This window comes from Citrobacter sp. Cpo126 (assembly GCF_030332445.1).
GTDB classification, from domain to species: Bacteria; Pseudomonadota; Gammaproteobacteria; order Enterobacterales; family Enterobacteriaceae; genus Citrobacter; species Citrobacter portucalensis.
Genome location: NZ_JAOWHT010000029.1, coordinates 1 through 57671, shown reverse-complemented (window position 1 = coordinate 57671; position 57671 = coordinate 1). Strand labels below are relative to the sequence as shown.

The 57671-nt window shown below is 52.6% G+C and carries 49 protein-coding genes (1 of these 49 running past the window's edge); 36 read left to right on the top strand and 13 right to left on the bottom strand.

Annotated elements, in window-relative coordinates; all coding sequences use genetic code 11:
• Together ppnN and queF are read right to left on the bottom strand one after the other, a co-directional pair.
• Window positions 1–400, bottom strand: partial view of a nucleotide 5'-monophosphate nucleosidase PpnN gene (gene ppnN, locus OGY17_RS07040; protein ID WP_003034076.1) — the 5' end (the start) only. 965 nt of this gene lie to the left of the window's left edge; only the first 400 of its 1365 coding nucleotides appear in the window; it begins with the start codon at window positions 398–400; the stop codon falls past the left edge of the window.
• 113 nt (window positions 401–513) lie between these two features.
• Window positions 514–1362: an NADPH-dependent 7-cyano-7-deazaguanine reductase QueF gene (gene queF / locus OGY17_RS07035; RefSeq protein ID WP_149607747.1), complete on the bottom strand. Its 849-nt coding sequence runs from the start codon at window positions 1360–1362 to the stop codon at window positions 514–516.
• 68 nt (window positions 1363–1430) lie between these two features.
• Here queF and syd point away from each other — a divergent pair, with 68 nt between their 5' ends.
• The 8 genes from syd to OGY17_RS06995 all read left to right on the top strand — a co-directional run bounded on the left by syd (window position 1431) and on the right by OGY17_RS06995 (window position 9813).
• Window positions 1431–1976: a SecY-interacting protein gene (gene syd / locus OGY17_RS07030; protein ID WP_048225351.1), complete on the top strand. Its 546-nt coding sequence runs from the start codon at window positions 1431–1433 to the stop codon at window positions 1974–1976.
• A 632-nt stretch (window positions 1977–2608) separates the two neighbouring features.
• Window positions 2609–2938 carry a YqcC family protein gene (locus OGY17_RS07025; protein WP_003825670.1) on the top strand — a complete coding sequence of 110 codons (330 nt, stop codon included), beginning with the start codon at window positions 2609–2611 and terminating at the stop codon, window positions 2936–2938.
• Window positions 2938–3720, top strand: coding sequence for a tRNA pseudouridine(65) synthase TruC (gene truC, locus OGY17_RS07020; RefSeq protein WP_286606744.1), 783 nt, complete (start codon window positions 2938–2940; stop codon window positions 3718–3720). The genes OGY17_RS07025 and truC overlap by 1 nt, the downstream gene beginning before the upstream one ends.
• A 19-nt stretch (window positions 3721–3739) precedes the next feature.
• Entirely contained in the window at window positions 3740–4189 is a 450-nt protein-coding gene (locus tag OGY17_RS07015; RefSeq protein ID WP_008785690.1) for a flavodoxin, read from the top strand.
• 342 nt (window positions 4190–4531) lie between these two features.
• Window positions 4532–5884, top strand: a complete 1353-nt coding sequence (gene gudP, locus OGY17_RS07010) for a galactarate/glucarate/glycerate transporter GudP (RefSeq protein ID WP_008785689.1) — start codon at window positions 4532–4534, stop codon at window positions 5882–5884.
• A 2-nt stretch (window positions 5885–5886) separates the two neighbouring features.
• On the top strand, window positions 5887–7227 hold the full coding sequence (locus OGY17_RS07005; RefSeq protein ID WP_008785688.1) for an enolase C-terminal domain-like protein: 1341 nt from the start codon (window positions 5887–5889) through the stop codon (window positions 7225–7227).
• 20 nt (window positions 7228–7247) lie between these two features.
• On the top strand, window positions 7248–8588 hold the full coding sequence (gene gudD, locus OGY17_RS07000) for a glucarate dehydratase (protein ID WP_008785687.1): 1341 nt from the start codon (window positions 7248–7250) through the stop codon (window positions 8586–8588).
• An 82-nt stretch (window positions 8589–8670) separates the two neighbouring features.
• The gene (locus tag OGY17_RS06995) at window positions 8671–9813 is read left to right on the top strand and encodes a glycerate kinase (RefSeq protein WP_008785686.1); all 1143 of its coding nucleotides are present in this window, start codon (window positions 8671–8673) and stop codon (window positions 9811–9813) included.
• Window positions 9814–9940: 127 nt separating this feature from the next.
• Here OGY17_RS06995 and barA read toward each other — a convergent pair whose 3' ends face one another.
• Entirely contained in the window at window positions 9941–12697 is a 2757-nt protein-coding gene (gene barA / locus OGY17_RS06990) for a two-component sensor histidine kinase BarA (protein ID WP_008785685.1), read from the bottom strand.
• 57 nt (window positions 12698–12754) lie between these two features.
• On the opposite strand from barA, the gene rlmD reads away from it, so the two are divergent.
• The 5 genes from rlmD (at window position 12755) to eno (ending at window position 20684) form a co-directional block, all read left to right on the top strand.
• Window positions 12755–14053 (top strand): 23S rRNA (uracil(1939)-C(5))-methyltransferase RlmD, encoded by a 1299-nt coding sequence (gene rlmD / locus OGY17_RS06985; protein ID WP_008785684.1) that lies wholly within the window; start codon window positions 12755–12757, stop codon window positions 14051–14053.
• Between the two features lie 100 nt (window positions 14054–14153).
• Window positions 14154–16388 (top strand): GTP diphosphokinase, encoded by a 2235-nt coding sequence (gene relA, locus OGY17_RS06980; RefSeq protein ID WP_003825690.1) that lies wholly within the window; start codon window positions 14154–14156, stop codon window positions 16386–16388.
• A 130-nt stretch (window positions 16389–16518) separates the two neighbouring features.
• The gene (gene mazG / locus OGY17_RS06975) at window positions 16519–17310 is read left to right on the top strand and encodes a nucleoside triphosphate pyrophosphohydrolase (RefSeq protein WP_003825693.1); all 792 of its coding nucleotides are present in this window, start codon (window positions 16519–16521) and stop codon (window positions 17308–17310) included.
• A 350-nt stretch (window positions 17311–17660) separates the two neighbouring features.
• A complete protein-coding gene (gene pyrG / locus OGY17_RS06970) occupies window positions 17661–19298 on the top strand; it encodes a glutamine hydrolyzing CTP synthase (RefSeq protein WP_008785683.1) in 1638 nt (545 codons plus the stop codon).
• An 87-nt stretch (window positions 19299–19385) separates the two neighbouring features.
• Window positions 19386–20684: a phosphopyruvate hydratase gene (eno, locus tag OGY17_RS06965; protein WP_003034129.1), complete on the top strand. Its 1299-nt coding sequence runs from the start codon at window positions 19386–19388 to the stop codon at window positions 20682–20684.
• Window positions 20685–20739: 55 nt separating this feature from the next.
• On the opposite strand, the gene OGY17_RS06960 is transcribed toward eno, so the two are convergent.
• Window positions 20740–21564 carry a MurR/RpiR family transcriptional regulator gene (locus tag OGY17_RS06960; RefSeq protein ID WP_008785682.1) on the bottom strand — a complete coding sequence of 275 codons (825 nt, stop codon included), beginning with the start codon at window positions 21562–21564 and terminating at the stop codon, window positions 20740–20742.
• 165 nt (window positions 21565–21729) lie between these two features.
• On the opposite strand from OGY17_RS06960, the gene OGY17_RS06955 reads away from it, so the two are divergent.
• The 3 genes from OGY17_RS06955 (at window position 21730) to queE (ending at window position 24718) form a co-directional block, all read left to right on the top strand.
• On the top strand, window positions 21730–23286 hold the full coding sequence (locus OGY17_RS06955) for a maltose/glucose-specific PTS transporter subunit IIC (protein ID WP_286606738.1): 1557 nt from the start codon (window positions 21730–21732) through the stop codon (window positions 23284–23286).
• The gene (locus OGY17_RS06950; RefSeq protein WP_008785681.1) at window positions 23286–23975 is read left to right on the top strand and encodes an N-acetylmannosamine-6-phosphate 2-epimerase; all 690 of its coding nucleotides are present in this window, start codon (window positions 23286–23288) and stop codon (window positions 23973–23975) included. The genes OGY17_RS06955 and OGY17_RS06950 overlap by 1 nt, the downstream gene beginning before the upstream one ends.
• A 71-nt stretch (window positions 23976–24046) precedes the next feature.
• Window positions 24047–24718 (top strand): 7-carboxy-7-deazaguanine synthase QueE, encoded by a 672-nt coding sequence (gene queE, locus OGY17_RS06945; RefSeq protein ID WP_003034139.1) that lies wholly within the window; start codon window positions 24047–24049, stop codon window positions 24716–24718.
• Between the two features lie 91 nt (window positions 24719–24809).
• On the opposite strand, the gene queD is transcribed toward queE, so the two are convergent.
• Entirely contained in the window at window positions 24810–25172 is a 363-nt protein-coding gene (gene queD, locus OGY17_RS06940) for a 6-carboxytetrahydropterin synthase QueD (RefSeq protein WP_003825707.1), read from the bottom strand.
• A 430-nt stretch (window positions 25173–25602) separates the two neighbouring features.
• On the opposite strand from queD, the gene cysJ reads away from it, so the two are divergent.
• The 3 genes from cysJ to cysH all read left to right on the top strand — a co-directional run bounded on the left by cysJ (window position 25603) and on the right by cysH (window position 29932).
• Entirely contained in the window at window positions 25603–27402 is a 1800-nt protein-coding gene (cysJ, locus tag OGY17_RS06935) for an NADPH-dependent assimilatory sulfite reductase flavoprotein subunit (protein WP_286606736.1), read from the top strand.
• Window positions 27402–29114 carry an assimilatory sulfite reductase (NADPH) hemoprotein subunit gene (gene cysI, locus OGY17_RS06930; RefSeq protein WP_286606734.1) on the top strand — a complete coding sequence of 571 codons (1713 nt, stop codon included), beginning with the start codon at window positions 27402–27404 and terminating at the stop codon, window positions 29112–29114. Before cysJ ends, cysI begins: the two co-directional genes overlap by 1 nt.
• Window positions 29115–29197: 83 nt before the next feature.
• Entirely contained in the window at window positions 29198–29932 is a 735-nt protein-coding gene (gene cysH, locus OGY17_RS06925) for a phosphoadenosine phosphosulfate reductase (RefSeq protein WP_044713393.1), read from the top strand.
• A gap of 45 nt (window positions 29933–29977) precedes the next feature.
• Here cysH and OGY17_RS06920 read toward each other — a convergent pair whose 3' ends face one another.
• Complete coding sequence (locus OGY17_RS06920) at window positions 29978–31021, bottom strand: aminopeptidase (protein ID WP_186413039.1); 1044 nt, start codon at window positions 31019–31021, stop codon at window positions 29978–29980.
• A 254-nt stretch (window positions 31022–31275) separates the two neighbouring features.
• Between OGY17_RS06920 and cysD the strand changes: the two genes are divergently transcribed.
• The 12 genes from cysD to rpoS all read left to right on the top strand — a co-directional run bounded on the left by cysD (window position 31276) and on the right by rpoS (window position 41102).
• On the top strand, window positions 31276–32184 hold the full coding sequence (gene cysD, locus OGY17_RS06915; protein ID WP_003034152.1) for a sulfate adenylyltransferase subunit CysD: 909 nt from the start codon (window positions 31276–31278) through the stop codon (window positions 32182–32184).
• Window positions 32185–32193: 9 nt separating this feature from the next.
• On the top strand, window positions 32194–33621 hold the full coding sequence (cysN, locus tag OGY17_RS06910; protein WP_008785677.1) for a sulfate adenylyltransferase subunit CysN: 1428 nt from the start codon (window positions 32194–32196) through the stop codon (window positions 33619–33621).
• Entirely contained in the window at window positions 33621–34226 is a 606-nt protein-coding gene (gene cysC, locus OGY17_RS06905) for an adenylyl-sulfate kinase (protein WP_003034157.1), read from the top strand. Before cysN ends, cysC begins: the two co-directional genes overlap by 1 nt.
• A 47-nt stretch (window positions 34227–34273) precedes the next feature.
• Window positions 34274–34597: a DUF3561 family protein gene (locus OGY17_RS06900; protein ID WP_020996298.1), complete on the top strand. Its 324-nt coding sequence runs from the start codon at window positions 34274–34276 to the stop codon at window positions 34595–34597.
• A 214-nt stretch (window positions 34598–34811) separates the two neighbouring features.
• On the top strand, window positions 34812–35123 hold the full coding sequence (gene ftsB / locus OGY17_RS06895; protein WP_003034163.1) for a cell division protein FtsB: 312 nt from the start codon (window positions 34812–34814) through the stop codon (window positions 35121–35123).
• 18 nt (window positions 35124–35141) lie between these two features.
• A complete protein-coding gene (gene ispD / locus OGY17_RS06890; protein ID WP_003825722.1) occupies window positions 35142–35837 on the top strand; it encodes a 2-C-methyl-D-erythritol 4-phosphate cytidylyltransferase in 696 nt (231 codons plus the stop codon).
• A 55-nt stretch (window positions 35838–35892) separates the two neighbouring features.
• Window positions 35893–36372 (top strand): 2-C-methyl-D-erythritol 2,4-cyclodiphosphate synthase, encoded by a 480-nt coding sequence (gene ispF / locus OGY17_RS06885; protein WP_003034167.1) that lies wholly within the window; start codon window positions 35893–35895, stop codon window positions 36370–36372.
• A complete protein-coding gene (gene truD / locus OGY17_RS06880; protein ID WP_267437815.1) occupies window positions 36369–37418 on the top strand; it encodes a tRNA pseudouridine(13) synthase TruD in 1050 nt (349 codons plus the stop codon). Before ispF ends, truD begins: the two co-directional genes overlap by 4 nt.
• Window positions 37399–38160, top strand: coding sequence for a 5'/3'-nucleotidase SurE (surE, locus tag OGY17_RS06875; protein ID WP_032944818.1), 762 nt, complete (start codon window positions 37399–37401; stop codon window positions 38158–38160). The genes truD and surE overlap by 20 nt, the downstream gene beginning before the upstream one ends.
• Window positions 38154–38780, top strand: coding sequence for a protein-L-isoaspartate(D-aspartate) O-methyltransferase (locus tag OGY17_RS06870; protein WP_003034172.1), 627 nt, complete (start codon window positions 38154–38156; stop codon window positions 38778–38780). The genes surE and OGY17_RS06870 overlap by 7 nt, the downstream gene beginning before the upstream one ends.
• A gap of 184 nt (window positions 38781–38964) precedes the next feature.
• Window positions 38965–40047 carry a murein hydrolase activator NlpD gene (gene nlpD, locus OGY17_RS06865; protein WP_223849051.1) on the top strand — a complete coding sequence of 361 codons (1083 nt, stop codon included), beginning with the start codon at window positions 38965–38967 and terminating at the stop codon, window positions 40045–40047.
• 62 nt (window positions 40048–40109) lie between these two features.
• Window positions 40110–41102: an RNA polymerase sigma factor RpoS gene (rpoS, locus tag OGY17_RS06860; RefSeq protein ID WP_000081498.1), complete on the top strand. Its 993-nt coding sequence runs from the start codon at window positions 40110–40112 to the stop codon at window positions 41100–41102.
• 142 nt (window positions 41103–41244) lie between these two features.
• Here the strand turns inward: rpoS and OGY17_RS06855 are convergent, their stop codons facing one another.
• Entirely contained in the window at window positions 41245–41649 is a 405-nt protein-coding gene (locus OGY17_RS06855) for a MarR family winged helix-turn-helix transcriptional regulator (RefSeq protein WP_125363204.1), read from the bottom strand.
• Between the two features lie 160 nt (window positions 41650–41809).
• Between OGY17_RS06855 and OGY17_RS06850 the strand changes: the two genes are divergently transcribed.
• The 3 genes from OGY17_RS06850 to OGY17_RS06840 are packed head-to-tail and all read left to right on the top strand — an operon-like array spanning window position 41810 to window position 44077.
• Complete coding sequence (locus OGY17_RS06850) at window positions 41810–42403, top strand: non-oxidative hydroxyarylic acid decarboxylases subunit B (protein WP_048215657.1); 594 nt, start codon at window positions 41810–41812, stop codon at window positions 42401–42403.
• Complete coding sequence (locus OGY17_RS06845; protein WP_003825816.1) at window positions 42403–43830, top strand: non-oxidative hydroxyarylic acid decarboxylases subunit C; 1428 nt, start codon at window positions 42403–42405, stop codon at window positions 43828–43830. The genes OGY17_RS06850 and OGY17_RS06845 overlap by 1 nt, the downstream gene beginning before the upstream one ends.
• A gap of 10 nt (window positions 43831–43840) precedes the next feature.
• On the top strand, window positions 43841–44077 hold the full coding sequence (locus OGY17_RS06840; protein WP_032944812.1) for a non-oxidative hydroxyarylic acid decarboxylases subunit D: 237 nt from the start codon (window positions 43841–43843) through the stop codon (window positions 44075–44077).
• Between the two features lie 92 nt (window positions 44078–44169).
• Here the strand turns inward: OGY17_RS06840 and mutS are convergent, their stop codons facing one another.
• The 3 genes from mutS to OGY17_RS06825 form a co-directional block, all read right to left on the bottom strand.
• Window positions 44170–46737 (bottom strand): DNA mismatch repair protein MutS, encoded by a 2568-nt coding sequence (mutS, locus tag OGY17_RS06835; RefSeq protein ID WP_103284789.1) that lies wholly within the window; start codon window positions 46735–46737, stop codon window positions 44170–44172.
• A 206-nt stretch (window positions 46738–46943) separates the two neighbouring features.
• Window positions 46944–47456, bottom strand: a complete 513-nt coding sequence (locus OGY17_RS06830; RefSeq protein ID WP_003825820.1) for a YqeJ family protein — start codon at window positions 47454–47456, stop codon at window positions 46944–46946.
• On the bottom strand, window positions 47456–48241 hold the full coding sequence (locus OGY17_RS06825) for a winged helix-turn-helix domain-containing protein (RefSeq protein WP_191215456.1): 786 nt from the start codon (window positions 48239–48241) through the stop codon (window positions 47456–47458). The genes OGY17_RS06830 and OGY17_RS06825 overlap by 1 nt, the downstream gene beginning before the upstream one ends.
• Before the next feature lie 455 nt (window positions 48242–48696).
• On the opposite strand from OGY17_RS06825, the gene OGY17_RS06820 reads away from it, so the two are divergent.
• Window positions 48697–49302, top strand: coding sequence for a helix-turn-helix domain-containing protein (locus OGY17_RS06820; protein ID WP_008785664.1), 606 nt, complete (start codon window positions 48697–48699; stop codon window positions 49300–49302).
• A 41-nt stretch (window positions 49303–49343) separates the two neighbouring features.
• On the opposite strand, the gene OGY17_RS06815 is transcribed toward OGY17_RS06820, so the two are convergent.
• The 3 genes from OGY17_RS06815 to OGY17_RS06805 all read right to left on the bottom strand — a co-directional run bounded on the left by OGY17_RS06815 (window position 49344) and on the right by OGY17_RS06805 (window position 54329).
• Window positions 49344–50717, bottom strand: coding sequence for an HlyD family type I secretion periplasmic adaptor subunit (locus tag OGY17_RS06815; RefSeq protein ID WP_286606728.1), 1374 nt, complete (start codon window positions 50715–50717; stop codon window positions 49344–49346).
• Window positions 50704–52896, bottom strand: coding sequence for a type I secretion system permease/ATPase (locus OGY17_RS06810; RefSeq protein WP_286606726.1), 2193 nt, complete (start codon window positions 52894–52896; stop codon window positions 50704–50706). The genes OGY17_RS06815 and OGY17_RS06810 overlap by 14 nt, the downstream gene beginning before the upstream one ends.
• A gap of 89 nt (window positions 52897–52985) precedes the next feature.
• Window positions 52986–54329 (bottom strand): TolC family outer membrane protein, encoded by a 1344-nt coding sequence (locus tag OGY17_RS06805; protein WP_057068072.1) that lies wholly within the window; start codon window positions 54327–54329, stop codon window positions 52986–52988.
• Between the two features lie 332 nt (window positions 54330–54661).
• Between OGY17_RS06805 and OGY17_RS06800 the strand changes: the two genes are divergently transcribed.
• Window positions 54662–57671 (top strand): retention module-containing protein (locus OGY17_RS06800; protein ID WP_286606724.1); only part of this gene is annotated, 3010 nt, incomplete at its 3' end.

Sequence of the window (57671 nt, the reverse complement as noted above, 5' to 3'; positions counted from 1 at the left end):
AGAATACGAGGTTGGTAATATGCACCGAGCTTTCGAGATCCAGATGCTGAAAACGACCGGCGTTATGGATCTGGCCATTGACGAACAGAATGTCGCGCAGTACGGCAAACAGGTTAGCCTGTAGCGCACGAATAATGCGTCCATCAACAAATGCATCTTCAGGTGGGTTGATCAGTTCCAGCTTCACGCCTCGTTCGCGGCGCAGTACGTTAATATCGAAACTTTCAAAGCGGGACAGCAGTTCTTTACTGTTGTCGGTCAAACTGCCGGAGTTCAGAACGGCAAGCGAACAGTTACGAAACAGTTGATACAGGTCGCTGCTGGCCGTGCGTTTAAGCATATCGACTTCCAGCTGCGACAACATGTCCATTGAGCCAAGCGGGCTAATATGTGTAATCAAGTAAACTCCTTATGGGACGCAACACGTCATTCCCTATTGATTACAATAGCCCTGGCTTATGACCTTTCACAACCTTGCGCGCGGAATCCGGCACGCAAAATTGAGAAAAAAGATTACTGACGTACCAGACGACCGGTTGCCGGAGTGAAATCGGTGTTGGTGCGCCATGGGTTAATGTCCAGGCCGCCACGTCGCGTGTAGCGTGCATAGACGCTCAGTTTCTCTGGCTGGCAGAAGCGCAGAATGTCATTGAAAATACGTTCCACGCACTGCTCATGAAATTCATTATGGTGGCGGAAGGAGACCAGATAACGCAGCAGCTTCTCTCTGTCGATTTTCCGTCCACGATACTGAATTTGTATGGAGCCCCAGTCGGGCTGGTGGGTGATCAGACAGTTGGATTTCAGCAGGTGGCTGACCAGCGTCTCTTCGACTGCCTTTTCACTGCTCACGGCATTTTCCAGATACGCAGTGCTGAACTGATAGTTGTCGATGACGATATCCTGATTGTCGATACAGGTCCCATTAAAGTGGGCTATCGGCTGCCCTTCCAGTTCGTCAAGGCGGTACAGCGCCACGCTGACATCGCCCTGAGCGCAGGCGCGCAGATCGTTTTCCAGCGTCTGGCGTACCGCGTCCCAGGAATCAAAACGCGTCTGGTTAAAACTGTTCAGGTAAAGCTTAAAGCTTTTCGACTCAATCAGATTTACGCTGGTGTAATCCAGTTCCACGTGACCGACCGCGACTTGCGGTAAGCCGTTGGCATTCAGCCACGACAGTTCATACAGCGTCCAGATATCCGCACCGTGAAAAGGCAAGTTATCGGCCTTTAAATCCAGCGGGTCGCGATTCAGGCTGCGCGGAACGCCCTGCAACAGACTTGCATCGTAATTGTCTCGGTAATCCGTTGATTTACCGAGTGTCAGGCCGTTAAGCGCCTGATGATTTTCATAAGAGGACATGTTTCACCGTCATAAACCAGATACACTATGCGACAAGTGTATCCTGGCTTTTGTGAAGAGAGAAATCAGTGGACGAATTGACAGCGCAGGCGTTGATAGCCTTTACGACGCGTTATTGCGACGCATGGCATGAAAAAAACAACAGTTGGCCGCTCAGCGAAGAGCTGTATGGCGTACCTTCTCCGTGCATCATTTCTTCCACAGATGATGCCGTATTTTGGCAGCCTCAACCTTGTGTCGGCGAAAATAACCTCAATGCGGTTGAACGGGCCTTTGATATTGTGGTACAACCTGCCGTTCACGCTTTTTACACCACCCAGTTTGCTGGTGATATGCACGCGCAGTTTGCGGATGAAAAGCTCACGCTGCTGCAAACCTGGAGTGAAGATGACTTCAGGCGCGTTCAGGAAAACCTGATTGGTCATCTGGTTACGCAAAAGCGCCTCAAGCTATCACCTACGCTTTTTATTGCCACACAAGATAATGAGCTTGACGTCATTTCGGTGTGCAATCTGTCCGGTGAAGTGTGCAAAGAAACGCTGGGAACCCGTAAACGAACGGTGCTGGCGGCCTCACTTGCGGAATTCCTCACTCAACTTAAGCCAGTTCTGTAATCCAGTTTGCCCTGAACCTTGTGAGAGATCTCTTACAAACCCTGTAGGACATTGCCAGGTGATAAGTAAAGACTTAATGAATTGATAAAATAATAATTTATTATTATTCAATTGGTTAGTGTTTTATTGTCAACTTTCATACGAAAATAATCGTAAGGGTAAGCCTGTAAGCATCTTGTAAGACAAAGCGAAACAGGCGATTCTATATCTGTCGACAAGGAGTCGCACAACGAAGAGAACATCAGGATGATGGCTCTTCGCCAGGACACACCAGGACGGTGTTGCAAGGACAGGCTTCAGGACGAAGCAAAGAGGAAGACGCTGGATGCGTTAAAGGACACCTCCAGGATGGAGAATGAGAGCCGGTCAGGATGTTCGGCGGGTCTGGATGGCCAGGATACTTCAGGATGAAGTTTTCACATCGGGGTGATGTGAGCAGGATGCAAAAGTTCAGGATGAACACGGTCGCAAGACCACAGGAAAAGTTGTCACGGATGAGCAGGGAGCACTAAAAGTAGCTGGAATGCTGCGAAACGAACCGGGAGCACTGTTTTTACAGTGCTCCCTTTTTTTATTTCCCTTCACTAGTGCTATTCTTCGCGCCAGATTTTTTCATCATTGAGGTTAATTTCATGACGACTCATGACCGTGTGCGCCAGCAGTTACACGCACTTGAAGCGCTACTGCGTGAACATCATCACTGGCGGATGGATGAGCCAGCAGAGCATCTGTTTACCAGTACGCAGCCTTTTTGTATGGATACCATGGAGCCGGTCGAGTGGCTGCAGTGGGTGTTGATTCCCCGCATGCATACGTTGATTGATAACGCGCAGCCGCTTCCGCAAGCTTTTGCCGTCGCACCGTATTACGAAATGGCGCTGGCAGCCGATCACCCGCAACGCGACATTCTTCTGGCGGCATTGCAGGAGCTGGATGCGCTGTTTACAAGTGATAACGCCTGATGCTGGAAATTCTTTATCAGGACGAATGGCTGGTCGCCGTCAATAAACCTTCGGGCTGGTTGGTTCACCGCAGTTGGCTTGACCGGGATGAGAAAGTGGTGGTGATGCAAACGGTGCGCGACCAAATTGGTCAGCACGTATTTACCGCCCATCGTCTCGACAGACCAACCTCCGGCGTGCTGCTGATGGGACTGTCCGGCGAAGCCGGACGTTTGCTGTCCCAGCAGTTTGAACATCATCAAATTCAGAAACGCTATCATGCGATTGTGCGTGGCTGGCTGATGGATGATGCCGTGCTGGATTACCCGCTGGTCGAAGAGCTGGATAAGATTGCCGATAAGTTTGCACGCGATGATAAAGGCCCGCAGCCTGCTGTCACTCATTATCGTGGCCTGGCAACGGTAGAAATGCCGGTAGCGACCGGGCGTTATCCGACTACCCGTTACGGGCTGGTGGAGCTGGACCCTAAAACCGGTCGCAAGCACCAGCTCAGACGCCATCTGGCGCACTTGCGCCATCCGATTATCGGCGACAGCAAGCACGGTGATTTGCGGCAAAATCGCAGCGCCGCAGAGCATTTTGGTTGTCAGCGATTGATGCTGCATGCCAGCCAGCTTGCGCTGACCCATCCTTTCACCGGTGAACCGCTGGTTATTCGCGCCGGACTGGATGACGTCTGGATGCAGGCGTTATCACAGTTTGGCTGGCGTGGACTTCTCCCTGAGAATGAAAGGGTTGAGTTCAGCGGGCTGTCAGGTCAGGATGAGCAGATAGATTCTTAAGTCCCAGGAGATTACGGTTATGGCGGAAATTGGAATTTTTGTCGGCACGATGTACGGAAACGCGCTGCTGGTTGCCGAAGAGGCCGAAGCTATTTTGACGGCGCAGGGTCATAAAGCCACGGTGTTCGAAGATCCGGAGCTTAGCGACTGGCAGGCATATCAGGATAAATATGTGCTGGTAGTGACCTCAACGACCGGGCAGGGCGATCTGCCGGATAGCATCGTACCGCTGTTTCAGGGGATCAAAGATAATCTCGGTTTCCAGCCAAATCTGCATTACGGAGTCATTGCGCTGGGCGACAGTAGCTACGTTAATTTCTGCAATGGCGGCAAACAGTTCGATGCTTTGTTGCAGGAACAAAGCGCCCACCGCGTAGGGGAAATGCTGCTGATTGATGCCAGCGAGCATCCTGAACCGGAAAGTGAATCTAATCCGTGGGTAGAAAACTGGGGAACTTTGCTTAAATAACCCCCCGCCCGTACGGGCATGCACCCCTCATTTGAACCGTAGGCCGGGTCAGGCGAAGCCGCCACCCGGCAATAAAACCCCAATTACGTGAACTAACTTCCACAACTTTGGGCTTATGCCCCAAACAACTTCTCACTGCCTCCCTAATGTTGTGTTCATGCACGGTGAGGGTCAGTGGCACTCCTTCATATACTTTTCCCGTCAGTTCCCGGAATGGCAGCGAGTCAGAATAAAACGGCCCTGAGCTGTACCAACACTGCCACACACTAACCTCTCATTCTGATCACCCTACAGGTGCTGTACAGAATGAACTGGCGAAAGCCAGGATTCAGGAGTGCAACAATGAGTTCATTAAGTCAGGCGGCGAGCAGCGCGGAAAAACGCACTAACGCTCGCTACTGGATAGTGGTGATGCTGTTTATCGTCACATCCTTCAACTACGGTGATCGCGCCACCTTATCCATTGCCGGTTCGGAGATGGCCAAAGACATTGGTCTGGATGCGGTAGGGATGGGGTATGTATTCTCCGCTTTCTCATGGGCCTATGTTATCGGCCAGATCCCCGGCGGCTGGTTGCTCGACCGCTTTGGTTCAAAACGCGTTTATTTCTGGTCCATCTTTATTTGGTCCATGTTTACCCTGCTGCAGGGTTTTGTCGATATCTTCAGTGGTTTCGGCATTATCGTTGCGCTGTTTACCCTGCGTTTCCTCGTCGGTTTAGCTGAAGCGCCCTCCTTCCCCGGCAACAGTCGTATTGTGGCGGCGTGGTTCCCGGCACAGGAAAGGGGCACAGCGGTCGCTATCTTTAACTCTGCGCAATACTTTGCCACTGTTATCTTTGCGCCAATCATGGGTTGGCTGACCCACGAAGTGGGTTGGTCGCACGTGTTCTTCTTTATGGGCGGTCTTGGGATTGTTATCAGCTTCGTCTGGCTGAAGGTGATTCATGAACCTAACCAGCATCCAGGCGTAAACCAAAAAGAGCTGGAGTACATTGCCGAAGGTGGGGCGCTGATCAACATGGATCAGGCGGCAGCCAAAACAAAAGTGCCGTTTAGCGTGAAGTGGGGGCAAATCAAACAGCTGCTGGGTTCACGGATGATGATCGGGATTTACATCGGCCAATACTGCATTAACGCGCTGACCTACTTCTTTATCACCTGGTTCCCGGTTTATCTGGTGCAGGCTCGCGGTATGTCGATTTTGAAAGCCGGTTTTGTTGCTTCGGTTCCGGCCATTTGCGGATTCGCCGGCGGCGTGCTCGGCGGCATTATTTCCGACTGGCTGATGCGCCGTACCGGTTCGCTGAATATCGCCCGTAAAACGCCAATCGTCATGGGGATGCTGCTATCGATGGTGATGGTGTTCTGTAACTACGTCAACGTCGAGTGGATGATCATTGGCTTTATGGCGCTGGCCTTCTTCGGCAAAGGCATCGGCGCGCTGGGATGGGCGGTGATGGCTGATACCGCACCTAAAGAGATCAGCGGTCTGAGCGGCGGTTTGTTCAACATGTTTGGCAACATCTCCGGCATCGTCACGCCAATTGCTATCGGCTACATCGTCGGGACTACCGGCTCGTTTAACGGCGCGTTGATTTACGTCGGGGTACATGCGCTGATTGCGGTGGTGAGCTATCTGGTGCTGGTGGGCGATATTAAACGTATCGAACTGAAACCTGTCGCAGGACAATGATGATGACAACACAATCGAGTCCCGTTATTACCGATATGAAGGTCATCCCGGTGGCCGGTCATGACAGCATGCTGCTCAATATTGGCGGCGCGCATAACGCATACTTTACTCGTAATATCGTGGTGCTCACCGATAATGCCGGAAACACCGGTGTCGGTGAAGCGCCTGGTGGTGAAGTGATTTATCAGACGCTGGTGGATGCGATTCCGCAGGTGTTGGGCCAGGAAGTGGCGCGCCTGAATAAGGTGGTGCAGCAGGTGCATAAGGGCAACCAGGCCGCTGATTTTGACACCTTTGGCAAAGGCGCCTGGACCTTTGAACTACGGGTCAATGCGGTAGCGGCGCTGGAGGCCGCATTGCTCGACCTGCTGGGTAAGGCGCTGAACGTGCCGGTTTGTGAACTGTTAGGGCCGGGCAAGCAGCGCGATGCGGTCACCGTACTCGGTTATCTGTTCTACGTGGGCGATCGCACAAAGACCGATTTACCGTATCTGGAAAGCACGTCGGGAAACCATGAGTGGTATCACCTGCGTCATCAGCAAGCGATGAACAGTGAGGCAGTGGTACGTCTGGCTCAGGCTTCGCAGGATCGCTACGGCTTTAAAGATTTCAAACTCAAAGGTGGTGTACTGCCTGGTGAGCAGGAAATCGACACCGCTCGTGCGCTGAAAAAATGCTTCCCGGATGCGCGTATTACGGTTGATCCCAACGGTGCCTGGCTGCTGGATGAAGCCATCTCCCTGTGTAAAGGGCTGAACGATGTTCTGACCTACGCCGAAGATCCATGCGGCGCTGAACAGGGTTTTTCTGGCCGTGAAGTGATGGCCGAGTTCCGCCGTGCAACCGGTCTGCCGGTAGCAACGAACATGATAGCTACCAACTGGCGTGAAATGGGCCATGCGGTGATGCTGAATTCAGTAGATATTCCGCTGGCCGATCCGCACTTCTGGACCCTTTCTGGCGCGGTACGCGTGGCACAGTTATGCGATGACTGGGGCCTGACCTGGGGCTGCCATTCTAACAATCATTTTGATATTTCGCTGGCGATGTTTACCCACGTCGGTGCGGCTGCACCGGGTAATCCAACGGCTATTGATACCCACTGGATCTGGCAGGAGGGCGATTGCCGCCTGACCAAAAATCCGCTGGAGATTAAAAACGGAAAAATTGCGGTACCCGATGCGCCCGGTCTGGGCGTGGAACTGGACTGGGATCAGGTACAGAAAGCGCATGAAGCCTATAAGGCGCTGCCCGGCGGCGCGCGTAATGACGCAGGCCCAATGCAGTATCTGATCCCCGGATGGACTTTTGACCGTAAACGTCCCGTTTTCGGCCGCCACTAATTTTGAATAAGGACTTAATTATGAGCGCACAATTTTCTACCCCATTGGTTACCTCTATGCAGGTTATTCCGGTTGCGGGTCATGACAGCATGTTGATGAACCTGAGCGGCGCACATGCTCCGTTCTTCACGCGCAATATTGTGATTATTAAAGATAACTCCGGTCATACCGGCGTGGGTGAAATTCCCGGCGGCGAAAAAATCCGCAAAACTCTGGAAGATGCGATCCCGTTGGTGGTAGGTAAAACGTTAGGTGAATACAAAAACGTGCTGAATGCAGTACGCAATACTTTTGCCGATCGTGATGCGGGCGGTCGCGGTTTGCAGACCTTCGATTTACGTACCACTATTCATGTGGTTACTGGGATCGAAGCGGCCATGTTGGATCTGTTAGGTCAGCATCTGGGTGTAAACGTCGCCTCTTTGCTGGGGGATGGCCAGCAGCGTAGCGAAGTTGAAATGTTGGGTTATCTGTTCTTCGTGGGTAACCGTAAGGCAACGCCGCTGCCGTACCAGAGTCAGCCGGATGATAAATGCGACTGGTATCGTCTGCGTCATGAAGAAGCGATGACCCCGGATGCGGTAGTGCGCCTGGCGGAAGCCGCGTATGAGAAGTATGGTTTCAACGACTTTAAACTGAAAGGCGGCGTACTGGCCGGGGAAGAAGAAGCGGAATCTATTGTCGCGCTGGCGAAACGCTTTCCGCAGGCCCGCGTCACGCTGGATCCGAACGGCGCGTGGTCGCTAAATGAAGCGATTAAGATCGGCAAATATCTGAAGGGTTCTCTGGCCTATGCGGAAGATCCGTGCGGTGCCGAGCAGGGCTTCTCTGGTCGTGAAGTGATGGCGGAGTTCCGCCGCGCCACCGGTCTGCCGACCGCCACCAACATGATCGCCACCGACTGGCGTCAGATGGGGCATACGCTGTCGTTGCAGTCTGTGGATATCCCACTGGCGGACCCGCACTTCTGGACCATGCAGGGTTCTGTCCGTGTGGCGCAGATGTGCCATGAGTTCGGGCTGACCTGGGGATCGCACTCTAACAATCACTTTGATATTTCGCTGGCGATGTTTACGCATGTCGCGGCGGCGGCTCCGGGTAAAATAACCGCTATCGACACCCACTGGATCTGGCAGGAAGGCAACCAGCGCTTGACCAAAGAGCCGTTTGAAATCAAAGGCGGCATGGTGCAGGTTCCGGCAAAACCGGGTCTGGGCGTGGAGCTGGATATGGATCAGGTCATGAAAGCGCATGAACTGTACCAGCAACATGGACTGGGTGCGCGTGATGATGCGATGGGTATGCAGTATCTTATCCCGAACTGGACGTTTGATAATAAGCGTCCGTGCATGGTTCGCTAAGTGATCCAGGACCGCTCCTATAGAGTGAGCGGTTTTGCTCCTGGTGTATGCTTAACATAATCAACATGCGTAAGGATGCTTTATGAAAATAGTAATCGCACCCGATTCCTATAAGGAAAGTTTGAGTGCGCTTGAGGTGGCAACGGCTATAGAGCTGGGGTTTCGTGAGATCTGGCCCGATGCGGATTACGTGAAGATTCCGGTTGCAGATGGCGGTGAAGGAACGGTCGAAGCGATGGTTGCCGCAACGCAAGGTCACCTTGTGCATGTTGATGTTACCGGCCCTTTGGGCAACACAATTCAGGCATTTTATGGTTTATCTGGTGATGAGCGCTCGGCGTTTATCGAAATGGCGGCCGCCAGCGGGCTGGAACAGGTTCCTGTGGGGTTACGCGATCCGCTGAAAACGACATCCTGGGGAACCGGGGAGTTAATCCGTCATGCGCTGGACGCTGGCGTTGAGCATATCATCATTGGGATTGGCGGTAGCGCCACCAATGATGGCGGTGCCGGGATGGTGCAAGCGCTGGGAGCAAAACTGCTGGATGCGCAAAATAACGAAATTGCGCAAGGCGGAATCGGTCTGGAATCTCTGTCCCGGATTGATATTTCTCAGTTAGACAGCCGTCTTGCCGGGTGCCGTATAGAAGTTGCTTGCGATGTGACCAACCCGTTGACTGGAAAAGAGGGCGCATCTGCGGTTTTTGGTCCGCAAAAAGGGGCGACGCCGGAGATGATTACCCGCCTGGATCGGGCGCTCACGCACTATGCGCAACTCATTGCCCGCGATCTGGACGTCAACGTGCTGGATCTGGCCGGTGGTGGTGCGGCGGGTGGTATGGGGGCGGCACTGTATGCGTTTTGCGGCGCACAGTTACGCTGCGGTATTGAGATAGTGACCGATGCGTTACACCTTGATGCCTGCGTTGCGGATGCGGATTTAGTGGTCACAGGTGAAGGGCGCATTGATAGTCAGACCATTCACGGTAAGGTTCCTGTTGGCGTAGCGAAGGTCGCAAAGCGTTACAACAAGCCGGTTATCGGTATCGCAGGTAGCCTGACGGCGGATGTCGGTGTGGTCCACGAGCATGGGCTGGATGCGGTTTTCAGCGTCATCTACTCCATTTGTACCCTGGATGAGGCGCTGAAGAACGCGAGCGACAACGTACGAATGACGGCGCGAAACGTAGCCGCAACGCTCAAAGCAGGGCAGCAATTACGCTGAGTTGTAGGTCGTATAAGGCGGTCACGCCGGATTCGGCGATGTGCCCGATGCGCGACGCTTATCGGGCCTACGGTAAACAGCGAAACCTGTAGACCGGATAAGGCGTTTACGCCGCATCCGGCGAATATCACCCCAATATCCGTTTCGCTTCGCGCGCAACGTTGTCCATTTCATCCAGAAGCTCTAAAAATTCAGGTTCCAGCTCTTCTTCTTTGGTTCCACTGCGTAGCTGTTGTTCAATGAGCTGACACAGGTTTTTCATGCGGGGGACACCACTATAACCGCAACTGCCGTGCAGCTTGTGAATCATATCCACCAGCCCTTCGGGGTTCTCTCCGACCAGTTGCTCTTCGATTTTGTTACGCACCTCAGGCAGAAAATCGATCAGCATTTGCAGCATATCCCGCGCCAAATCGTTCTTACCCGCGGCTTGCCTTAATGCCAGTTGCCAGTCGAGCGTCGTGTTCGGATTGACGACTGGCTCAAGAGGTTCTGCGGTGAGTGCCCGCAGCGATGTGCTTGCGCCCGGTTTGTAACGTAACAGCAGATTATGCAGCTTATCTTCCTCGATAGGCTTCGCCAGGTAATCGTTCATCCCGGCGCTGAGCAGCTTCTCTTTCTGCCCGGCCATGGCGTGTGCGGTGACCGCAATGACTGGTGTCTGCTGTTGATGAGGAAGCTGGTGGATCAGTTCGCAGGCACGAATGCCGTCCATGTCTGGCATCTGAATATCCATCAGGATCAGGTCAAACGGCATTTGTCTGGCGCGATCCACCGCCTGATGCCCGCTGTCGCAAAGCACGACGTGCTGGACCTTATCTTCCAGCAATGCGCCAATCAGCTTGAGGTTCGCCGGGTTGTCGTCTACCGCCATGACGGTCATCGCAATTTTGCTTTCATCTAACAGCAGCGGATCCGCGCTGTGGTTTAGCTGACAATACTCTGTCAGCGCAGGCAGTAAGCGGGTTGAGGTGAGAGGTTTCAACAGACACGCCGCCGCGCCGCCCTGTTTCAATTTCTCTGCGTTAATTTGTGCATGACAAGGCAAGGCTAGCAACAGGAAGTCGGTCATCGCTGCTGCGCTCGCCAGCCGCTCATGCTGCATGGTGAGTGGTTCGCGCAAAGTGACCGGAATGCCCAGCAACAGAATGTCGTAGTGCTCCGCTGGCAACCCGGAGAACGAAGGGCTGTAAATCACCTCCAGCGGTGTTTCACTCAAGATATCTAACGTGCATTGTGCGGCGGTGGCGTTAGGTTCGACGTAGGCCAGTCGTTTACCGGCAAGACAGAGCGTGGTTGAGCGGTCAACGATAACGTTAGGGTTGAGATCGAGGCTGATATGGAACCAGAACGTGGAACCCCGATTAGGCTGGCTGTGGAAGGAGATATCTCCACCCATTTCGTTGACCAGTTTTTGCGTAATGACCAGACCTAGCCCGGTTCCGCCATGACGCCGGGAAATACTGGCATCCGCCTGACGGAAAGCCTGGAACAGGCGGGATTGATCGCGCTCAGGAATACCGATCCCGGTATCGCGGATTTGTACTTCAATTTGCACTTTCGTGTTACTAAGGGCTCGCTTCTCGACCAGAATGTCGATGTTGCCGCCCTCGGTAAATTTGATGGCGTTGCCGACCAGATTGGTGATCACCTGCTGTAAACGCAACGGGTCACCGATGACGTTGTCCGGTACGTCATTCTTAATATTCAGCGTCAGCTCAAGCCCTTTATCATGGGATGAATGCGCTAACAGCGTAACGACGTCATCCAGCGTGCTGCGCAGCGGGAACGGAATGCTTTCCAGAATCAGCTTGCCCGCCTCAAGTTTGGAGAAGTCGAGTACATCATTGATGATGGCCAGCAGATTGTTAGCCGAGCGTTCAATGGTATTCAGGTGATCGCGCTGTGTGGTGTTGAGCTCGGTTTTTAGCGTCAGACGGGTGAAGCCAATCACGCCATTCAGCGGTGTTCGCAGCTCGTGGGACATGTTTGCCAGAAACTCAGACTTAATACGTGCCGCTTCCTGGGCGCGTTTCTTCGCCAGATCCAGCTCGACGTTCTGGATTTCCATCTGCTCCAGCGTTTCGCGCAGGTCAGAGGTGGCCTGATCGATGTTGTGCTGCATCTCTTCATGGTAGGCCGCGAGAGACATGGCCATCGAGTTGATGCCATTTTTAAGCATATCCAGCTCGCCCAGCATGAAACCTTCCACGCGGCTGTCGAGCTGTCCTCTACGTATTCGGTCAACGGTATTCACCATATTGCGAATCGGGCCGGTCACGTCGCGCATTAGACGCCAGCCGAAAATTAACGCAATACCAATACAAAACAGCATCATTACGCTGGAGATAAAGATCTCTTTGTACTGCTGCAATCGTACGGACTTAAGGTCCAGCTCAAGCGCCACATACCCCAGCATATTTTTGGTGTTTTTGGCGTCGCTTACTGCGGATTCATCCGGTGAATAGCTTTCCGATATAATAGGGGTTCGCAGGATCATGATATCCCCGTGCCGGGTGACGCTCAGCTTTCGGGGAAACGGTGAACCTGTCGCCAACTGCATTTCAGACGGATCGAGATGAAAATTAGAGGTGACGAACAGTCGGTTATTTTCGTCATAAACAGAAATTGCCCGCACGATATCGGAATGGCGACGATGCAGCACGCTGATAAGCTGGCCGATGGATTCCCTGTTTTGCAGGTTCATGCCATATTCGCTGGAGACCGCGAGTGGTTCAATGATGCTGGCACCAGCATCTTCCAGTTGACGCTGCAAGTCGTTATAGCGATGCACAACAAAAAAGATACTGAGCAACAAACCTATCAGGACGGTCGGGGCCAGGATCAGAATCATCATGCGTGCGCGCAGGCTGTAGTTGGTCATGGAGTTCCGTTATGGGACAATTAGGGTCACACTGTTAAATAGAGAAATATCTCGTCGATGGCGCAATTCTACTCTGCAAAACGACGCGTGACGACGCGTCAGATCATAACCGTTACCGTCAATGACCTCGATCCTTTTGGTCAGGGCGTCGCTCGCCATAACGGAAAGGCGTTGTTTATACCGGAATTGCTACCCCAGGAAAGCGCCGAGGTGGTGATTACCGAAGATAAAAAACAGTTTGCCCGCGCGCAAGTAAAACGACGTTTAAACGACAGCCCACAGCGTGAAGTGCCACGTTGCCCGCATTTTGGCGTGTGCGGCGGTTGCCAGCAGCAGCATGCCAGCATCTCATTGCAGCAGCGTAGCAAAAGCGCAGCGTTGTCGCGTTTAATGAAATGTGAGGTGTCGGATGTTATAGCTGATGCGCCGTGGGGCTATCGTCGTCGCGCACGTTTGAGTCTGAACTATCGGCCAAAAGAACAAAAATTGCAGATGGGGTTTCGCAAATCCGGTTCCAGCGACATTATCGATGTCAAACAATGCCCTATTTTGGTGCCCCAGCTTGAGGCGTTATTGCCCCATCTCAGAGCGTGTCTGGAAAGTCTGCAAGGGTTACGCCATCTTGGCCATGTCGAACTGGTGCAGGCGGGAAGCGGAACCCTGATGATTTTGCGCCACACGGCGCCATTGAGTGCTGCGGATAAAGAAAAACTGGAATGCTTTTCGCATTCTCAGGGGCTGTCTTTGTTTCTGGCCCCGCAAAGCGAGATACTGGAATCAATATCAGAAGAATCGCCCTGGTATGATTCAAATGGACTACGGTTAACCTTCAGCCCGCGCGATTTTATTCAGGTCAATGAAGGGGTAAACCAACAAATGGTCGCCCGTGCGCTGGAATGGCTGGATGTGCAACCTGAAGATCGTGTACTCGATCTGTTCTGTGGCATGGGAAATTTTACCCTACCGCTGGCAACTCGGGCAGCAAGCGTGGTTGGCGTGGAAGGTGTTCCGGCGTTGGTGGAAAAAGGCCGAGAAAACGCGCTGAATAACGGATTACACAATGTGACATTCTTTCATGAAAACCTTGAGGAAGATGTTACCCGACAGCCGTGGGCGAAAAACGGATTTGACAAAGTATTGCTCGATCCTGCGCGTGCGGGGGCTGCAGGTGTGATGCAACATATTATAAAATTAGAACCTATACGCGTTGTTTATGTATCCTGTAACCCAGCAACGCTGGCTCGTGACAGCGATGCTTTGCTCAACGCTGGATACGCCATACGGCGACTGGCGATGCTCGATATGTTTCCGCACACTGGACACCTGGAATCAATGGTCCTGTTTGAGCGTTTGTAATGAATTTTGTACCCATTGGATTTCGGGTTGTAATGCAGCATGAAAGACAATGGGTAGGGCTTGTCGACTTCGACAGGCCTGGCCCCTTAAGGAGAGGACAATGGTTGCGGTAAGAAGTGCACATATAAATAAAGCTGGTGAGTTTGATCCAAAGAAATGGATCGCGAGTCTGGGGATCTCCAGCCAGCAGTCGTGTGAACGCTTAGCCGAAACCTGGGCGTACTGCCTCCAGCAGACACAGGGGCATCCGGATGCGGATCTGCTGCTGTGGCGTGGCGTGGAGATGGTAGAAATTCTCTCCATGTTGAGCATGGATATCGACACGCTGCGTGCAGCAATGCTGTTCCCTCTGGCTGATGCCAACGTGGTCAGTGAAGACATCCTGCGCGAGAGCGTGGGCAAATCCATTGTTCATCTTATCCACGGTGTGCGTGATATGGCGGCGATACGCCAGCTTAAAGCCACGCATACCGATTCAGTTTCTTCCGAGCAGGTCGATAACGTCCGTCGCATGCTGCTGGCAATGGTGGATGACTTCCGCTGTGTGGTCATCAAGCTGGCAGAGCGGATTGCCCATCTGCGTGAAGTGAAAGATGCGCCGGAAGATGAACGCGTTCTGGCGGCAAAAGAGTGCACCAATATCTATGCACCGCTGGCCAACCGTTTGGGAATCGGACAATTAAAATGGGAGCTGGAAGATTATTGCTTCCGTTATCTGCACCCGGCTGAATACAAACGCATAGCCAAGCTGCTGCATGAACGTCGTATCGACAGGGAACATTACATTGATGAGTTCGTCGGTCATTTGCGCTCAGAGATGAAAACGGAAGGCGTCAAAGCCGAAGTGTATGGACGTCCGAAGCATATCTACAGCATCTGGCGCAAAATGCAGAAAAAGCAGTTGGCCTTCGATGAACTGTTCGATGTACGCGCAGTGCGTATCGTGGCAGAGCGTTTACAGGACTGCTATGCCGCACTCGGGATAGTACATACTCACTATCGCCATCTGCCGGATGAGTTCGATGATTACGTTGCTAATCCGAAACCCAATGGCTACCAGTCAATCCATACGGTTGTACTGGGGCCGGGCGGGAAAACCATCGAAATTCAGATCCGTACCAAACAGATGCACGAAGATGCCGAACTGGGCGTCGCGGCGCACTGGAAGTACAAGGAGGGCACCGCTTCAGGCGCGGCGCGTTCTGGTCATGAAGATCGCATTGCGTGGCTGCGTAAGCTGATTGCCTGGCAGGAAGAGATGGCGGATTCCGGTGAAATGCTGGATGAAGTCCGTAGCCAGGTCTTTGATGACCGCGTGTACGTCTTTACGCCAAAAGGGGACGTTGTAGACTTACCTGCGGGCTCCACGCCGCTCGATTTTGCTTACCACATTCATAGCGATGTGGGGCATCGATGCATTGGCGCGAAAATTGGTGGGCGCATCGTACCGTTTACCTACCAGCTGCAGATGGGCGATCAAATTGAAATTATCACCCAGAAACAGCCAAACCCAAGCCGCGACTGGCTGAATCCTAACCTTGGCTACGTAACCACCAGTCGTGGGCGTTCGAAGATCCACGCCTGGTTCCGTAAACAGGATCGCGATAAGAACATCCTTGCTGGTCGCCAGATCCTCGACGATGAGCTGGCGCATTTAGGTATCAGCCTGAAAGAGGCGGAAAAACACCTGCTACCGCGCTACAGCTTCAATGAGCTGGACGAGTTGCTGGCGGCGATTGGCGGAGGAGACATCCGCCTCAACCAAATGGTGAACTTCCTGCAGGCGCAGTTTAATAAGCCAAGCGCTGCCGAACAGGATGCCGCCGCGCTGAAACAGCTTCAGCAGAAAACGCAGGCACCGCAGAGCCGTCGTAAAGACGACGGTCGTGTGGTGGTGGAAGGGGTAGGTAACCTGATGCACCACATCGCCCGCTGCTGCCAGCCGATTCCAGGCGATGAGATTGTCGGGTTTATTACCCAGGGACGCGGTATTTCCGTGCACCGGGCGGATTGTGAACAGCTGGCTGAGCTGCGCTCCCATGCGCCGGAACGTATTGTTGATGCAGTCTGGGGCGAAAGCTACTCGGCAGGGTATTCGCTGGTGGTTCGCGTCCAGGCCAACGATCGCAGCGGCTTGTTACGTGATATCACCACGATTCTCGCCAACGAGAAGGTGAACGTGCTGGGAGTTGCCAGCCGAAGTGATACCAAACAACAGCTGGCCACCATCGATATGACCATCGAAATTTATAACCTGCAGGTGCTCGGGCGCGTGCTCGGCAAGCTGAACCAGGTACCGGATGTGATCGACGCACGTCGCTTGCACGGTAATTAATTATTTTGTAGACCGGATAACCTTGTAGGCCTGATAAGACGCGTTAGCGTTGCCATCAGGCATTGCTATGTTGCCGGATGTCGGTTGTCGCCTTATTCGGTCTACTGTATTGAAATTTCAGGACATTCCAATGAATCAAATCGACCGACTGCTCGGTATTATGCAGCGCCTGCGCGACCCGGAGAACGGCTGTCCGTGGGACAAAGAGCAGACATTCTCCACTATTGCCCCTTACACCCTCGAAGAAACCTATGAAGTGCTGGACGCGATTGCGCGTGAAGACTTTGACGACCTGCGCGGAGAGCTGGGCGACCTGCTGTTCCAGGTGGTGTTTTACGCCCAGATGGCGCAGGAAGAAGGACGCTTCAACTTTGATGATATTTGTGCTGCGATTAGCGATAAGCTTGAACGCCGTCATCCACATGTTTTTGCTGATGTTTCTGCCAGTAACAGTACTGAGGTTTTGACCCGTTGGGAAAAAATCAAAAGTGAAGAACGTGCCCAGAAGGCACAGCATTCCGCACTCGACGATATTCCCCGCAGTTTACCGGCATTAATGCGCGCCCAAAAAATCCAGAAACGCTGCTCAAATGTTGGTTTCGACTGGAAAACATTAGGACCGGTTGTCGACAAGGTTTACGAAGAGATCGACGAAGTCATGTTTGAGGCTAAGCAGGCTGTTGTCGACCAGGCTAAACTGGAGGAGGAAATGGGCGATCTGCTGTTTGCTACGGTTAATATGGCCCGGCATTTAGGCACTAAAGCAGAGACCGCATTGCAGAAAGCGAACGAGAAGTTTGAGCGGCGTTTTCGTGAAGTTGAGCGAATTGTGGCTTCGCGCGGTCTGGAAATGACTGGTGTTGATCTGGAAACTATGGAAGAAGTCTGGCAACAGGTAAAACGGCAGGAAATTGATCTCTAAGGGATTTCGTCGGTCAAGGGCGATTTGTGTGATTTTTTAAATAACAAGCGCTTGATTTACGTCAAAAACATTTACCCAAAAGAGGCTATTTTCTCTTCCCGTTATGTTGATGAAACACCTTGTATACTGCCTCTTCGAGTTATTCGAGTCGCAACAAGGCGGCGACTGAAAGAATCCCCAGGAACATAGAAATGCTATGTGACTGGGGTGAGTGAAGGAAGCCAACACCGGTGCGGCTTGAAGAACGAAGGAGAGGGGATAATGAAAGTTTGTGGCGCTCGTCATGTTCGGGTATACTACTTTCCCGTCTTGGTAATTCCATCGTTTCACCCTAACTTCTCAGGTCCAGCATGACAACGAACTATATTTTTGTGACCGGCGGGGTCGTATCCTCTCTGGGAAAAGGCATTGCCGCAGCCTCCCTGGCAGCCATTCTTGAAGCCCGTGGCCTCAATGTAACCATGATGAAACTGGATCCGTACATCAACGTCGATCCAGGTACTATGAGCCCAATCCAACACGGGGAAGTGTTCGTTACCGAAGACGGCGCTGAAACCGACCTGGACCTGGGTCACTATGAGCGTTTCATTCGTACCAAAATGAGCCGCCGCAACAACTTCACTACGGGTCGTATCTACTCCGACGTTCTGCGTAAAGAGCGCCGGGGCGACTACCTGGGCGCAACAGTTCAGGTTATCCCGCACATCACGAATGCCATTAAAGAGCGCGTTCTGGAAGGCGGTGAAGGTCATGATGTTGTTCTGGTCGAAATCGGCGGAACCGTTGGGGATATCGAATCTCTGCCGTTCCTTGAAGCGATTCGCCAGATGGCCGTAGAAATTGGCCGTGAGCACACGCTGTTTATGCATCTGACGCTGGTTCCGTACATGGCGGCAGCTGGTGAAGTCAAAACTAAACCGACTCAGCACTCTGTAAAAGAGCTGCTTTCTATCGGTATTCAGCCAGATATCCTGATTTGCCGCTCCGATCGCGCAGTTCCGGCTAATGAACGTGCAAAAATTGCATTGTTCTGTAACGTTCCGGAAAAAGCGGTGATTTCTCTGAAAGATGTCGATTCCATCTATAAAATCCCGGGCCTGTTGAAATCTCAGGGCCTTGACGATTATATTTGTAAACGATTCAGCTTGAACTGTCCGGAAGCTAATCTGTCAGAATGGGAACAGGTTATCTACGAAGAAGCGAATCCGGCAGGCGAAGTGACTATCGGTATGGTCGGCAAGTACATTGAACTGCCGGATGCCTATAAGTCAGTTATCGAAGCGCTGAAGCACGGTGGTCTGAAGAATCGTGTCACCGTCAACATCAAGCTGATCGATTCGCAAGATGTCGAAACGCGTGGCGTTGAGATCCTGAAAGGTCTTGATGCAATCCTGATCCCTGGCGGCTTCGGCTACCGTGGTGTTGAAGGTAAAATCGCGACGGCGCGCTTTGCGCGTGAGAACAATATTCCTTATCTGGGCATTTGCCTGGGTATGCAGGTTGCGTTGATTGAGTTTGCACGTAACGTAGTGGGTATGGATAACGCCAACTCCACGGAATTTGTGCCAGACTGTAAGTACCCGGTGGTGGCCCTGATTACCGAATGGCGCGATGAAGACGGCAACGTCGAAATCCGTACCGAGAAGAGCGATCTGGGTGGCACAATGCGCCTTGGCGCGCAGCAGTGTCAGTTGAGCGACGATAGCCTAGTTCGTCAACTGTACGGCGCGCCGACAATTGTTGAACGCCATCGCCACCGTTACGAAGTCAACAATATGCTGTTGAAACAGATTGAAGCTGCGGGTCTGCGTATTGCAGGCCGTTCCGGTGATGATCAGTTGGTCGAGATCATTGAGGTACCGAATCATCCGTGGTTCGTGGCCTGTCAGTTCCACCCGGAATTTACTTCCACGCCACGTGATGGGCACCCGCTGTTTGCCGGCTTTGTGAAAGCCGCCAGTGAACATCAGAAGCGTCAGGCGAAGTAAGAAGTAAATAAGTTAGAACGGCAATGCACCCATTAGGGTGCATTGTTTGTCTGGAGTTTTAGTTTAACTTGTACTGAGGAAAATCTAATGTCCAAAATCGTTAAAATCATCGGTCGTGAAATCATCGACTCCCGTGGTAACCCGACTGTTGAAGCCGAAGTACACCTGGAAGGTGGTTTCGTTGGTATGGCAGCAGCTCCGTCAGGTGCTTCTACTGGTTCCCGCGAAGCACTGGAACTGCGCGATGGCGATAAATCCCGTTTCATGGGTAAAGGCGTACTGAAAGCTGTTGCAGCTGTTAACGGCCCAATTGCTCAGGCTCTGCTGGGTAAAGATGCTAAAGATCAGGCTGGCATCGACAAGATCATGATCGATCTGGACGGTACTGAAAACAAATCCAACTTCGGTGCAAACGCCATCCTGGCTGTGTCCCTGGCGAACGCCAAAGCAGCAGCAGCTGCAAAAGGCCTGCCGCTGTATGCACACATCGCTGAACTGAACGGTACTCCGGGTAAATACTCCATGCCGGTTCCGATGATGAACATCATCAACGGTGGTGAGCACGCTGACAACAACGTCGACATCCAGGAATTCATGATTCAGCCGGTTGGCGCTAAGACTCTGAAAGAAGCCGTTCGTATGGGTTCTGAAGTGTTCCACAACCTGGCTAAAGTTCTGAAAGCTAAAGGTATGAACACTGCAGTTGGTGACGAAGGTGGCTACGCGCCGAACCTGGGTTCCAACGCTGAAGCTCTGGCTGTAATCGCTGAAGCGGTTAAAGCAGCTGGCTACGAGCTGGGCAAAGACATCACCCTGGCGATGGACTGTGCAGCTTCTGAATTCTACAAAGACGGTAAATACGTTCTGGCTGGCGAAGGCAACAAAGCATTCACCTCCGAAGAATTCACTCACTTCCTGGAAGAACTGACCAAACAGTACCCGATCGTGTCCATCGAAGATGGTCTGGACGAGTCTGACTGGGACGGTTTCGCATACCAGACTAAAGTACTGGGCGACAAAATCCAGCTGGTTGGTGACGATCTGTTCGTAACTAACACCAAGATCCTGAAAGAAGGCATCGAAAAAGGCATCGTTAACTCCATCCTGATCAAATTCAACCAGATCGGTTCTCTGACCGAAACTCTGGCTGCGATCAAAATGGCGAAAGACGCTGGCTACACCGCTGTCATCTCTCACCGTTCTGGCGAAACTGAAGACGCGACCATCGCTGACCTGGCTGTTGGTACCGCTGCAGGCCAGATCAAAACTGGTTCTATGAGCCGTTCTGACCGCGTTGCTAAGTACAACCAGCTGATTCGTATCGAAGAAGCTCTGGGTGAACAAGCACCGTACAACGGTCGTAAAGAGATCAAAGGTCAGGCGTAATCCTGTTCTTTAACTCTTAACGTAAAAACCCGCTGCGGCGGGTTTTTTTATGCTCTTAAAGCAGTAGAGGAAGGGTCGCGCTGGCGGTTTGCTGGCTCACATTACTGTACTTTTCATCCAGAACAATCAGCGACGTAGTCAGTAGTTCTACCAACAGCATCACTCCCACCTTGGCGTTTAGCGCGCCAGCACTCAACGGACCTTCTGGTTTGGCTGCGACCAGTTGAATATCACTCAGCGAAGCCAACGGGCTGCGCGGCGTATTACTTAACGCCAGTACGCGCACACCTTGCTTACGCGCCAGTTTAACGACATGCAGTAGATCGCGCGTCGAACCTGAACTGGAAATCGCTACCACCAGCGTGTCTTTGTTAAGCGTTGCGGCGTTCATGGCTGCACGATGCATGTCACTGAACAATTGTGCAGGTTTGCCGAGGCGCAGGAGTTTGTAATGTAAATACTCACCCAGAATAGCGCTGGCCGCTACGCCATAAATCTGTACCGACTGGGCCTGATGCAGCGCCAAAGCGGCGGATTCCAGTAATGTCCTGTCGAGTAATTTTGCTGTGTCCTGCAGCGCTTGTACGGATTCATTGACCACATTGTCAATCTCATCTCCGCTGTGCTCTACCGGCTGTCCTTGCTGGAGATCGAGTGCCAGCGCCATTTTGAATTCGTTATAACCCTTACACCCTAGTGCGCGGCACAGACGTGTGACGCTCGCCTCGCTGGTGTCGCTTTCACGCGCCAGTTCGGTAATCGTCAGGTAGACAACTTTTGCCGGATCGCTGAGCACAAACTCTCCCAGCTTCTGCTGTGTTCGGCTATATCCGTCAACGCCCTGGCGCAATCTCAGCAGCAGGTTTTCATTTTCTGACATGCAAAATCCTTAATGCGTTTCTCTGTTGATAGTGTGGCGGAAAGCAGGGGAGAGATGCCAGTCATTTTAAAAAAGTATGATCGGCTTCCTGGATTTTGATGATAATTTTCATTTTAAATATTAAATGTGGTAAAAATTTTCATCATTAATCGGGGAGATGAAAAAATGATGCAAATGTTTAGCGGCGCTTCATCGGGCGCATGGTTCGAAAAGGCACAGCGGTTCGGCAAATCGTTCATGCTGCCGATTGCGGTACTGCCCGCTGCGGGGCTGTTGTTAGGGATTGGCGGCGCGCTGTCGAATCCAAACACATTGACTGCTTATCCGTTTTTGGACGTTGACTGGTTACAGGCAATCTTCACGATCATGACCAGCGCAGGTTCTATTGTGTTTGCCAACCTGTCGGTGCTCTTTGCGGTGGGTGTCGCAGTAGGACTGGCGAAAACGGATAAAGGCACCGCCGGGCTTGCGGCATTGCTGGCATTTCTGGTGATGAACGCCACCATCAACGCTTTATTGACGCTCAACGGAACGCTGGCACACGAGAATCCCGGTGCCGTAGGCCAGGGGATGACGCTGGGTATTCAGACGCTGGAAACGGGTGTGTTCGGTGGGGTAGTGATTGGGCTTGTCACCTGCGCGCTGCATAGCCGTTTCAATAAAGTCTCATTACCTCAGTTCCTTGGTTTCTTCAGCGGTTCGCGCTTTGTACCGATTATTAGCTCCCTTGCCGCGATTGTCGTGGGTGCGGTCATGACGGTGGTTTGGCCGCATTTCCAGAAACTCATTTTTGGACTGGGTGGTCTGGTGGATGCGACAGGCTATCTGGGGACGCTGTTGTACGGCTTCATCCTGCGTATGCTTGGCCCACTGGGTTTACACCATATCTTTTATTTGCCGTTCTGGACGACAGCGCTTGGCGGTAGTGAAATCGTCAACGGCCAGTTAGTTGAAGGTACGCAGCGTATTTTCTTCGCGCAACTTGCCGATCCGAATACGCAGCAGTTCTATGCGGGCACCTCGCGCTTTATGTCCGGGCGCTTCATCACCATGATGTTTGGCCTGCTTGGCGCATGTCTGGCGATGTACCACACCGCCAAGCCTGAGAACAGAAAACTTGTCGCTGGTCTGCTGTTATCAGCAGCCCTGACCTCTTTCCTGACAGGTATCACTGAGCCTATCGAGTTCTCCTTCCTGTTTGTCGCACCCGTGTTATACGTCATTCACGCCTTCTTCGATGGTCTGGCGTTTATGATGGCGCATATTTTACATATCACCATCGGGCAAACCTTTTCGGGTGGGCTTATCGATTTCCTCCTTTTCGGCGTGCTACAGGGGGAAGCTAAAACCAACTGGATGTACGTCCCCATGGTGGGGATCCCGTGGTTCTTCCTTTACTACTTCACCTTCCGCTATTTGATTAACCGCTTTAACTGGTTGACACCTGGTCGTGAAAACGCAGCGCCGACTGAATCCGGCCTGCCGCAGAGTGAGCGAGCAGCGGCAGTGATCGTCGGGCTGGGAGGCAAAGAGAATCTGGAAGAGGTGGATTGTTGTGCCACACGCCTGCGCGTGACGGTGAAAGAGAGCAGCAAGGTCGATGAAGCGGCGCTGAAAGCGACCGGGGCCCGTGGCGTAATTATTCGCGGCAACGGGGTTCAGGTGATTTATGGCCCGCATGTCACCATCATTAAAAACGAAGTCGAAGAGATCTTATCGTAATGAAAACTGTACTGGATTCCCTGAAAGGTCAATTAATCGTCTCCTGCCAGGCGCTGGAAAATGAGCCCCTGCACAGCCCGTTTATTATGTCACGTATGGCGCTGGCGGCAGCGCAGGGCGGTGCGGTAGGTATTCGTGCAAACAGCGTGGTGGACATTCGCGCGATCAAAGAGAGCGTTTCCCTGCCGGTGATTGGGATTATCAAGCGTGATTATCCGGGTAGCGATGTGTTTATCACGGCCACTTTACAGGAAGTCGATGAACTGATGACCGTTGAGCCGGAAATTATTGCTCTGGATGCGACAGCGCGCCCGCGCCCCGGTGGGCAAACGCTGGAAGAACTGGTTACGCAGATCCGCGCTCGCTATCCGTCCGTACTGCTGATGGCGGATATTGCCACCGTAGACGAAGCGGTGACCGCTGAGCGCCTGGGTTTTGACTGTGTGGGCACTACGCTCTACGGCTATACCGCTGACACTGCCGGGCATGTGCTGGCGGAAAACGACTGCGGTTTTTTACGTGATGTGTTGGCTGCGGTCAGTGTACCGGTTGTGGCGGAAGGGAACGTTGATACTCCTGAACGTGCTGCACGATGCCTGGCATTAGGCGCCCATACCGTGGTGGTTGGTGGGGCTATCACGCGCCCGCAGCAGATAACGGCACGCTTTGTCGCAGCGATCGCCTCGTAAAGCATCGATGGGGCATGATACTTTGGCGGGGATCTGCGATAATTATCGTTTATCCCCATATTGAGAGCGCTATGCAGTACCCGATTAACGAGATGTTCCAGACCCTGCAAGGTGAGGGTTACTTTACCGGCGTCCCCGCCATTTTTATTCGTTTACAGGGATGCCCGGTTGGCTGTGCCTGGTGCGATACCAAACACACCTGGGATAAGCTTGAGGATCGGGAAGTCTCCCTGTACAGCATCCTGGCCAAGACCAAAGAAAGCGATAAATGGGGTGCTGCGAGCAGCGAAGATCTGCTGGCGGTCATTTCGCGTCAGGGCTATACCGCCCGTCACGTGGTGATCACCGGTGGCGAGCCCTGCATTCATGACCTGATGCCGCTGACTGACCTGCTGGAAAAGAACGGCTTTAGCTGCCAGATTGAGACCAGCGGCACGCACGAAGTACGCTGTACGCCGAATACCTGGGTGACCGTATCGCCGAAGGTGAATATGCGCGGTGGCTATGATGTGCTGTCACAGGCGCTGGAGCGCGCGAATGAAATCAAGCATCCGGTTGGCCGTGTCCGCGATATTGAAGCGCTGGATGAACTGCTGGCGACGTTGAGTGACGACAAACCGCGAATCATCGCCTTACAGCCAATCAGCCAGAAAGAAGATGCGACGCGTTTGTGCATTGATACCTGTATTGCGCGTAACTGGCGTCTGTCGATGCAGACCCATAAGTATCTGAATATTGCCTGATAACTGTGCCGGGGGCGTTTCGCTTACCCGGCCATAGTTTATTGCTCAATGCAGGCCGGAGAAGATGCGTTGCCATCCGGCAAGCCTACAATCACTCGCCGCGATAAACGCAGCCCGCTGTGCAGGTTTCTTTCACCATTACAGCACTCAGCAGAGGGACCACAGGTTTAACCTGATCCCAAATCCATTTGGCCAGCACTTCGCTGGTTGGATTTTCTAAGCCAGGAATATCGTTCAAATAGTAGTGATCGAGTCTGTCGTAAGTCGGCTTAAACGCGGCTTTTAACTCAGCAAAATCCATGATCCAACCGGTATGCGGATCGACTTCACCGGTAATTTCAAGACGCACCATAAATGAGTGACCATGCAGGCGGCCACACTTATGCCCTTCCGGTACATGCGGCAGGTGGTGAGCGGCTTCGAAGGTGAAATCTTTAAACAAGGTGGTGGACATTTTTTACTCTCAAGAATGCGAAAAACCGCGGTAGGGTACCGTAAAGAGCAAATTTTATCATTATTTATACACGTCATTCTTTAAGCTGCTTCTTTGTTGGCTGCCTTTGCTCGCCCCAGTCACTTACTCATGTAAGCTCCTGGGGACTTGCTCAGTTGCCGCCTCGATGCATCTTAAATTATTTAGTGTATAAAAGGATGCTCAGTACCAAAGCTACATATTCATACGATCAATATTAGTTAATTATTTATATATCAAATGCTTATATAATCTGTTTTGCAGTTAATAACTATAACTAAAACAGGTTAGTCCATTTGGTTATTTGTTATTTCCATCCCTTCTTTAATTGTTACTATCCCCGCCGTTAACCTTATCTTCAGTTTGGGTTTTATTGCTGAAATCCGCTTTGCTTACTGGAACATGACAACGCATGACGACACAGGCCCCACCTTCCGCTTTGCTACCGCTAAACCCGGAGCAACTGGCACGCCTTCAGGCGGCCACGACCGATTTCACTCCCGCACAGCTTGCGTGGGTTTCTGGCTATTTTTGGGGCGTGCTGAATCAGCAGCCTGGCAGCAACGCGGTGGCGCCTGCGCCTGTCGCTGAAATGCCTGGCATTACGCTTATCTCCGCCTCGCAAACCGGTAATGCGCGACGTGTGGCGGAAGCCCTGCGCGATGATCTGATCGCCGCGAAGCTCAACGTCACTCTCATCAACGCTGGCGACTATAAATTCAAACAAATCGCCAATGAAAAACTGCTGATCGTGGTGGCGTCGACGCAAGGGGAAGGTGAACCGGCGGAAGAAGCCGTGGCGTTGCATAAATTCTTGTTCTCGAAAAAAGCGCCGAAACTTGATAACACCGCTTTTGCCGTGTTCGGTCTTGGCGATACCTCTTATGAGTTTTTCTGCCAGGCAGGAAAAGACTTCGATGCGAAACTGGCTGAGCTGGGCGGTGAACGTCTGCTCGACCGCGTCGACGCCGACGTCGAATACCAGGCCGACGCCGCGCAGTGGCGTGCTCGTCTGGTTGATGTCCTGAAAGCCCGTGCGCCTGCGGCACCGTCTGTGCAAGTTGCCGCGAGCGGTGCAGTAAATGAAGTACACACCAGCCCATACACCAAAGAAGCGCCACTGACGGCGTCCCTTGCGGTGAATCAGAAAATTACCGGCCGCGACTCTGAAAAAGACGTGCGCCATATTGAAATTGATTTAGGCGATTCTGGCCTGCGTTATCAGCCGGGCGATGCGCTGGGCGTCTGGTATCAGAATGACCCGGCTCTGGTTAAAGAACTGGTTGAACTGCTGTGGCTGAAAGGTGATGAGCCGGTCACGGTTGAAGGCAAAACCCTGTCGCTCGCTGAAGCGTTGCAGTGGCATTTCGAGCTGACGGTTAACACCGGCAATATCGTAGAAAACTATGCCACCTTAACCCGCAGCGAAACTTTGCTGCCGTTAGTGGGTGACAAAGTACAGTTGCAGCATTACGCCGCAACCACGCCCATCGTCGATATGATGCGCTTCTCTCCGGCGCAACTGGATGCTCAGGCGTTAGTTGATCTTCTGCGTCCGCTGACGCCGCGTTTGTACTCCATTGCTTCTTCTCAGGCGGAAGTGGAAAGCGAAGTGCACGTCACCGTGGGCGTGGTGCGTTATGAGATAGAAGGTCGCGCCCGTGCTGGTGGTGCTTCCAGTTTCCTCGCCGACCGCGTGGAAGAAGAAGGTGAAGTTCGCGTGTTCATTGAACACAACGACAACTTCCGTCTGCCGGCGAACCCGCAGACGCCGGTAATTATGATTGGACCGGGTACGGGGATTGCGCCGTTCCGTGCATTCATGCAGCAACGTGCGGCTGACGGAGCCGAAGGCAAAAACTGGCTGTTTTTTGGTAACCCACACTTTACAGAAGATTTCCTGTATCAGGTGGAATGGCAGCGTTACGTCAAAGAGGGCGTACTGAGCCGTATCGATCTCGCCTGGTCCCGCGATCAAAAAGAAAAAGTCTACGTACAAGATAAACTGCGCCAACAGGGCGCGGAACTGTGGCGCTGGATTAACGACGGTGCGCACATTTATGTCTGTGGCGACGCCAATCGCATGGCGAAAGACGTTGAGCAGGCGTTGTTGGAAGTGATTGCCGAATTCGGTGGTATGGATATCGAAGCGGCGGATGAATTTTTAAGTGAGCTGCGCATTGAGCGCCGTTATCAGCGAGATGTCTACTAATGAGCGAAAAACATCCAGGACCATTGGTGGTCGAAGGCAAACTGTCCGATGCTGAGCGTATGAAGCTGGAAAGCAACTATCTGCGCGGTACCATTGCCGAAGATTTAAACGACGGCCTGACCGGCGGGTTTAAAGGCGACAACTTCCTGCTGATCCGTTTTCACGGTATGTACCAGCAGGACGACCGCGATATCCGTGCCGAACGTGCCGAGCAAAAGCTGGAGCCGCGTCACGCGATGCTGCTGCGCTGTCGTCTGCCGGGTGGGGTGATCACCACCAAACAGTGGCAGGCGATCGACAAGTTCGCCCATGACAACACCATATACGGCAGCATTCGTCTGACCAACCGTCAGACCTTCCAGTTTCACGGCATTCTGAAGAAGAACGTTAAGCCGGTACACCAGATGCTGCACTCCGTCGGCCTGGACGCGCTGGCGACAGCCAACGACATGAACCGTAACGTGCTGTGCACCTCCAACCCGTATGAATCTGAGCTGCACGCGGAAGCCTACGAGTGGGCGAAAAAGATCTCCGAACATCTGCTGCCGCGCACCCGCGCCTATGCAGAGATCTGGCTGGATCAGGAAAAAGTCGCGACTACCGACGAAGAGCCGATCCTCGGTCAAACCTATCTGCCGCGTAAGTTTAAAACCACGGTCGTGATCCCACCGCAGAACGACATCGATCTGCACGCCAACGACATGAACTTCGTGGCGATTGCGGAAAACGGCAAGCTGGTGGGCTTTAACCTGCTGGTGGGCGGTGGTTTGTCGATTGAGCACGGCAACAAGAAAACCTACGCCCGCACAGCAAGCGAGTTTGGTTATCTGCCGCTTGAGCATACGCTGGCGGTCGCGGAAGCGGTGGTGACGACTCAGCGCGACTGGGGTAACCGTACCGACCGTAAAAATGCCAAAACCAAATACACCCTTGAGCGCGTCGGCGTCGACACCTTCAAGGAAGAGGTTGAGCGCCGGGCGGGGATCAAGTTTGAGCCGATCCGTCCGTACGAGTTTACCGGTCGCGGCGATCGTATCGGCTGGGTGAAAGGGATCGACAATAAATGGCATCTGACGTTGTTTATTGAAAACGGCCGTATCCTCGATTATCCGGGCCGACCGCTGAAAACCGGTCTGCTTGAGATCGCGAAGATCCACAAAGGTGAGTTCCGCATTACCGCGAACCAGAACCTGATCATTGCCGGTGTTCCTGAGAGTGAAAAGGCGAAGATCGAGAAGATTGCGCAGAAGAGTGGCTTAATGAACGCGGTCACTCCGCAGCGTGAAAACTCGATGGCCTGCGTCTCGTTCCCGACCTGTCCGCTGGCGATGGCGGAAGCCGAGCGCTTCCTGCCAACGTTTATCGACAACATCGACACGCTGATGGCGAAGCACAGCCTGAGTGATGAAAACATTGTCATGCGTGTGACCGGCTGCCCGAACGGTTGTGGTCGTGCGATGCTGGCGGAAGTTGGTCTGGTGGGTAAAGCACCCGGGCGTTACAACCTCCATTTAGGGGGCAACCGTATCGGAACTCGCATTCCCCGGATGTTTAAAGAGAACATCACCGAGCCGGAAATTCTGGCATCGCTGGATGAACTGATTGGGCGCTGGGCGAAAGAGCGCGAAGTGGGTGAAGGCTTCGGTGACTTTACGGTGCGTGCGGGCATTATTCGCCCGGTGCTCGATCCCGCCCGGGATTTCTGGGAATAATGTGAAATTGACTTATCGGGTCTGCTGAATCGGTAGGCCTGATAAGCGCAGCGCCATCAGGCAAGGCAAACAGTGAGGAACTTATGTCCAAACTCGATCTCAACGCGTTGAACGAACTGCCGAAAGTTGAACGCGTTATGGCGTTGGCACAAACCAACGACCAACTGGAAAAATTGAGCGCCGAGGATCGCGTAGCGTGGGCGCTGGAAAACCTGCCTGGTGAATATGTACTGTCATCAAGTTTTGGTATCCAGGCGGCAGTGAGCCTTCATCTGGTAAATCAGGTTCGCCCGGATATCCCGGTGATCCTCACCGATACTGGCTACCTGTTCCCGGAAACCTATCAGTTTATTGATGAGTTAACGGACAAGCTTAAGCTTAATCTGCAAGTCTACCGGGCAAAGGAAAGTGCGGCCTGGCAAGAAGCGCGCTACGGCAAACTGTGGGAGCAGGGCGTTGAAGGCATTGAAAAATACAATGACATCAACAAAGTCGAGCCGATGAACCGGGCGCTGCAGGAGCTGAACGCGCAAACCTGGTTTGCCGGTCTGCGTCGAGAGCAATCGGGCAGTCGTGCGCATTTGCCGGTGCTGGCTATCCAGCGCGGCGTGTTTAAAGTTCTGCCGATCATAGACTGGGATAACCGTACGGTTTACCAGTATCTGCAAAAACACGGTTTGAAATACCATCCGTTGTGGGATCAGGGCTATCTGTCGGTAGGCGATACCCACACCACCCGCAAATGGGAGCCGGGTATGGCGGAAGAAGAGACGCGCTTCTTCGGATTGAAGCGTGAGTGCGGACTGCACGAAGGGTAACAGGAAAGGGGTCCGGTAAGATTTACATCCTACCGGACCACTTCTTCAGGATTTACCCGCTTTTGCCAGTTCTTTTACCAGCGGCAGCATAATGCGTACCACGTCGCGGCTACGGTGCTCTATCCGGCCCGGTAACGCTTTATCGATATGCTGTTGGTTATCCAGTCGCACATCGTGCCAGCTGTTGCCAGCCGGGAATGAGGCGCTTTTGGCGCGCTGTTGATAGCCATCTTTCTTTCCCAGGTTCCAGTTAGTCGCTTCAACTGAGAGAACGGCAATCCCTGCGTTGTCGAAGACCTCTGCATCGTTACAACATCCAGTGCCTTTCGGATAGTCTTTGTTCAGACCTGGATTGGTGCTGGCAACGATACCGCGGCTGTGCGCGATAGCCAGTGCCCGGTCGCGCGTCAGTTTTCGCACCGCTTCCGGGGTTTTCTTACCGCTATTGAAATAGAGCTTATCGCCGACGATCAGGTTATCGAGGTTGATAACCAGCAGCGTGTTTTTCTTCTCGGCGGCGCTCATTCGCTTCAGGATATTCTCCGCGCCCAGTTTGCCCTCTTCCTCGCCGCTGGTGGCGATAAAGCGAATACCGTACTGCGTCGGCACGTTTTTGAGTTTTTCCGCCAGTTCCAGCATTACGCCAACACCTGCGGCGTTGTCATCGATACCTTGCAGGGTTAATCCACCCAGATTGGCATCGGAGTCGGCGTCGCTTTGTGCGGCGTAGGTGTCGAGGTGCGCCATAATAATAATCTGCTGCGGCGCTTTGCCTTCATGTGCAGCAATAACGGTGCTTCCCGTTACGTTATGCCAGTTTTTACGGTTATCTTTGGCGGTATAAACATAACGGCTATTAAACGTCCGAATATCGCTGCTATAACCCATCTGCTGAAATTGTTGACGTATATAATCAGCAGACAACATTTCTGCCGGAGATCCCGTCACGCGGCCTGGGAAAAACGTTGCGATATATCGAGCCTGGGTATTTGCGATATCTCCGGGCTTCGAAGATGTTGCCTGTGCGGGAAGGATGAAGCACGCGCCGAGCGCCATGGCGGTAGTCAGGTGGCGCAATGCGGAAAACATAGTGAGTCCTTAAATACCAAGCAGAAATTTTCAGCCGCTAGTATGAAACCGTGATCGAGGTAAAACAATTTCATTTGCTCTTAAATGCCCGAATTCCGGTAGCTTAAGCACTTTTTGATATTTGCTTTTCCGGATCGTTATTCCTTTGAGGAACTACTCATTCCAATTCGTAATTTCATTCGCCCCCTTGCCCTCCCTATAGTCAGGTTATCTGAGCATCGTTAGCAAAATAACGGCATTACATAGGAACGGTTATGGATCAAAAACGACTTACCCACCTGCGGCAACTGGAAGCGGAAAGCATCCATATCATTCGTGAGGTGGCCGCCGAGTTTTCTAATCCGGTGATGATGTATTCCATCGGCAAAGATTCCAGCGTAATGCTGCATCTGGCGCGTAAAGCGTTTTATCCGGGCACGCTGCCGTTCCCATTGCTGCACGTTGATACCGGCTGGAAATTCAGCGAAATGTACGAGTTTCGTGACCGCACGGCGAAAGCCTACGGCTGCGAACTGCTGGTGCATAAAAACCCGGAAGGGGTGGCGATGGGCATCAACCCGTTTGTCCACGGTAGCGCCAAGCATACCGACATTATGAAAACTGAAGGGCTGAAGCAGGCACTGAATAAATACGGTTTCGATGCCGCGTTTGGCGGTGCTCGTCGTGACGAAGAGAAATCGCGTGCCAAAGAGCGTATTTACTCTTTCCGCGATCGTTTTCATCGCTGGGATCCTAAAAATCAGCGCCCGGAGCTGTGGCACAACTACAACGGGCAGATTAACAAAGGCGAAAGTATTCGCGTCTTCCCGCTCTCTAACTGGACTGAACAGGATATCTGGCAGTACATCTGGCTGGAAAATATCGACATCGTGCCGCTGTATCTGGCGGCGGAGCGTCCGGTGCTGGAACGCGACGGCATGCTGATGATGATTGATGACGACAGAATCGATCTGCAACCCGGTGAAGTGATTAAAAAACGCATGGTGCGTTTCCGTACGCTCGGTTGCTGGCCGCTGACAGGCGCGGTGGAGTCGAATGCGCAGACGCTGCCGGAAATTATCGAAGAGATGCTGGTTTCAACCACCAGTGAACGTCAGGGCCGCGTGATTGACCGCGACCAGGCGGGCTCCATGGAGCTGAAGAAACGTCAGGGGTATTTCTAAGGAGCCGCCATGAATACGACACTTGCACAACAAATTGCTAATGAAGGCGGCGTTGAAGCCTGGATGGTTGCCCAGCAACACAAAAGTCTGCTGCGCTTTTTAACCTGCGGTAGCGTGGATGATGGGAAAAGTACCCTGATTGGCCGCCTGCTGCACGACACGCGTCAGATTTATGAAGACCAGCTTTCATCGCTGCACAATGACAGTAAACGTCACGGCACTCAGGGCGAAAAGCTTGATCTGGCGTTATTGGTTGACGGCTTGCAGGCCGAGCGCGAGCAGGGCATCACCATCGACGTGGCGTATCGTTATTTCTCTACCGAGAAGCGTAAATTTATTATTGCGGACACTCCCGGGCATGAGCAGTACACCCGTAACATGGCGACCGGTGCGTCGACCTGCGACCTGGCGATCCTATTGATCGATGCGCGTAAAGGCGTGCTGGATCAGACTCGTCGTCATAGCTTTATCTCCACGCTGCTTGGGATCAAACACCTGGTAGTGGCGATCAACAAAATGGATCTGGTGGACTTTAGCGAAGAGACATTTAACCGCATTCGCGAAGACTATCTTACTTTTGCTGAACAACTGCCGGGCAACCTGGATATCCGGTTTGTGCCGCTCTCTGCGCTGGAAGGTGACAACGTGGCTTCGCAAAGCGCCAGTATGCCGTGGTACAGCGGTCCGACGCTGCTGGAAGTGCTGGAAACCGTTGAGATCCAGCGCATTGTTGATACTCAGCCGATGCGCTTCCCGGTGCAGTATGTGAACCGACCGAATCTGGATTTCCGTGGTTATGCCGGAACGCTGGCCTCCGGTAGCGTGAAGGTTGGACAGCGCGTCAAAGTGTTGCCGTCCGGCGTGGAGTCGAGCGTGGCGCGAATCGTAACCTTTGATGGCGATTTACAGGAAGCGCATGCGGGTGAAGCGATCACCCTGGTGCTGAAAGATGAGATCGATATCAGCCGGGGCGACCTGCTGCTTGATGCCGGTGAAACGCTGCCGACAGTACAAAGCGCTGCAGTTGATGTGGTGTGGATGGCGGAACAACCGTTGTCGCCCGGGCAGAGCTACGACATAAAAGTCGCAGGCAAGAAGACCCGCGCACGCGTTGATAGCGTGCAGTATCAGGTCGATATAAACAACCTGACCCAACGTGACGTTGAAGCGCTGCCGCTGAACGGCATCGGTCTGGTTAATCTGACTTTTGATGAGCCGCTGGTGCTGGATACCTATCAGCAGAATCCGGTTACGGGCGGGCTGATTATCATTGACCGCCTGACTAACGTTACCGTTGGCGCGGGACTGGTGCGTGAGCCAATCGTCCAGGAGCTTGCCACAGCTTCTCAGTTCAGCGCGTTTGAGCTGGAGCTTAATGCACTGGTGCGTCGCCACTTCCCACACTGGGGTGCGCGCGATCTGCTGGGAGGAAAATAATGGCGCTGCATGACGAAAACGTCGTCTGGCATGCCCATCCTGTTACACCGCAACAGCGGGAACAACGCCACGGTCATCGTGGTGTTGTGCTGTGGTTTACCGGGCTGTCAGGTTCCGGTAAATCCACGGTAGCAGGGGCGCTGGAAGAGGCGCTGCATAAGCTAGGGGTGAGCACCTATCTGCTGGATGGCGATAACGTGCGTCACGGTCTGTGCAGCGATCTTGGGTTTAGCGATGCCGATCGTAAGGAGAATATTCGTCGGGTTGGTGAAGTGGCTAACCTAATGGTAGACGCCGGCCTGGTGGTGTTGACTGCGTTTATCTCTCCACATCGCGCCGAGCGAAAAATGGTTCGCGAGCGCGTGGGTGAAGGGCGTTTTATTGAGGTTTTTGTCGATACGCCATTAGCAACGTGCGAAGCTCGCGATCCAAAAGGGCTGTATAAAAAAGCGCGTGCGGGAGAGTTGCGCAATTTCACCGGAATTGACTCGGTTTACGAAGCGCCTGAATCGCCAGAGATTCATCTTGATGGTGAACAATTGGTAACAAATTTGGTTCCTCAATTATTAGACCTGCTGAGGCAGGAAGATATTATCAGATCCTGAGACACCCGAGCTTGCACGCCCGGTCAGTCACGGTCACAGGATTAGATATGCGTAACAGCCATAACATTACTATTACAGAGTCAGATACCTTCGCCGCCGACGACGAAACTACCTGGTCACTCCCAGGAGCCGTGGTCGGTTTTGTCGCATGGTTGCTGGCGCTGGGATTCCCGTGTCTGATGTATGGCCCTAACACACTGTTTTTCTTCCTCTATACCTGGCCCTTTTTCCTCGCGTTGTTGCCCGTGGCGATTGTCGCGGGTATTGCTCTGCATTCGCTATTGAAGGGGAGATTGCTGCTGAGTATTGCCTGTACCCTGCTTGTGGTTGGCGCAATGTTTGGCGCACTGTTCCTGTGGCTACTGGGTTAGGCATACGTCCTTTCACGCGATCGCCGCTGTTGTTCACTGTCTGGCCATAATTCAAACCGTAACCAACAATGAGATTATGTTCTCCTTACATGGGGTATACGTAACAACGGGCAAATGTGGTACATTTGCCCGCGTTGTCGCGGCATTCCCGTCCGTTGATGTAAAGTTGTCAGCGGAGTTTATGGGATGTTGATGCCGTTTTTCAGGGGGCAGGATGGGTAAACTTACGTTGCTGTTGCTGGCTTTATTAGTCTGGCTACAGTATTCGCTGTGGTTCGGTAAGAACGGCATACATGACTATAGTCGCGTCAACGATGATGTTGCGGCGCAGCAAGCTACAAACGCGAAACTGAAAGCGCGTAACGATCAGCTTTTTGCCGAAATTGACGATCTCAATGGTGGGCAAGAGGCTATCGAAGAGCGCGCGCGTAACGAACTCAGTATGACTAAGCCAGGCGAAACCTTTTATCGTCTGGTGCCTGACGCGTCTAAACGCGCTCAGACTGCAGGGCAAAACAATCGATAAACCGTCCAGGGATTTAACATGGCAGCCACTTTAATGGACGTTTGCGCCGTGGTGCCGGCTGCCGGGTTTGGCCGCCGAATGCAAACAGAGTGTCCTAAGCAGTACCTCTCTATTGGCAATAAAACCATTCTCGAACACTCGGTTGATGCGCTGCTGGCTCATCCCCGGGTGACGCGAGTCGTCATCGCTATTAGCCCAGGCGACAGTCGCTTTGCCCAACTTCCACTCGCAGCGCACCCGCAAATTACCGTGGTGGATGGTGGCAACGAGCGTGCCGATTCTGTCCTTGCTGGTTTGCAAGCCGCAGGTGAGGCCAGTTGGGTACTGGTACATGATGCCGCGCGTCCGTGCCTGCATCAGGAAGATTTATCTCGTTTGCTGGCAATAAGTGAAACCAGCCGCATCGGTGGGATCCTTGCTGCGCCGGTGCGCGACACGATGAAACGCGCGGAGCCGGGCCGAACAGACATCGCCCATACGGTCGATCGCACCGATTTATGGCATGCGTTGACGCCGCAGTTTTTCCCTCGCGAGCTGTTGCATGACTGTCTGACCCGTGCGCTAAACGAAGGCGCAACCATTACGGACGAAGCCTCGGCGCTTGAATATTGCGGTTTTCATCCGCTGCTGGTCGAAGGACGCGCTGACAACATTAAAGTCACCCGCCCGGAAGACCTGGCGCTGGCGGAATTTTATCTGACCCGAACTATCTAGATACATCATTCTTCAGGCTGCCTGGAGGATGTTGTGTATATCAGGAGAAGGCATAATGCGAATTGGACACGGTTTCGACGTACACGCTTTTGGCGGAGTTGGCCCAATTATCATTGGTGGTGTGCGCATCCCGTATGAAAAAGGATTGCTGGCGCATTCTGATGGCGACGTGGCGTTACACGCGTTAACCGATGCACTGCTGGGCGCGGCTGCGCTGGGGGATATCGGTAAACTCTTCCCGGACACCGACCCGGCCTTTAAAGGTGCAGATAGTCGTGAATTATTGCGAGAAGCCTGGCGGCGTATTCAGGCCAAAGGCTATACGCTTGGTAATGTGGATGTGACGATTATTGCTCAGGCGCCGAAGATGCTGCCGCACATTCCGCAAATGCGCGTGTTTATTGCCGAAGATCTCGGCTGCCATATGGATGATGTTAACGTGAAAGCGACCACCACGGAAAAACTCGGTTTTACCGGGCGTGGGGAAGGGATTGCCTGTGAAGCGGTGGCGTTACTCATTAAGGCAACGAAATGACTGCGTTTGAAGATCTGACGTATCTCCACGGCAAACCACAAGGCCATGGCGTTCTGAAAGCGAATCCGGAAGACTTTGTCGTCGTCGAAGATTTAGGCTTCGAACCGGATGGCGAAGGTGAGCACATTTTGGTGCGTATCCTGAAAAACGGCTGTAATACCCGTTTTGTGGCTGACGCGCTGGCGAAGTTCCTGAAAATTCACGCCCGTGAAGTGAGCTTTGCTGGCCAGAAAGACAAGCATGCAGTCACGGAACAGTGGCTGTGCGCGCGCGTGCCGGGCAATGCAATGCCTGATTTAAGCAAATTTGAACTCGAAGGCTGTAAAGTGCTGGAGTACGCGCGCCACAAGCGTAAGCTGCGTTTAGGGGCGCTGAAAGGTAACGAATTTACGCTGGTGCTGCGTGAAGTGAGCCAGCGAAATGACGTTGAAGCGCGTTTGCAGGCGATTAGCGAGCGCGGCGTACCGAACTATTTTGGTGCTCAGCGTTTTGGTATTGGCGGCAGCAACCTGCAAGGGGCGCTGCGTTGGGCGCAAAGCGATACGCCGGTGCGCGATCGCAATAAGCGCAGTTTTTGGTTGTCGGCGGCCCGTAGTGCATTGTTTAATCAGATAGTCAGTGAGCGCTTGAAAAAAACAGACTTTAATCAAGTTGTTGACGGCGATGCGCTACAATTGTCGGGACGCGGAAGTTGGTTTGTCGCCACGCAGGAAGAACAGACCGAATTACAGCGTCGCGTCGATGATAAAGAATTGATGATTACAGCGGCATTACCGGGCAGCGGTGAGTGGGGAACTCAGCGCGACGCGCTGGCGTTTGAAGAAGCCGCTATTGCTGATGAAACCGCGCTGCAGTCGCTGTTGTTGCGCGAGAAAGTCGACGCATCGCGTCGTGCTATGTTGCTGTATCCACAACAATTAAGCTGGAACTGGTGGGATGACGTAACCGTTGAGTTACGTTTCTGGCTACCGGCAGGTAGCTTCGCCACCAGTGTTGTAAGGGAACTTATTAACACAATGGGTGATTATGCGTATATTGCTGAGTAACGATGATGGGGTCCACGCACCCGGTATACAAACGCTGGCGAAAGCGCTGCGTGAGTTTGCTGACGTACAGGTGGTTGCCCCGGATCGTAACCGCAGTGGCGCGTCTAACTCGCTGACGCTGGAATCCTCACTTCGCACGTTCACCTATGAAAACGGTGATATCGCCGTACAAATGGGTACACCTACCGATTGCGTCTATCTGGGCGTGAACGCATTAATGCGTCCGCGTCCGGACATTGTCGTGTCTGGTATTAACGCAGGTCCTAATCTGGGCGATGATGTTATCTATTCCGGTACCGTTGCGGCGGCGATGGAAGGTCGTCACCTGGGCTTTCCTGCGCTGGCGGTCTCACTTGATGGGCATAAACACTACGATACTGCTGCCGCAGTAACCTGCCGTATCTTACGGGCGCTGAGCCGCGAACCGCTGCGCACCGGGCGCATTTTGAATATCAACGTGCCGGATTTACCGCTGGATCAGATTAAAGGTATCCGCGTCACCCGCTGCGGTAGCCGCCATCCTGCGGATCAGGTGATCCCACAGCAGGACCCGCGCGGTAATACGCTGTACTGGATCGGGCCGCCGGGCGAAAAGTGCGACGCCGGACCGGATACAGATTTTGCCGCCGTCGATGAAGGCTATGTTTCCATTACGCCGCTGCATGTCGATTTAACCGCCTACGGCGCGCATGAAGTTGTTTCTGACTGGTTAGACAGCGTGGGAGCCGACACGCAATGGTAAGCAGACGCGTACACACTCTTCTTGAACAATTACGTGCGCAGGGCATCAGAGATGAGCTTGTTCTCGATGCACTTGCCGCCGTGCCGCGTGAAAAATTCATTGATGAGGCGTTTGAACATAAGGCCTGGGATAATATTGCCCTGCCGATTGGTCAGGGGCAGACGATTTCGCAGCCCTATATGGTTGCGCGGATGACCGAGCTGCTTGAGTTAACGCCTCAGTCCCGGGTGCTGGAAATTGGTACCGGCTCTGGCTACCAAACGGCGATTCTGGCGCACCTGGTGCATCATGTGTGCTCTGTTGAGCGCATTAAAGGTTTGCAGTGGCAGGCGCGTCGTCGACTTAAACAGCTTGATTTACATAATGTTTCTACCCGTCATGGTGATGGATGGCAGGGCTGGCAAGCGCGAGCCCCGTTTGACGCTATCATTGTTACGGCAGCGCCGCCTGAGATTCCAACTGCGCTAATGATGCAGTTGGATGAAGGCGGTATTCTCGTCTTACCCGTGGGCGACGAGCACCAGTTTCTGAAACGGGTGCGTCGTCGGGGAGGCGAATTTATTATCGATACCGTGGAGGCCGTACGTTTCGTTCCCTTAGTAAAAGGGGAGCTTGCGTAGATACTGGCTCTGAATACCTGGAGTTTTCCTGGATATTCTGGAATTAGTAAGCGTATCGTGGTCACGTTTCCAGTGCCCAGTCCGATGCCTTGCACGGTGATTACGTCACTGGTTTTAACCAAATTTTCCTGGGGGATAAATGAGCGCGGGAAGCCACAAATTTACCGTTCGCCGCATTGCGGCATTGTCACTGGTTTCATTATGGCTGGCAGGTTGTTCAAATACCTCGAATCCACCTGCACCGGTCAGTTCCGTTGATGGCGGTGCATCAACGAACACCAATTCCGGCATGCTGATTACGCCTCCACCAAAAATGGGCTCGACGTCGACAGTACAGCAAACGCCACAGATCCAGCCGGTGCAGCGTCCGACCACACAGTCAACACAGATCCAGCCTGTTGCGGAACAGCCTGTGCAGATGGAAAACGGTCGTATTGTGTACAACCGTAAGTATGGGAACATTCCGAAAGGTAGCTATACGGGCGGCAGTACCTATACTGTTAAGAAAGGCGATACCCTTTTCTATATCGCCTGGATTACCGGGAACGATTTCCGTGATCTCGCACAACGCAATAACGTTCCGGCCCCGTATGGCCTGAATGTCGGTCAAACTCTGCAAGTGGGCAACGCGTCGGGTACACCGATTACTGGTGGTAATGCTATTACCCAGGCGGATGCAGCACAGCAAGGAGTTGTGACCAACCCTGCACAAAATTCCACCGTTGCTGTTGCTTCGAAACCAACAATTACGTATTCTGAGGATTCAGGTGAACAAAGTGCTAATAAAATGTTGCCGAACAACAAGCCTGCTGGGACCGTTGTCACAGCGCCTGTAACGGCTCCAGCAGTTAGCGCAACCGAATCAACTGCAAGCTCAACGTCAACCAGCTCGCCAATCTCTACCTGGCGCTGGCCGACTGACGGCAAAGTAATCGAAAACTTCGCGGCTACTGAAGGTGGCAATAAAGGGATCGATATTGCAGGCAGTAAAGGACAGGCTATTGTCGCGACCGCAGATGGACGCGTCGTATATGCCGGTAACGCACTGCGCGGTTACGGTAATCTTATTATCATCAAACATAACGATGATTACCTGAGTGCCTACGCCCATAACGATACAATGCTGGTCCGGGAACAACAAGAAATCAAGGCGGGGCAGAAAATAGCTACCATGGGTAGCACCGGAACCAGTTCAACACGCTTGCATTTTGAAATTCGTTACAAGGGGAAATCCGTAAACCCGCTGCGCTATTTACCGCAGCGATAATTCGGCGGAACCAGGCTTTCACGTGCTAGTTCCGTTAGGGATCACGGGTAGGAGCCACCTTTATGAGTCAGAATACGCTGAAAGTTCATGATTTAAATGAAGATGCGGAATTTGATGAGAACGGAGTAGAGGCTTTTGATGAAAAAGCCTTGAGTGAAGAGGAACCCAGTGATAACGACCTGGCTGAAGAAGAGCTGTTATCGCAGGGGGCCACACAGCGTGTGTTGGACGCGACTCAGCTTTACCTTGGTGAGATTGGTTATTCACCACTGTTAACAGCCGAAGAAGAAGTTTATTTTGCGCGTCGCGCACTGCGTGGGGATGTCGCTTCTCGCCGTCGCATGATTGAAAGTAACCTGCGTCTGGTGGTGAAAATTGCTCGTCGTTATGGCAATCGTGGTCTGGCATTGCTGGACCTGATTGAAGAGGGCAATCTGGGACTGATCCGTGCCGTCGAGAAGTTTGACCCGGAACGCGGGTTCCGCTTCTCAACATACGCAACCTGGTGGATCCGCCAGACGATTGAACGGGCGATTATGAACCAAACCCGTACGATCCGACTGCCGATCCACATTGTAAAAGAGCTGAACGTCTATCTGCGTACCGCGCGTGAGTTGTCGCATAAACTGGACCACGAACCGAGCGCAGAAGAGATTGCTGAACAACTGGATAAACCGGTTGATGACGTCAGCCGTATGCTCCGACTCAACGAGCGTATTACCTCGGTAGACACCCCGCTGGGTGGCGATTCCGAAAAAGCGTTGCTGGATATTCTGGCCGATGAAAAGGAAAACGGCCCGGAAGACACCACGCAAGACGATGATATGAAACAGAGCATCGTCAAATGGCTGTTCGAACTGAACGCCAAACAGCGTGAAGTGCTGGCACGTCGTTTTGGTCTGCTGGGGTACGAAGCTGCGACACTGGAAGATGTGGGCCGTGAAATTGGTCTCACCCGTGAACGTGTTCGCCAGATTCAGGTTGAAGGTCTGCGTCGTCTGCGTGAAATCCTGCAGACTCAGGGACTGAATATCGAAGCGCTATTCCGCGAGTAAGCACAAGTTCTATCAAGAAAGGCCAGTCTCATTGGGACTGGCCTTTTTCTATGTTTGTTGCCTGATGGCACTGCGTTTATCAGGCCTACGGGGAGCTGGACTTTGTAGGCCGGATAAGACATTTATGTCGCCATCCGGCAGATTAGTTCATCATCTTACGCACCAGACGTGTGAACTGCTCACGTTCTTCATCAGATAATCGCCCCAAAAACTCATCATCCACGCTATCGCCTAACGGAGTTGCGCTGGCCAGTAATGCTTCTCCTTGCGCGGTCAAATAAACAAACCGTCGACGCTTATCTGCCGGGTCATGTTCACGCCTGACCAGCTCCCGTTTTTCCATTCGGCTCAGCATTTCCGCAAGGGTTGCCTTGGTACAGACTGCGGCTTCGGTCAGGGCGACCTGCTCAATGCCGGGACGTTCAGCAATGGCGCGCATCACCGCATACTGTGGTTTGGTCAGGTCCGGTAATTCATGTTGCCAGCGGGACGTATGCTGCTGGAAGAGCTGACGTAAAAGGTGAAATGCTTTATTTCGTAACGGCATGAGCGCTCCGGAATTCCTGTCAGTCTCTATCATAGCGGGTTACGCATCTTTTTTTAACAATTGCGGCTTTAGCGATCTGTGCTCGATGACCTTGCCCGAAATGTTATGTGAGAGTATTTTAATCAAAACGTTCGTACACGAACAAAAGTCGAGAGGCTAAATGAGACTGATTGTCGGAATGACCGGGGCAACCGGTGCGCCCCTTGGTGTGTCGCTATTGCAGGCGCTGCGGGAAATGCCCGAGGTGGAAACCCATCTGGTGCTGTCAAAGTGGGCCAAAACCACTATTGAACTGGAAACGCCGTACAGCGTCCGTGATGTGTCTGCGTTGGCCGATTTTTGCCACAACCCGGCGGACCAGGCGGCAACCATCTCCTCTGGATCGTTTCGTACTGACGGCATGATCATTATCCCCTGCAGTATGAAAACCCTGGCCGGTATTCGTGCAGGCTACGCTGAAGGGCTGGTGGGGCGCGCTGCTGATGTGGTGCTGAAAGAAGGGCGCAAGCTGGTTCTGGTTCCGCGTGAAATGCCGCTTAGCACGATTCATCTGGAAAACATGCTCGCGCTTTCCCGCATGGGCGTGGCGATGGTCCCGCCGATGCCCGCGTATTACAACCACCCGCAAACGGTCGATGACATCACTCAGCATATCGTTGCGCGTGTGCTCGATCAGTTTGGTCTGGAACACCCCAACGCCCGTCGCTGGCAAGGTTTACGGCAGGCGCAGAATTTTTCACAGGAGAATGAATAATGGCATTTGATGATTTGCGCAGCTTTTTACAGGCGCTGGACGACCAGGGGCAATTGCTGAAAATCAGTGAAGAAGTTAACGCCGAGCCGGATCTGGCTGCGGCAGCCAATGCGACCGGGCGCATTGGTGACGGTGCGCCAGCGCTGTGGTTTGACAATATTCGTGGTTTTACCGATGCCCGCGTGGCGATGAACACTATTGGTTCGTGGCAGAATCACGCCATCTCTTTAGGCCTGCCGCCAAATACCCCAGTGAAAAAACAGATTGATGAGTTTATTCGCCGTTGGGATAAATTTCCGGTTACGCCGGAGCGTCGCGCCAATCCGGCGTGGGCTGAAAACTGTGTTGATGGTGATGAGATCAACCTGTTTGATATTCTGCCGCTGTTTCGCCTGAACGATGGCGACGGCGGTTTCTATCTTGATAAAGCCTGCGTGGTGTCGCGCGATCCGCTGGATCCGGACAACTTTGGCAAACAGAACGTCGGCATTTATCGTATGGAGGTGAAGGGCAAACGCAAGCTTGGCCTGCAGCCGGTGCCGATGCACGATATCGCGCTGCACCTGCATAAAGCCGAAGAGCGCGGTGAAGATCTGCCGATTGCCATCACGCTGGGTAACGATCCGATCATCACCCTGATGGGGGCCACGCCGCTGAAGTACGATCAGTCGGAATACGAAATGGCGGGAGCGCTGCGTGAAAGTCCGTATCCGATCGCTACCGCGCCGCTCACCGGCTTTGACGTGCCATGGGGTTCAGAAGTGATCCTCGAAGGGGTAATTGAAAGCCGTAAGCGTGAGATCGAAGGGCCGTTTGGCGAGTTTACCGGACACTATTCCGGTGGACGTAATATGACGGTCGTGCGTATCGATAAAGTCTCTTATCGCACCAAACCTATTTTTGAATCGCTGTATCTGGGGATGCCGTGGACGGAGATTGACTACCTGATGGGTCCGGCAACCTGCGTACCGCTGTATCAACAGTTGAAAGCCGAATTCCCGGAGGTGCAGGCGGTGAATGCCATGTATACCCACGGTTTGCTTGCAATTATCTCCACCAAAAAACGCTACGGCGGCTTTGCCCGCGCGGTGGGGCTGCGCGCAATGACGACGCCGCATGGCCTGGGTTACGTGAAAATGGTGATTATGGTTGATGAGGATGTTGATCCGTTCAACCTGCCGCAGGTGATGTGGGCGCTGTCTTCGAAGGTCAATCCGGCGGGCGATCTGGTGCAATTGCCGAATATGTCGGTGCTGGAGCTTGATCCGGGTTCCAGTCCGGCGGGGATTACCGACAAGTTAATTATTGATGCGACCACGCCGGTTGCGCCGGATAACCGTGGGCACTACAGCCAGCCGGTATGCGATTTACCGGAAACGAAAGCCTGGGCAGAAAAACTGACCGCCATGCTGGCCAACCGTAAATAAGGAGTAGCAGATGATTTGTCCACGTTGTGCCGATGAACATATTGAAGTGATGGCAAACTCGCCGGTAAAAGGTGTCTGGACGGTATATCAGTGCCAGCATTGTCTATACACCTGGCGTGATACTGAGCCGCTACGCCGTACCAGCCGCGAGCACTATCCGCAAGCGTTTCGCATGACGCAGAAGGATATTGATGACGCACCGATGGTGCCGAGTATTCCACCGCTACTGGCAGAAGATAAGCGCTAATCAACACGCCGGGTGCGGCTTTGCCTTACCCGGCCTACATATAGTGATATTTTATAGGCCCGATAAGCGTATCACCATCGGGCATTACGGCGTTACACCAGACTCTTCAACCGGTAGATCCACTCCAGCGCCTGGCGAGGCGTTAGCGAATCCGGGTCGAGATTTTCCAGTGCTTCAACGGCGGGCGACGTTTCTTCCGGAGCTGACAGGAGCGACATCTGTGTGCCGTCGACCTGGGTCGCAGCAACATTCGGCGCGATGCTTTCCAGTTCGCGCAGTTTTTGCCGCGCGCGTTTAATAACCTCTTTCGGCACGCCTGCCAGGGCTGCTACTGCCAGACCATAGCTCTTGCTCGCCGCACCATCCTGTACGCTGTGCATGAAGGCGATGGTATCGCCGTGCTCTAACGCATCCAGATGCACATTCGCGACGCCCTCCATTTTCTCCGGTAACTGAGTCAGTTCGAAGTAGTGGGTGGCAAACAACGTTAATGCTTTGATTTTATTGGCAAGATTTTCCGCGCATGCCCATGCCAGCGACAGACCGTCGTAGGTGGAGGTGCCGCGTCCAATCTCATCCATCAGCACCAGGCTGTTCTCGGTGGCGTTATGCAGAATGTTGGCGGTTTCGGTCATTTCTACCATGAAGGTGGAACGACCGGAGGCCAGATCATCCGCCGCGCCCACGCGGGTAAAGATGCGGTCGATAGGCCCGATCTCCACTTTCTGCGCTGGAACGTAGCTGCCGATGTAGGCCAGCAGCGCAATCAACGCGGTCTGGCGCATATAGGTACTTTTACCCCCCATGTTCGGGCCGGTGATGATTAGCATCCGTCGCTGAGGCGAGAGGTTAAGCGGGTTGGCGATAAACGGCTCGGTTAGCACCTGTTCAACCACCGGATGACGCCCCTCGGTAATGCGAATGCCGGGTTTATCGGTGAAGGTTGGACAAGTGTAATTCAGGGTGTAAGCGCGTTCCGCGAGGTTGACCAGTACGTCCAGTTCCGCCAGCGCGCTGGCGCTCTGTTGCAAATCAGCAAGGTGCGGCAGCAGCATGTCGAACAGCTCGTCGTACAGCTGTTTTTCCAGCGCCAGCGCTTTGCCTTTTGACGTCAGAACTTTGTCTTCGTACTCTTTCAGTTCCGGAATAATGTAGCGTTCGGCATTTTTCAGCGTCTGGCGACGCACATAGTTAATCGGCGCCAGATGACTTTGCCCGCGACTGATCTGAATGTAGTAGCCGTGAACGGCGTTAAACCCGACCTTCAACGTATCCAGACCGGTGCGCTCGCGCTCACGGATTTCCAGTCTGTCCAGATAGTCAGTTGCGCCATCAGCCAGCGCTCGCCACTCGTCCAGTTCTTCGTTATAGCCCGGGGCGATGACGCCACCGTCGCGAACCAGCACAGGTGGAGCTTCCACTACGGCACGTTCCAGCAGTTCACGCAGCTCAGCAAACTCACCCATTTTCTCGCGCAGCATCTGTACGGGGGCACTGTCTACGCTTTCCAGTTGTGCGCGCAGTTCCGGTAATTGCTGGAATGCATGACGCATACGGGCCAGATCGCGCGGGCGCGCGGTACGCAGGGCCAGACGTGCAAGGATACGTTCAAGATCGCCGACCTGACGCAGCACGGGTTGCAATTCACCGGTGGAATCCTGTAGCGCGCCGATGGTCTGTTGACGCTCAGTGAGGACTTTGGTGTCGCGGACCGGCATATGCAGCCAGCGCTTGAGCATACGGCTGCCCATCGGCGTCACGGTGCAGTCGAGTACTGAAGCCAGCGTGTTTTCAACGCCGCCCGCCAGGTTCTGGGTAATTTCCAGATTGCGGCGCGTGGCGGCATCCATAATGATGCTGTCCTGCTGACGTTCCATGGTGATGGAACGAATATGCGGCAGCGAGGTACGCTGGGTATCTTTTACGTATTGCAGCAGGCAGCCAGCCGCGCATAATCCACGCGGGGCGTTTTCTACGCCAAAGCCAATCAGATCCCGCGTGCCAAACTGCAGGTTTAGCTGCTGGCGAGCGGTATCGATTTCAAATTCCCATAGTGGACGACGACGTAATCCGCGACGTCCCTCAATCAGTGAGGTTTCAGCGAAATCTTCGGCATACAACAGTTCAGCGGGATTGGTGCGCTGCAATTCTGCGGCCATGGTCTCGCGGTCGGCGGGTTCGCTAACACGAAAACGCCCGGAGCTGATATCCAGCGTTGCGTAACCATAACCTTTACTGTCCTGCCAGATAGCGGCCAGCAGGTTGTCCTGGCGTTCCTGTAACAGCGCTTCATCACTGATGGTGCCTGGCGTGACGATACGCACCACTTTGCGCTCGACCGGACCTTTGCTGGTCGCCGGATCGCCAATTTGTTCACAAATAGCGACGGATTCACCCTGGTTGACCAGCTTGGCGAGGTAGTTTTCTACCGCATGGTGAGGAATGCCCGCCATCGGGATTGGCTCGCCCGCAGACGCGCCGCGTTTGGTCAGGGAGATATCAAGCAACTGAGACGCACGTTTCGCATCGTCATAAAACAGTTCGTAAAAGTCGCCCATGCGGTAAAACAACAGTATCTCCGGGTGCTGGGCTTTCAGCTTGAGATACTGCTGCATCATTGGGGTGTGGTTCGTGAAGTCCGTATCAAGTGACTCTTTCATATCGCTTTTGCTCTTTTTTTAATCTTTTTGGGGACCTGGGCAGTCTCACGTGAGCCCCTGGAAACTCACATAAACCCACAAATTTGTCATTCGAAAGCCGCCTGATGGGCAGTAACGACGAGCGTTGGCTCGACCTGAATGGTCTATCTTATCACCGACAACGACTGAGATTCATCCGTAGGTTTTGCCGCCAGAACGCTTATTGATTATTCATTTTCCGGCAAAGCATAATTCTGGCAGTACAGATAGGGGATCCCCTCTTTGGTAATCAGGTATGTCGCGCTGTTCAGTGCAAAAAAATCGACGTTGGATACGCTGGTATTGGTCAGGAAAAAATCGGGGAGGAGTTCCTGAATAAGGCTGGCGGGAGCTGTTTCGCGATTGGAAATTTGGATTTTCTGTGAAATCCAAACCGGGCTTGAGCCGTAGCTGGATTGTGTAAAAAGTACCATGCGTTGCACGGTTTGCTCATTATTTTCGGCATCTTTGATAATACCATCAATATTCACAATACCTTTACTGCCCCCGGTTTTAATATCAATAATCCCTCGGAACGAGCTTGTATTGCGTACAATTTCGATGGCAGAGCGGCAGGTGAGATCATGTAACTCGCCATTGTTCTTACTGTACCGATAGACGACAGTAAGAATAAGCGCAGCAAAACAAAGCAGCAGGATAATACCTGTCTGGATGCGGGACGTTCGGGGATATAAGTTCATTAGCTATCATACCGTGGGTAATATACCGACTGACAGGCATTTTCTTGCCTGGCTTTTATCGGTGAGCGACACACCAGTACGGACAGTTTCTTAGACTCAGGATAGGTCGTGATATAGATAAATTTATGGCTCTGACACAGTCCTGGGTTTTTGTCGATAAACGCGGTATGCCGGGTGAAATTACTGGCATCGTTATTGAAATAATACTGACAGCCAGTGGGTGCTTTATCCGCAGTTATATAGCCGGAGAAATAATCATCGCTGGCTTGCCACGGATATAATATAAGCACACAAATTATCAGGGTAAGTGCCAACATTACTGTTTCTGCAGCCGTTATCAAAGGTTGACGCGGTGTGTCAGCCAAAAATTCCTCAATGGTGGCATCTGGCGCTAAGGATTCTTCAGCAGAAGCAGAGTTTTCCTCCGGTGTTTCAATGACCTGAATATCAAACTCTTCTTGAATGATCAGCCCTTTGCGGGGGATCGTTGTGATCAGCGGTTGTTCAAGCTCCAGCTGCAGTAAGCTTTTACGCAACGAGAGAATGCTTTGATAAAAGGCGTTGAAACTCACCTGCCGGTGATTTTTACCCCAACCGAATTCCAGCAATTCGTTTTGAGCAACCACTTGCCCGCGATGTTGAATAAGTAATAAAAGACATAGCGACGCTGAGTGTTTGAGTTTTATCCGCTGATTGGGGTGATCTACCCGCGCCAGACATTGTGTGGCTGGCGTAAATATTATTCTATTTTCAATCAGATAACTGACATTGCCAGTCTCAGACATATTGTCTCTACTCTTGATGATGCGTCTGGTGGTTGTTTAGTCATGATACCACTGAGCCTATAAAGACCACCAGCATGGACCTGATTCCACAGCGAGAACCGCTAAGTGTTGCAAATTGGTATCATGATATAACAAGAATGATAACTTTTTAATGAAAATAAAACCCATTAAAATCAATTGATTGTGTCTTTTTAGCTACTTTGTAAAGAACAGAAAGATGAAAAAATGTCGACAAAGATGATTGCCATTAATTCTTTATGGACAGCGCCATATACTGCATGGCACCACCACGCGAAAACAGCATGAACCTTAACGCGTCAATGGCACCAGGGAATGCCGGTGGTAGATGTAGATGGGAATAAATGTCAGCTTGTTTGCGAGCTGACATTTATTTTTAGTGCTGAGTAAATTTAACCATCTTTTTGACTAAGCCATAATTTGCGGTAGAGAGTCCCATGTTCCAGAAAGAAATTGAAAATGCTGTAGTGCTCGTTGGCGATGAAATGAAGAAGTCGGATAATGCCTGGCTGTCGTTACGTAAAAAACGTCAGCGTATTGATTTGAAGACCGATGGACAAATCTTATTTCTGGAGAAAGGGACTGTCTCTGTTTATCGTGTGGAAAACGATTTAGTCACGGTGAGTATTTCTGCACCTGCTATTCTCGGCCTGCCACAAATGCGTACGGAAGTGGCTGGCCACTATTTGCGTTGTGATACCGATTGTGAAATGTGGGCGATGAGCGTACAAAATGCCGATCACCTGTTTACGACCAAAAACTTATGGAAGCAGGCGTTTGATATCTTAACGCATCATCTTCAACGTTATTTTCAGCGTGAAGCGTTGCAGTCGCACCGTACTATTCGTGAGCAGATTATTGAACACGTAAAATATATCTGGTCGATGGAACCAGAGGTTCGCGAGAAAACATCCGTGTATACTTTTATTTTGACCCGTAACCATATTTCACGTAGTGCTATCCATAAGGTGTTACAGGAGCTGGTTAATGACGGGAAAATCACCCTGAATCGTGGAAAGCTCTCTTTTTGCACGCCGTTATAAATTCATGCGCTCCCCGGCAAAATGTAAGGGAGCGCAACCGATCAACGTTCTCTGAGTGCTTCCGCGCGTGCGCGAATAATCGGTTTTAACAGGTAGCTCAGAATCGTTTTCTTGCCGGTGAGAATATCGACGCTCGCCACCATGCCGGGAATGATCAGCATCGGATGCTCTTTTGTTCCCAGGTAATTTTTGTCCGTCTGCAAACGCACAATATAAAAGCTTCGCCCCTGCTTATCGGTAACGGTGTCCGGGCTTATCTGCACTACTTCGCCTTGCAGACCGCCATAGATGGTGTAATCGTAAGCGGTAAATTTCACCATCGCATGTTGACCCGGATGGAGGAAGGCGATATCGCGCGGCTGGATTTTGGCTTCGATTAACAGTTTGTCATCCAGCGGAACGATTTCCACCAGATCGCTGCCCGGTTGAATGACGCCGCCGATAGTATTCACCATCACCTGCTGGACGATACCCCGCACCGGTGAGGTGACCATGGTACGGTTCACCCGATCCTCCAGTGCTTTAACGCTTGCCTGGGTTTTACTCAGATTGGTGCGAGCTTCATTGAGTTGGGCCAGCGCATCGCTCTGGAAACGGCCACGGCTTTCACCGATTTTATTCTCAATCTCTTTAATTTCTGACGTGGCCTTGGGGAGCGACAGGCTAATAGAATTGAGCTGCCCGGCGGTTTCCACTTCGGTACGACGCAGTCGCAACAGTTCGACTTTTGAAATGGCGCCTGAAGCGAGCAGCGGCTCGGACATTTTGATTTCCTGACGGATTAACCCGAGGCTGTGCTTAAACTGATCCTCCTTTGACTCAAAGTCGCGCAGCTCCTGTTTTTTCTGCACCAGCTGTTCTTCGAGCCCGGAAATTTCGTTGTGAAATTGTTCCCGGCGGCTGTTGTACAGCTCGGTTTCTCCTCGGGCGACATCCGGTGCCTGGCTGGCTATCTCGTGTGAAATCACAAAGTCCCGGTTTTCAACTTCCGCCGTCAGGCGTTCTACCTTGGCGCGCAGACCGAGTTTGTCGGCTTCGGTTTCACCCACGTTGGAGGCGAAACGCGTGTCATCGAGGTGCAGTAGTGGAGTTCCGGCGTTAACGATTTGCCCTTCATGCACGTACAGCTCGGTGACAATTCCCCCTTCCAGGTTCTGGATTTTTTGCAGTTTTGATGAAGGGATCGCTTTGCCTTCACCGCGTGTCACTTCATCAATTTTTGCAAAACCAGCCCAGATGAAGGACAGCACCACCAGCGCGAGGATCACCCACAACGTCAGTCGTATCACTCTTGGGGCGTCATCAATTATGGCCTGACTAACCTCATTAATACTGTCGGTTTGATTTTCATCACGACCGCGAAAATAGTGCTGCATATAGCTGCGGGCACTAGTCAGGAGATCAGCGAGACGCATTAATTTGCCCCTTTTTCAACGCATCCATCACTACCCCTTTCGGACCGTCTGCGATGATGCGACCTTTATCAACAATAATCAGACGGTCAACCAGCGACAGCATGGAAGCGCGGTGCGTGACCAGTAATAACGTTTTTCCCGCAATACAGGGGGCCAGCGCGTGTTTGATCTTCTCTTCGCTGGTGTTGTCCATCGAACTGGTGGGTTCATCCAGTAGCAGGAGAGGGGGATCAAGCAACAGTGCGCGCGCGAGCGCCACCGCCTGCCGTTGCCCACCAGAAAGCTGGGAGCCGCGTTCGCCGACCTGCAGGTTATAGCCGTCGGGATGCAGGCGTGCGAATTCGTTGACGCCAGCCAGTTCTGCCGCTCGCAGCATGGTTTCGTCATCGACATAGCGCGCTCCGCACAGCAGGTTATCGCGCAGCGTGCCGTTGAATAGCTGGATGTCCTGTGGCACGTAGCCGATGCTGTGGCGCAGATCGTTCACATCCAGCTGACGAGAGTCGATACCATCGATCAGCAAGTTCCCGGCGCTCGGCTGGTATAAATTGACGATTAGTTTACTCAGCGAACTTTTACCGGAACCGCTGCGCCCGATAATGCCGATGCGCTCACCGGGCTGAATGGTCAGGTTAATTTTGTGCAGCGACAGGTTTTGTTGCTCCGGGTAGCTGAAATCCACATCGCGAAATTCAATGCTGCCCTGTAACTGTTCACGCTTGAGCGGGTTTTCATCCGCACGGCGCTCCTGCGTCAGCGACATCATTTTCTCAGTGTTTTTGATGGTCAGTTTCGCCTGCTGATAGCGGGCGATAAGGCCAGTGAGCTGACCCAGCGGCATGAGTGCCCGGCCGTTAAGCATGTAGCAGGCGATCAAGCCACCCATACTCAGTTTGCCGTCGATAATCATGTACACCCCGACGATGATCATCACCACGCCTGAAATTTGCTGGAACCAGCCGGTAAGGTTGCTGGCCAGGCTGGACAAGGTTTTCACCCGCAGTTCGAGACGGCTCAGGCTGCCCAGCGTTTGTTCCCACTGGAACTGGCGTTCGCTTTGGGCATTATTCACTTTGATGGCATCCAGACTGCTCAGGGTTTCAATCAGTAGCGCCTGACGTTCGCTGGCGAGGCTCATGGTTTTTACCACAGCAGCGTTGACCGGCTTTTGTAGTGCCCAACTGCACAATAGGGCAATCGGTAATGTCAGTACCGGGATCCATGCCAGCGCGCCGCCGATAATGCCAATAACAATCAGCAGTAACAGGGTGAAGGGCAAATCGATAATCGTCGTCAAAGTGAGGGATGAGAGGAAATCACGCAGTGACTGAAACTCGTGAATGTTTTGTGCAAAGCTGCCCACGCGCGCCGGGCGCTCTTTCATCTCCATACCGACAATGCGCTCAAACAGGGTTGAAGAGATGATGAGATCGCTTTTCTTACCTGCAATATCAAGGCAGATACCGCGCAGCATTTTTAAAATCAGATCAAAGACAAAAGCCAGGCAGATGCCGACTGCCAGCACCCATAGTGTGACCGTTGCCTGGTTTGGCACGACGCGGTCATACACATTCATGGTAAAGAGCGGTGTGCCGAGCGCAATCAGGTTGATTAACAGACTGGCCAATACCGCATCCATATACAGAAAACGCGACAGCTTCAGCGTGTCTTTAAACCAGGATTTGGTACGCGGCAGAAAGGCCTCTGCCTGCAAATCGAATTCGTGGCGCGGATGCGCAAAAATGACTTTGCCCGCATAGTTTTGCTCAAGCGTGGCGGCATCAACGCAAATTTCCCCACCTTCGCTTTCGCTGGGCATAAAGCGGGCGCTGCCGTCATCGTTCCATGCCAACAACACCCCGGTTCCCCCTGCGTTCAATAACAAGACAGCAGGCAGAGACATTGCCGGAATTTTATCGAGCGTGCGCGTGACGACTCGCGCCTTTAAACCGGCCCTTGCCGCTGCGCGTGGAAATATATTCAGCGTGAGCCGATCGTTTTCTAATGGCAGGCCACTGCTTAATGTTGAACGACTCGCCGGTTTTCCGTGCAGAGAACACAGAATCAGTAAGCTATCTAATAACGGGTCGTCATTATGGCTACGTGGGTCGTGATGTTGAGAATTAGGACGAGCGTAATTCTCAGGGACGTCATTTAATAATTCGGCTTGTGCACTCATTTTCGCAACCATTCTGACCGTGCACGGTTAAATAATAGCAAGCTAATTATAAGCGTGCAGGTCAGGGATTTATTGGGGATTAATAATTATTAATGAAGTTCCGGTAAGCTATTTTCTTCTGCTGAATCTACCGGTTGCCCCGAAGGCGGCGGTGTGATTTTTAGAATATTCATTAATTCCCCGGTGCGTTCGCTAATACGATAGCCACTGGTCATGGCCAGATAACGTAATTCAACAAGACGGCGTTTAGAGGAGAACACTTCATTTTCACTATCGAGTAAATCCAGCAGCGTACGCTCGCCAAGACTAAATTGATCCTGATAAGCCGTGCGCACTTTGACGCTGCGGTCGGCATATTCTTCCGCCGAAGGAAGCTGGGCGCGAGCGTTTTGCAGTGCGGTCCAGGCCAGGCGTAGCTCCTGATTCAGCTGGCGCAGCGTGTTATTACGTACATCCTGAGCCTGCTTGTGCAGATAAGCGCGGGAGTTCATGTTGGCTTTGTCGCTGCCGCCCTGGTACAGGTTGTAATGCAGTTTGACCATCGCTTCCCACTCTTCGGTGTGTGCGCTGGTGGTATCGGTGTTGTTGCTAATCCCTCGGGAAAGCTCAACGTCCACACGTGGATAGAAGGTGGATTTCGACGCTTCATACTGCTGGTGCGCAGCTTCGATGTCCGCATTGGCAGACTTCAGTAATGGATTATTTTTTTCCATCCGACTTTTGGCATCTTCCAGCGAGGTTGGCAGCTGAGAGTCAATGCTTTCTGGCTGGCTTAAGCCCTGCGGATCCATGCCCGTCACGCTGACAAAGGTGGTTTTCGCGTCTTCAAGGTTAGTCTGCTCGGTCAGCAGGTTGTTTCGCGCCTGCGCCAGACGCGCTTCGGCCTGCATAAAATCCCCGGAGCGCCCAACGCCCTGATCGGTACGCAGTTTTATCTGGTCGTAAATGCGCTCGTGGTTCGCCAGATCGTCTTCAGCAAGGCGAACAAACTCTTCGCGTTGCAGCACGTCGAAATAGGCCTGAATCACCGCATAAGCGGTGCTTTCACTGGTGTTCATCACACCATAGGCGCGTGAGTCAACGGTCGCTTTTTGTCGCGCCACTTCGCTGTTGGTCGCAAAGCCGTTAAACACATTCTGCTCGAGGCTGATAGTCGCCTCGTTAGGTGATTGAGTCAGACCGTTATTGCGTCCTGCAGCGCGGGTAGTTGCATCATCAACATTTTTGCGCCCGGCCTCGGCATTTAAATTCAGTGATGGCAAATAGCCACCTTGTGCCGCACGCAGATCTTGCTCCGAGGAATAACGGCTATTTATTGCAGCATTAACTTCAGGATGATTCGCTAATGCATCTTTAACGGTATTTTGTAAGTCTTCTGCGTTTACTGCATTTATTGAAAAACATGAAAGCAGAAAAACTAAAAACTTCTTCATGACATGAATGCCCTATATCTCACGGTTATGACATCCAGGTGTCGTCGCTATCATCCATTTTTACAAACACGTTATATTAATTAACAAATATGAATTGTCTTAATTGATGGCTGTAATCAGCTATTCAGCGACATGTTTTGTCACATCGTGTTTTATTTTTGGTTATTTTTTATTATATTCATTTGCCAGTCAAGTCTCATGTAATTGCATTCTATAAAATGTGTTTTTTTCTACATTGAGATATTAATGTTTACATTAATTGAATGTGATATTTGTTCGTTAATATATTAACGAGTTTATAAAAATAATGATGGTAATTAAGTGAGGTTACGGTGAGCAAATTACTCGGTGTGATCAAAGCAATTATTGGACAGGTTTACGTAGTTGATGCCAATGGTGCACAACGACTGGTTCATGAAGGCGACAGGGTATATAGCGGTGAAGAAATTGTGACCGGTGCCAGCGGCGCGGTAAGTATCTCTTTACCAGACGGAAAAACGCTGGATATAGGCCGTAATAGCCATTGGGGTGAGCACGGGCTACAGGTCAGCCATCATCCGGAAAGTAGTGCTCAGGATATTGCCGCCGCACAAAAGGCCATTGCCGATGGCGCTGACCCGACGCAGGTGCTGGAAGCCACCGCGGCGGGTAATGAAGCACCGGTAACATTAGAAGGCGGCGGCGGGGGGCACACTCTGGTTCAGCTTGAATTGACCGGGCAGGTGGTTGATCCGACAGCAGGTTTTAACACCAAAGGTCTGGGAAGCCCGAACTGGGATATCAATCTGCCGATAGGGGGAGTTACCGCAGGTTCCGCGAGTGTTTTCCCGCCTGAGGTACAAATTACCGAGTTTGCCGGCAACGACGGTTTCATTAACAAAAGCGAATTCCATCAGACCCATTTAAGCGGCACCAGTAATCAAAATCACATCACACTCACCTTCACCGATAGCCAAAAAAACACATTCACCGTTACTGTTCCGGTGAGCAACGGGCACTGGAATATTGATACCGATCTGGGGGGACTGGTCCCGGGAAATGTAACAGTGGTGGCAATAGCCACCGATGTGACGGGACGGACGGCAGAAAGTTTTGATCATGCGCTGATTGATATTACCGGACCACACATCGACATTACCGTTGATAATGTCACGCCGGATAACCTCATTAACTACGAAGAGTCGCGTCAGCCGCAAACCCTGATCCACGGGTCGGTCGGCGGCGACACTAAACCCGGCGATATCGTTACTTTATTGGTTGATGGTAAAGAATATACCGGTGTTGTTACCGACCCCGGAAATGGGACTCTGACTTATACCATCCCGGTACTGACCCAGGGGTTACTGCATGACCCGAACATCCACGCCACGTTAACCTCTACTGACGAAGCAGGAAATACCACCATTGTTTCCACGGATCATCATGTCGATAACGACCTGTATGCGCAAAATGCCGTGACCATTGAAACGGCGGCGAATGATGATGTCGTCAACGCTAATGAGTTTCGTATGCCGACCATTATTTCTGGCATTGCCAGCGGTGATGCGAAAGCGGGTGATCCGGTCACGTTGACCATTCAGGGCAAAGCGTTTCACGGCACGGTTTTCGACGATCATGGCCAGCTACGCTATGAAATCGTTGTGCCTTCCGCAACCCTCAACGAGGGGGCTAACGATGTGCAGGTGACGCTGGTAAGCCATGACGCGGTAGGCAATGAAGCCACTGCCGTGACGCACCGCACCGTGGTACTGGACACCCAGGCACATAACGCCCTCACGATTGATGATGTCACGACAGATAACACCCTGAATCGTGCTGAGCTGTATATGCGTAACCAGGTGATTTCCGGAACCGTCAGCGGGGAAGACGCGAAAGCGGGCGACCCGGTGCTGGTAGAGATCAATGGCCACCAGTACAACGGTCAGATCATCGATCTCGGCAATAGCACGCTGGGCTATCGTATTGCGGTAAACGCTGCCGATTTTGCCAACAACGTTGCAAAAGTCGATGGTTATATGGACGTGAAGGTAACGGTCACCTCTCACGATGCGGTGGGCAATCTGGCGATTGCCACCGACACCCACAGCGTGCATGTCGACAATTTCGCGAAAAACACGGTACATATCGATACCGTCGCGAACGACAATGTGGTCAACGCCATTGAAAACCGCATGACCACACTGATAAGCGGCGTGGCAGGCGGCGATGCCAAAGCGGGGGATGCCGTTACCGTCAGTGTACAGGGGCAGAGTTTTACCGGAACGGTGGTCGATGATAACGGCGAACTGCGCTACGAAGTGGCAGTGCCGGTCGGCATGCTGCGCGAAGGTAAAAATGATGTGCAGGTGACGCTGGTCAGCCATGATGCCGCGGGCAACGAAGTGACTGCGCTGGCGCACCGTACCGTGGTGCTGGACACTAAAGCGCATAACACCGTCAATATTCATGATGTCACCGCCGACAACACCCTGAACTTTACTGAGTTGTCGGCGGCGAAGCAGACGATTACCGGAAACGTGCGCGGGGAAGATGCGAAAGCGGGCGACCCGGTTCTGGTGGAGATTAACGGCCACCAGTATCACGGCCAGGTGATTGATACCGGGAAAAATACCCTCGGTTATCGCATCGAGGTGGATTCTGCGGCGTTCTCTGACAACGTCGGTCATGTGCTGAAAGAGGTGACGGTCCATGTCAGCATCACCTCCCACGATGCGGCGGGCAATCTGGCGATTGCCACCAGCAGCCACGAAGTGCATGTCGACAACTTCGCGGAAAACACGGTACATATCGATACCGTCGCGAACGACAATGTGGTCAACGCCATTGAAAACCGCATGACCACGCTGATAAGCGGCGTGGCAGGCGGCGATGCCAAAGCGGGCGATGCTGTGACCGTCAGCGTGCGGGGGCAGAGTTTTACCGGAACGGTGGTCGATGATAACGGCGAACTGCGCTACGAAGTGGCGGTGCCGGTCGGCACGCTGAAGGAAGGTAAAAATGCGGTGGTGGTGACGCTGGTCAGCCACGATGCGGTGGGTAATGAAGTGACCGCGCTGGCGCACCGTACCGTGGTGCTGGACACTAAAGCGCATAACACCGTCAATATTCATGATGTCACTGCCGACAACACCCTGAACTTTACTGAGCTGTCGGCGGCGAAGCAGGTGATTACCGGAAACGTGCTCGGGGAAGACGCGAAAGCGGGCGACCCGGTGCTGGTAGAGATTAACGGCTACCAGTATCACGGCCAGGTGATTGATATCGGGAAAAATACCCTCGGTTATCGCATCGAGGTGGATTCTGCGGCGTTCTCTGACAACGTCGGTCATGTGCTGAAAGAGG

What these genes read in the sequence shown, in the direction of transcription:
- queF (WP_149607747.1), bottom strand. Translation starts at nt 1,362, where the DNA reads ATGTCCTCTTATGAAAATCATCAGGCGCTTAACGGCCTGACACTCGGT.
- OGY17_RS07025 (WP_003825670.1), top strand. Translation starts at nt 2,609, where the DNA reads ATGACGACTCATGACCGTGTGCGCCAGCAGTTACACGCACTTGAAGCG.
- truC (WP_286606744.1), top strand. Translation starts at nt 2,938, where the DNA reads ATGCTGGAAATTCTTTATCAGGACGAATGGCTGGTCGCCGTCAATAAA.
- OGY17_RS07015 (WP_008785690.1), top strand. Translation starts at nt 3,740, where the DNA reads ATGGCGGAAATTGGAATTTTTGTCGGCACGATGTACGGAAACGCGCTG.
- gudP (WP_008785689.1), top strand. Translation starts at nt 4,532, where the DNA reads ATGAGTTCATTAAGTCAGGCGGCGAGCAGCGCGGAAAAACGCACTAAC.
- OGY17_RS07005 (WP_008785688.1), top strand. Translation starts at nt 5,887, where the DNA reads ATGACAACACAATCGAGTCCCGTTATTACCGATATGAAGGTCATCCCG.
- gudD (WP_008785687.1), top strand. Translation starts at nt 7,248, where the DNA reads ATGAGCGCACAATTTTCTACCCCATTGGTTACCTCTATGCAGGTTATT.
- OGY17_RS06995 (WP_008785686.1), top strand. Translation starts at nt 8,671, where the DNA reads ATGAAAATAGTAATCGCACCCGATTCCTATAAGGAAAGTTTGAGTGCG.
- barA (WP_008785685.1), bottom strand. Translation starts at nt 12,697, where the DNA reads ATGACCAACTACAGCCTGCGCGCACGCATGATGATTCTGATCCTGGCC.
- rlmD (WP_008785684.1), top strand. Translation starts at nt 12,755, where the DNA reads ATGGCGCAATTCTACTCTGCAAAACGACGCGTGACGACGCGTCAGATC.
- relA (WP_003825690.1), top strand. Translation starts at nt 14,154, where the DNA reads ATGGTTGCGGTAAGAAGTGCACATATAAATAAAGCTGGTGAGTTTGAT.
- mazG (WP_003825693.1), top strand. Translation starts at nt 16,519, where the DNA reads ATGAATCAAATCGACCGACTGCTCGGTATTATGCAGCGCCTGCGCGAC.
- pyrG (WP_008785683.1), top strand. Translation starts at nt 17,661, where the DNA reads ATGACAACGAACTATATTTTTGTGACCGGCGGGGTCGTATCCTCTCTG.
- eno (WP_003034129.1), top strand. Translation starts at nt 19,386, where the DNA reads ATGTCCAAAATCGTTAAAATCATCGGTCGTGAAATCATCGACTCCCGT.
- OGY17_RS06960 (WP_008785682.1), bottom strand. Translation starts at nt 21,564, where the DNA reads ATGTCAGAAAATGAAAACCTGCTGCTGAGATTGCGCCAGGGCGTTGAC.
- OGY17_RS06955 (WP_286606738.1), top strand. Translation starts at nt 21,730, where the DNA reads ATGATGCAAATGTTTAGCGGCGCTTCATCGGGCGCATGGTTCGAAAAG.
- OGY17_RS06950 (WP_008785681.1), top strand. Translation starts at nt 23,286, where the DNA reads ATGAAAACTGTACTGGATTCCCTGAAAGGTCAATTAATCGTCTCCTGC.
- queE (WP_003034139.1), top strand. Translation starts at nt 24,047, where the DNA reads ATGCAGTACCCGATTAACGAGATGTTCCAGACCCTGCAAGGTGAGGGT.
- queD (WP_003825707.1), bottom strand. Translation starts at nt 25,172, where the DNA reads ATGTCCACCACCTTGTTTAAAGATTTCACCTTCGAAGCCGCTCACCAC.
- cysJ (WP_286606736.1), top strand. Translation starts at nt 25,603, where the DNA reads ATGACGACACAGGCCCCACCTTCCGCTTTGCTACCGCTAAACCCGGAG.
- cysI (WP_286606734.1), top strand. Translation starts at nt 27,402, where the DNA reads ATGAGCGAAAAACATCCAGGACCATTGGTGGTCGAAGGCAAACTGTCC.
- cysH (WP_044713393.1), top strand. Translation starts at nt 29,198, where the DNA reads ATGTCCAAACTCGATCTCAACGCGTTGAACGAACTGCCGAAAGTTGAA.
- OGY17_RS06920 (WP_186413039.1), bottom strand. Translation starts at nt 31,021, where the DNA reads ATGTTTTCCGCATTGCGCCACCTGACTACCGCCATGGCGCTCGGCGCG.
- cysD (WP_003034152.1), top strand. Translation starts at nt 31,276, where the DNA reads ATGGATCAAAAACGACTTACCCACCTGCGGCAACTGGAAGCGGAAAGC.
- cysN (WP_008785677.1), top strand. Translation starts at nt 32,194, where the DNA reads ATGAATACGACACTTGCACAACAAATTGCTAATGAAGGCGGCGTTGAA.
- cysC (WP_003034157.1), top strand. Translation starts at nt 33,621, where the DNA reads ATGGCGCTGCATGACGAAAACGTCGTCTGGCATGCCCATCCTGTTACA.
- OGY17_RS06900 (WP_020996298.1), top strand. Translation starts at nt 34,274, where the DNA reads ATGCGTAACAGCCATAACATTACTATTACAGAGTCAGATACCTTCGCC.
- ftsB (WP_003034163.1), top strand. Translation starts at nt 34,812, where the DNA reads ATGGGTAAACTTACGTTGCTGTTGCTGGCTTTATTAGTCTGGCTACAG.
- ispD (WP_003825722.1), top strand. Translation starts at nt 35,142, where the DNA reads ATGGCAGCCACTTTAATGGACGTTTGCGCCGTGGTGCCGGCTGCCGGG.
- ispF (WP_003034167.1), top strand. Translation starts at nt 35,893, where the DNA reads ATGCGAATTGGACACGGTTTCGACGTACACGCTTTTGGCGGAGTTGGC.
- truD (WP_267437815.1), top strand. Translation starts at nt 36,369, where the DNA reads ATGACTGCGTTTGAAGATCTGACGTATCTCCACGGCAAACCACAAGGC.
- surE (WP_032944818.1), top strand. Translation starts at nt 37,399, where the DNA reads ATGCGTATATTGCTGAGTAACGATGATGGGGTCCACGCACCCGGTATA.
- OGY17_RS06870 (WP_003034172.1), top strand. Translation starts at nt 38,154, where the DNA reads ATGGTAAGCAGACGCGTACACACTCTTCTTGAACAATTACGTGCGCAG.
- rpoS (WP_000081498.1), top strand. Translation starts at nt 40,110, where the DNA reads ATGAGTCAGAATACGCTGAAAGTTCATGATTTAAATGAAGATGCGGAA.
- OGY17_RS06855 (WP_125363204.1), bottom strand. Translation starts at nt 41,649, where the DNA reads ATGCCGTTACGAAATAAAGCATTTCACCTTTTACGTCAGCTCTTCCAG.
- OGY17_RS06850 (WP_048215657.1), top strand. Translation starts at nt 41,810, where the DNA reads ATGAGACTGATTGTCGGAATGACCGGGGCAACCGGTGCGCCCCTTGGT.
- OGY17_RS06845 (WP_003825816.1), top strand. Translation starts at nt 42,403, where the DNA reads ATGGCATTTGATGATTTGCGCAGCTTTTTACAGGCGCTGGACGACCAG.
- OGY17_RS06840 (WP_032944812.1), top strand. Translation starts at nt 43,841, where the DNA reads ATGATTTGTCCACGTTGTGCCGATGAACATATTGAAGTGATGGCAAAC.
- mutS (WP_103284789.1), bottom strand. Translation starts at nt 46,737, where the DNA reads ATGAAAGAGTCACTTGATACGGACTTCACGAACCACACCCCAATGATG.
- OGY17_RS06830 (WP_003825820.1), bottom strand. Translation starts at nt 47,456, where the DNA reads ATGAACTTATATCCCCGAACGTCCCGCATCCAGACAGGTATTATCCTG.
- OGY17_RS06825 (WP_191215456.1), bottom strand. Translation starts at nt 48,241, where the DNA reads ATGTCTGAGACTGGCAATGTCAGTTATCTGATTGAAAATAGAATAATA.
- OGY17_RS06820 (WP_008785664.1), top strand. Translation starts at nt 48,697, where the DNA reads ATGTTCCAGAAAGAAATTGAAAATGCTGTAGTGCTCGTTGGCGATGAA.
- OGY17_RS06815 (WP_286606728.1), bottom strand. Translation starts at nt 50,717, where the DNA reads ATGCGTCTCGCTGATCTCCTGACTAGTGCCCGCAGCTATATGCAGCAC.
- OGY17_RS06810 (WP_286606726.1), bottom strand. Translation starts at nt 52,896, where the DNA reads ATGAGTGCACAAGCCGAATTATTAAATGACGTCCCTGAGAATTACGCT.
- OGY17_RS06805 (WP_057068072.1), bottom strand. Translation starts at nt 54,329, where the DNA reads ATGAAGAAGTTTTTAGTTTTTCTGCTTTCATGTTTTTCAATAAATGCA.